The following is a 56,269-nucleotide window of genomic DNA, read 5'->3' as shown; positions in this document are numbered from 1 at the left end:
TGCTGACCACGTACGCCTCCGACGCCGACATTCTGCGGGCCGTGGACGCCGGGGCGACGGGCTACCTCCTCAAGGACACCGCACCGGAGACGCTGGTGGCCGGGATCCGCAGCGCCGCCGCCGGCGAGACCGTCCTGGGTCCGGCGATCGCCGCACGCCTGCTCGACCGCATGTCCGCGCCGGAGCAGGCCCTCACCGCGCGCGAGTTGGAGATCGTCGAACAGTTGGCGGTGGGCGGTGCCAACAAGGAGATCGCCAAGCGCCTGTTCATCTCCGAGGCAACGGTGAAGTCGCACCTGGTGCACATCTTCGGCAAGCTCGACGTCAACAGCCGCACCAAGGTGGTCGCCGTCGCGCGCGAACGCGGCCTCATCTCCTGAGCGGGACGACGTTCTCGGCGACTCGTCGTCTAAGCCGCTTCGTCGGGCAGGTCGTCGGCGTACCAGGGCCGCGGCCCGTGCCATCCGAACTTGAGCGACGCCAACCGCACGCTGATCGCGATAACCGCACACGCCAACCCCATCCAGGCCTGATAGTCGGTGTAGCGCAACAGGATCGCCACCACGGCGGCGCACGCGAGAGCCGGGATGGCGTACAGGTGCTCGCCGGGACGCAACACGCTCGGCACCTGCCCGGAGAGCATGTCGCGGATCACGCCGCCGCCGACCGCCGTCATCAGACCGAGTAGCGCGGCGCCCGGCGCCGACAGGCCCCACTGGTACGCCACCACCGTGCCGACCACCGCGAACATGCCCAGGCCCACCGCGTCGGTGATCTCCAACGGCCACCTCGTCAGGCGCGCCGGCACGCGCCAGGAGAAGATCACCATTCCGGTCACCACGGCGGCGATCAGGTAGCGCATGTCGGTGAACGCGTTCGGCGGGGTGTTGCCAATGGTGACGTCGCGCAGGATGCCGCCGCCCAGCGCCGTCGCCACGGCGAGCAGCAGAATGCCCACCACGTCGAGGTTGCGGCGCACGGCCATCAGGGCGCCGGAGGCGGCGAAAGCGATGGTGCCGATGAGTTCGCCGGAATGGTGCAGCAGCATCACGGCATCGTCGAGACGGTTCACAATTGTCCAACCGTACGCGGCCCCGGCGACGATGCGGCCACATCGACTTAGGATGCACTAATTCCCTGGTCAGGGCACGTCCGAAGTACCATCGGAAGCTGTGAGTGACTCAGCCCCCGCCCCCGAATTCCTCTACTCGGATCTGCTGCCGGCCGATCAAGACGACACCCCGTACCGTCTGATCACCACCGAAGGCGTCTCGACGTTCGAAGCCGGGGGACGCACCTTCCTCCAGGTGGAGCCGGAGGCGATTCAGAAACTCACCACCGAGGCGATGCACGACATCAGCCACTACCTGCGCCCCGCGCACCTGAAGCAGCTTCGCAAGATCATCGACGATCCGGAGGCCTCGGGCAACGACCGCTTCGTCGCGCTCGACCTGCTCAAGAACGTCAACATCTCCGCCGGCGGCGTGCTGCCGATGTGCCAGGACACCGGCACCGCGATCGTGATGGGCAAGAAGAGCGAAGGTGTGCTGACCGGCACCGACGACGCCGAGACCATCTCGCGCGGCGTCTACGACGCGTACACCAAGCTGAACCTGCGGTACTCGCAGCTCGCGCCGCTGACCACGTACGAAGAGAAGAACACCGGCACCAATCTGCCCGCGCAGATCGAGATCTACGCGACCGAGCAGGGCCCGAAGGGTCCGGAGTACAAGTTCCTGTTCATGGCCAAGGGCGGCGGCAGCGCCAACAAGTCGTTCCTGTTCCAGGAGACCAAGGCCATCCTGAGCCCCAAGAAGATGCTCGCCTTCCTGGACGAGAAGATCCGCTCGCTCGGTACCGCGGCCTGCCCGCCGTACCACCTGGCCGTGGTCATCGGCGGCACCTCCGCCGAGTTCGCTCTCAAGACCGCCAAGTACGCCTCGGCGCACTACCTGGACAACCTGCCCACCGAGGGCTCGATGTCCGCGCACGGCTTCCGCGACACCGAGCTGGAGGAGGAAGTCTTCAAGCTCACCCAGTCGTTCGGGATCGGTGCGCAGTTCGGCGGCAAGTACTTCTGCCACGACGTCCGCGTGGTGCGTCTGCCGCGGCACGGCGCGTCGTGCCCGGTGGCCATCGCGGTCTCCTGTTCGGCCGACCGCCAGGCGCTGGGCAAGATCACCGCCGACGGTGTGTTCCTCGAGCAGCTCGAGACCGACCCGGCCCAGTACATGCCCGACGCCGGGGTGGCCGAGGACATCGACGGCGGCGCCGTGGTCGAGATCGACCTCAATCTGCCGATGGACGAGATCCTCGCCGAGCTCAGCAAGCACCCGGTCAAGACGCGGCTGTCGCTGACCGGCCCGCTGGTGGTGGCCCGCGACATCGCGCACGCGAAGATCGCCGAACGCCTCGACGCCGGTGAGCCGATGCCGGACTACCTGAAGAACCACCCGGTGTACTACGCGGGTCCGGCCAAGACGCCCGAGGGCATGGCCTCCGGTTCCTTCGGCCCCACCACTGCCGGCCGTATGGACAGCTACGTCGAGCAGTTCCAGGCGGCGGGCGGCTCCATGGTGATGCTCGCCAAGGGCAACCGGTCCAAGCAGGTCACGCAGGCCTGCGACAGCCACGGCGGCTTCTACCTCGGCTCCATCGGCGGACCGGCGGCCCGGCTGGCACTGGACTGCATCAAGAGCCAGGAAGTGATCGAGTACCCCGAGCTCGGCATGGAGGCGATCTGGAAGATCGAGGTGGAGAACTTCCCCGCGTTCATCGTCGTCGACGACAAGGGCAACGACTTCTTCACCGACCCGTCGGGCGCCGTGAACGTCCCGATCTCCGGCATCCGCGTTCGCTCCAAGGAGCGCTAGAACCGTCCGGAAAATGTGATCTCCGTCACTTGACATCGGGTGCTAAACTCTAAAAGCATTTGATCTAGGCCTCCCGGGAACCGCCTATTCAATGCCCGAGTTTAGACCCTCTGACCTGCGCTTTCGGGTCGTTGACGGGAGTCCGGACCCCTCCTTACCGTCGGGTCCATGAGCATCTCGGACACCTTCGGATCAGAGTTCCTCGACGCGAACTTCTTCGCTGCGGACCCCTTCGACGCGGAGATCTTCCGTACCGGATTCCTGCGTCCGGCGGGATTCGGGCCACACGTATCCGGGCCACAGGCATTCGGGCCGCAGGCAGGCGACGACGTCGAGCTGACGGCGGCCGCTCGCTTGCTGTCCGACGAACTCGGACTGGCGCTCGACGATGCCCCCGCGGCTCCCCCGGAGCGACGGGCGGCGCCGTCGGCGATCGTGCTCCGCCCCAGCGAAAGCACCGAGATCGCGGCACAGCTGCTGCGCCCCACACCGCAGATCGTGGTGGCCGCGGGTGCGCCCGGTTCCGGACGCTCGGCGATCGTCGGCGACGTGGCGGCCGCCCTGCGCGGGGCGGCCAATCCTCTCCACCTGCGGCGCACCTGCGACGATCCCGCGATCGACCCGAGCACCGACCTCGTCAGCGCGGTGGGCGACCTGATCGACGAGGGCCTGGCGGCCTCCGACGTGCTGGTGCTCGACGACTTCGACAAGGCGGCCGAGCCCGGACCCCACCAGGTCTCGTCGCCGCTGCTCACCCAGGTGATGTTCGCGCACCGTCATTCCCGGATCCAGTTCCTGCTGATCGTCGACGAGGCCGCCCTGCATCGCCTGAACGAGCTGAACCCCGAGTTCGCCGCGGTCGCTCGGGTGGTCACGCTCGGCGCGCTGCCGCGGACCGCGGTGCGCGCCATCGTCGAGGAGGTCGCCGCCGAGCGGGCCGAGCTCCCGGTGGATCCCGACGTGGTGTCGGCAGCACTGGGTCCGGCCGACCCCGGCACGCGCCGCCGGCACCCCGGCTTGGCGATCGATCGCATCGACGCCGCGATCGGCCGCGCCCGCGCCGGCCAGGCCGAGACGCTGCGCGCACCTCACCTCGCGCTGCCCGCCGCCGGCCTCACCTCGGCGGCGGATCTGTGGCTGGCCTTGAGCACGCAGGTACGCGGCCAACCGCGCGCCGTGGCCACCGTCGCCGCACACCTGGCCCCGGCGTTAGCCCACCTGAAGCCGCGTCCGGAGCGCCCGCACGGGGTGTTCCTGTTCACCGGCCCGTCCGGGGTCGGCAAGACCGAACTCGCCAAGCAGGTGGCGCGCACGGTCTACGGCGGCGAGGAGGCGCTGATCCGCCTGGACATGTCCGAGTACGGCAACCTCGACGACGCGCGCATGAAGCTGATCGGCGCGCACCGAACGTGGAGGAACAGCACCGCGGAGGGACTGCTGACCACCCGGGTGATCCACCGACCGCGCAGCGTGATTCTGCTCGACGAGTTCGAGAAGGCCCACCCCGACCTGTGGCCGCTGTTTCTGCAGGTCTTCGACGAGGGACGGCTCAGCGACGGGTGGGGCCAGACCGCCGCATTCGCCGACACCGTCCTCATCATGACCACCAACCTCGCCGCACCCGAGGAGAAGTTCCCGCCCGAGTTCCGCAACCGGCTCACCGCGACCGTCGACTTCACCGCCCTGGCGCTGGCGCACCTGCGCGAGATCGCCGAACTGGAGCTGTCCCGCACCGCGACCCGGCTGGCCGACCACGGCTGGCACATCACCTACGCCGATGACGTCGCCGCCCACCTCGCCGCGGTATCGGTGGACCCGGAATTCGGTGCCCGCCGACTGCAACGCGTCATGGACGTCGAGCTGTTTCGCCTGCTGAACACGGCGGACGTCCGGCGGGTCCGGGTGGTGGTCGACGGCGATCATCTCGCCGTGGTGCCGAACCCGCTCCGCTGACGCCGCCACCGGCCCCGTTGCCCCTCGCCCCGGCCCCACCGACGGGGGCCGGGGCCGGGGGGCGCCGGTCACCGCTGGTGGAAGCGGTCCAGGAAGGCGACCATGCCGGGCGACTGCCCGCGGTGACCACGGGGACGCACCGAAGCGTTCTCGCAGATCCGGGCGGTCTGGCCGGCCGGACGACGACGCCGCGGTCGCTGGTCGGGAGTGTTGACCGGCCCGAGTTCGGCCTCGAGCTGCTCGCGCTGCACTCCCGCGCTGCGCGCGGCCTGCACGATCCAATGCGTGCACTGCCCGCACGCGCAGCGGTGACCCCGCGCGCCTCGGTGCAAACGGCCCTCGAGCTGGGCGAGCGCGAATGCGATCCGGTTGTTGCTTGCCATCTGACGTCCTCCTGATTTCGGATACACCTCTCCCTGCGAGAGGTGTCTTCATCAGGGGTGTTCAGAAGGTCAACGCACGGTCGGCTCCATAAGGTCGGACAACAACGGACCGGCGACGTTACCTCATCTCACCCCTGAGCACCAGGCCCGCCCGACGGCAGCCGCACTATGAAATTTTCAAATAACACATCGCGTCGGGAACCGCTCCCGGCACTGGTTTCACGCGCCTCACGCGGCGCTGGCTGACAAGGTCAAGGTTCGTCGCGCATTCGACCGGATCGGTTCACGACGACGCTTCGGATGGTCGGGATCGGCCGGCGGAATGAACCACGGCTGCCGATCCCGACCGATGAACACTTCCCACCCACCGTGATGAACCACGGTGTGGTGCCGACGGCAGAGCAGGACACCGTTGTCCAGACTCGTCACTCCACCGTGCTCCCAATGCTCCACGTGGTGCCCGTCGCACCACGACGGCGGAACACCGCAACCGGGAAACGCGCAACCACGGTCCCGTAGGACCAGGGCCTTACGGATACTCGGCGGGAACAGCCGCTTCTCTCGACCGACGTTCAACGGCACACCGTGCTCGTCCAGCAGCGCCAACGCCACCGACGCTTCGCACATGATCAACTCCGCCGTCCGCGCCGAGATCGGTCCACCGAACCCGAGCCACGGTACGGCGGTGTCGTCCTCGGCCACGGCGACCGGGATTGAGATCGCCTGTCCCGCAACGGAATCGAGCACCTGCCCGTTCATCACCACCGCCGCCGGCACAGACAACGTCACGTGCGGCAGTACTCCGCCGGACTCGGGACGCTCGGAATGAGACAGATACGTGCGAATCACCTGAGCCATCGCATCCGCTCGCCGCCGCTTGGCCGACCGCCGATCCTGCGAACCGTCGGGCTCCGGTACCGGCCGAGTGAGTGGATCCAACGCCCCACTGAGTTCCTCGGCGGCCACGATGTCGAAGTCGATCGTCACCGCCACCCGGCCGTCGTCGGTCCGGTTCAGGGTCATCTCGTTGAGATCGTCACGCTCGGCGACCGGAACCTCCCCGTCCACCGGAGCCTCCGGCGCCAGCTTGATCGCCCACGCCCGAGCCTTCTCCCTCACCCGCGCCGGCGAAGTCTGCACCAGCAACGAATGCACAATCTTCCGGCGATCCTCGTCGGACAACTCCACCCGACCCGCCACATGCCCGAGACCGCTCACCACCGCATCACCGTGCTCCGCCGACACCGCACCATCGCGCAACCCACGGGTCACCGACACCAGGTTCTCGTCGGCGATCGCCTGCCCGAGCCTGCCGGCACGATAGGCCACCGCCGGAGCCGCCCCGAGCTCGGCAAGAATCGCCGCACCCGACCGCACGTGCTTCCGGGCGGGCAGGCCCACGCGTTCGATCGCCGCGCACGTCGCGGCCACGGAGTAGTCGGCCACATTGCGCAACCGCAGAACCGCCGCGGTCACGGCCAGGACTTCCCGGTCGTCATCCACCGCCCGCGCCCGGGCCAAGAACTGTCCGAGATTCGCCGGCGCATCGATGTCGGCACCGACTGGGATAGTGAGGTCATCGCTGATCGAATCGGCGAAGGCCGTGAGGGCTGCCGCGTCCATGACGCTCACTCCTCAGGTTGCGAGAAGCCAGTAGCGGTTGGAACCGGTCGAGCCAGCGACGATCAGCCACTTGGCCACTCATGTTCCGCGAGTCCTGCTCCGCGAGTTCGGGACTGTCGACCCCCACCCGCTTAGCTCTATGTTATACCTCACATCGACCTTGAACAAGAGTGCGAGGAAACTTGTTGAGAGCCGGACCGACAACCCCCTCCACCTGCAGAATCAAGACGATCCGGCGATGCGGGCCGATCGCTGCTCCGCCCCGAGTTCGCAGAAATCGGTAGTGTTAGGTGAACCTAATTTCTCCGACGAAGGGGCGACCATGACCGACTACCGCATCGAGCACGACACCATGGGCGAGGTCAAGGTGCCCGTCGACGCTCTCTGGCGCGCGCAGACGCAGCGGGCCGTGGAGAACTTCCCGATTTCGTTCCGCCCCCTCGAACGCACCCAGGTCCGCGCCATGGGTCTCCTCAAGGCCGCCTGCGCCCGGGTCAACGCCGACCTCGGCCTCCTCGACGAAACCAAGGCCGCCGCCATCGTCGACGCCGCGCTGGCGATCGCGCGCGGCGAGCACGACGACCAGTTCCCGATCGATGTGTTCCAGACCGGATCGGGCACCAGTTCCAACATGAACGCCAACGAGGTCATCGCGTCGCTCGCCGCGGCCGCCGGTGTCGACGTGCACCCCAATGACGACGTGAACATGTCGCAGAGCTCCAACGACACCTTCCCCACCGCGACCCATGTGGCCGCGACCGAGGCCGTGGTGAACCAGCTGATCCCGGCGCTGGAGCACCTGCGCGAAGCCCTCGCCGAGAAGTCGGTGCAGTGGCGCGAGGTGGTCAAGAGCGGCCGCACCCACCTGATGGATGCCGTGCCGGTGACCCTGGGGCAGGAGTTCGGCGGTTACGCCCGCCAGATCCATGCCGGCGTCGAGCGGGTCAGCGCGACCCTCCCCCGCGTCGGCGAACTCCCGATCGGCGGCACCGCCGTCGGCACCGGCCTCAACGCCCCGGCCGGTTTCGGCACCAAGGTGGTCGCTGAGCTGCGTCGACTCACCGAGGTGAACGAACTGGCGCTTGCCACCGACAGCTTCGAGGCACAGGCCGCGCGCGACGGCCTCGTCGAACTGTCCGGCCAGCTCAAGACCGTCGCCGTCTCGCTCACCAAGATCGCCAACGACATCCGATGGATGGGTTCGGGGCCGCTCACCGGCCTCGGCGAGATCCACCTGCCCGATCTGCAGCCCGGCAGCTCGATCATGCCCGGCAAGGTCAATCCCGTGCTGCCCGAAGCCGTCACGCAGGTCGCCGCGCAGGTGATCGGCAACGACGCCGCGGTGACTTGGGGCGGCGGCAACGGCGCCTTCGAGCTGAACGTCTACATCCCGATGATGGCGCGCAACGTGCTCGAGTCGATCAGCCTGTTGGCCAACGTCTCCCGACTGTTCGCCGACCGCTGTATCCGGGGCCTGGAAGCGAATGAGGAACGCCTGCGCACGCTGGCCGAGTCGAGCCCGTCGATCGTCACCCCGCTCAACAGCGCCATCGGCTACGAGGAGGCGGCGGCCGTCGCCAAGCAGGCCTTGGCCGACGGCGCGACCATCCGCCAGACCGTGATCGACCGCGGGCTGCTCGGCGAGGACCTGAGCGAGGCCGAACTCGATCGCAGACTCGATGTGCTGGCCATGACCAACCTCGACCGCGAGCGGTAGACCGAATTCCACAGCTCTCGTGGCCGGGTGCTGGCGCGCGCATCCCCGCCCTGCTGAGCTGGGGACGTGCGGAGGGAGCCTACGCACCATGACAGCTATGACCACACAGATTCTGGGTCTGCCGCGGGGACGCGCTCTGACCCGCTCGGATCTGGCACGACTGCCCGACGACGGTCACCGGTATGAGCTCATCGACGGGACCCTGGTGGTGAGCCCGGCACCTGAGCTTGCACACCAGCGAGCCGTGACCCGACTCTCGGCACTGCTCGGCAGACGGGTGCCCGAGCATCTCGAAGTTCTGGTGGCACCGTTCGACGTCGTCCTCACCGAAGACACGGTGCTCCAACCCGACGTCCTCGTCGCTCCCATCGATCAGTTCACCGACCACAGTCTTCCCGGCGCGCCTCTGCTGGCGGTAGAGGTACTCTCGCCGTCGACTCGCGGTATCGATCTGCTGCTGAAGAAGGATCGGCTCGCTCGGGTCGGCTGTCCGCACTACTGGATCGTCGACCCGGACAAACCGTCGATCACTGCTTGGTCCCTGGTCGGGGAAGGCTACGTGGCAGTCGCCCAGGCCGTCGGCGACGACGAATTCACTGTGGCTGCGCCGTTCCCCGTCCGTCTCACGCCGAGCGGGCTCACCGCGTAAACCCTGATCACCTCCGTGGTTCGGCGGTGATCAGTCCTTCGACGGCATCAGGTAGGCCGACAGCGCGATGAGGATCACCGAGAGTGCCAGCGACAGGTCGTAGCCCCACTCCATCTGCAGGGACATCCCCTCCGGGAGGTCGCCCGCGTCGAGCCAGATCCCGCGGCCGAGCCAGGTGAACAGCAGCAGGGCCAGCGCGGCGAAACCTCCGAGCGACGCCGCCGACGCCGCGGCGTGCGCCGTGGGCCGCAGCCACACGATGATCGCGATCGCCGTCAACAGCACCGCGAAGCCCACCGCCCACAGCGGACTGCCGTCGATGGAGTAGAACCGGTCGGTCTCCCACTGCCCGCTCAACGTCGTGGTGGCCAGGGTCTTGTCGTCCTCCGCCACGCGAACCCACGGCGCCGTGAAGGCCAGGATCCCGATCACGGCCAGGATCACCGTGGCACCCAGCCGCGGCACCAGCCCGCGGTCGAGGGAACCGGCGGCGGCTGCCTGCGGGGTCGTGTTCGGCGGGGTCATGTGGGTACGTCCTCCCTGCGGGCCAGCCGCACTCGGGGCCGATCGTCGGGTCCGACCGCTCCGGGCGGAATTCTATCCCTCGGCCGTCAACGGACCACTTCGCGGTGGGAGCCGTCGACGCGGCGGGTCCAGCCCCGCGCGTCCAGGTACTCCAGCAACGGGATCGCCACCCGTCGCGAGGTCCCCAGCGCCTGCCGCGCCTGGGACGTGGTGAACGGCTGCGGCAGGCGGGCGAGCTCGCGCATCGCCAAGGCTGGCGACTTCGGCGCTACCACCAATCCGTCGGCCAGACGCACCAGCCGGCCGGCGCGCTCACCGGCCGCCAATTCCCGGGCGCCTAGACGCAGGTCCGCCAGATCGTCGGCTTCCGGCGCGGCGAAGGGCGTGGCGGCGAGCCGTCGCTCCAGTTCCGCGATTCCCGCTTCCGCCGGCCCCAGGTCGTGCCGCAGTTCCGGCAGGAACAGCCACCCGCCGTCGGACTGCACACCGGCGCCGGAGACCACGGCAGACAGCAGGCCCGCATCCGGCAGAGCGATCGCGTCGCGGGCGGCACCGAACGACAGCCCCGGAGCCAACGGGTCGCGCTCGTGCGCGGCGAGCACCGCGCCGCGCAGGCGCACCTGCCAGTCGTGCAACTGCTGCATCGCCACCCACCAGTGGCCCACTGCGCTCACCCCGGGCGGCGGCGCGTCCACCGGCAGCCCGGCTGCGGCCAACTGCTCGACGAGCACCGCACCGCGCCGGGTCACCTCGTCCAGCACCCGACCGTCCGCGTCCCGTGCGGCCAGCGCGTCGCCTCGGCGCGCGGCATCGCCACGACGGTGCGGCGGCGGCGGATCGACGTCGAGCACGGTGGCGCCGCCGACGATACGACCGGCGCCCGGGTCCCGGAGCACCAGCGCGTCGTCGTGCTGCAGCGGTACTTCCCAGGCCAGCGTCAGGCGGAGATGGTCGGCGTCGAGCGGCCGCGCGCGGGCCGGAATCGCCGCGGTGCCCACATGCACGGTGAGCCACTCGGGCACGTCGGCCGCGGCGCTGTGCACGTCGATCACCGAGGTCTGCGGCCACGCACCGGGGGTCAGCAGCGTGTCCCCGCGGTGCACCTCGTCGGCCCCGAGGCCGCGCAGATTCACCGCGACCCGACTGACCGGTAGAGCGCGTTGCTCGTCGCGGCCGTGGCTCTGCAGTCCGCGCACCACGGTGCTCCGGCGGCCGTGTCGCCCGGCCACCTCCAGCGGCTGATCCAGCCTCAGCGAGCCCGCCGCCAGGGTCCCGGTGACCACGGTCCCGGCACCGGCGATGGTGAAGGAGCGGTCCACCCAGAGCCGCACTCGGCCGTCGGTGACCGGTGCGGGCAGGTCGCCGAGCACCTCGTCCAGTGCGGCGCGCAAACGGTCCAGCCCGTCGCCGGTCACCGCGGACACGGTCACGGCGGGGGCCTGCGCCAGACCGGTGTCGGCGAGTTCGGTGCGCGCCTGCTCGATCACGTCCGCGACGCGGTCGGGCGTGGCCCGGTCGGTGCGGGTCACCACGATGAGCCCCGCCGAGATGCCCAACGCGGACAACGCATCCCGGTGATCGGATGATTGCGCCATCCACCCTTCGTCGGCGGCGACGACGAACAGCACCACCGGTGCCGGGCCGAGCCCGGCGAGCATGTTGCCGAGGAAGCGTTCGTGGCCCGGTACGTCGACGAAGCCGACCTGCCGTCCCGAGGGCAGCGTGGTCCACACGAAACCGAGGTCGATGGTGAGTCCGCGTTCCCGCTCGGCGGCCCAGCGGTCCGGTTCCATCCCGGTCAACGCCTTGGCCAGCGTGGACTTGCCGTGGTCTACGTGCCCGGCGGTGGCGACGACGAACATGCTCAGATCTCGCCCAGCGCAGCGCGAACGGCGTCGGTCAGCACCTCGTCGGCGCTCTCCGGTACACACCGGAGGTCCAGCAGGGCCGCCCCCTCGTGCAGTCGGGGCACCACCGACGGCGTCCCCAGCCGCAGCGGTCGCGCGACCGCTTCCGGCAGCCGAACGGCGAAGCCGTGCAACGGAACCCCGGGCGCTCCCCCACCGCCGACCCGACCGTCGTGCTCGATCACCTCGCCGCCCACCGCCGCGGCCAGCGCCTCGGCCCGCTCACGCAGCCGTGCGGGATCGGCGTGCAGATACTCCACCACCGGTGCGGCGGGCCCGGACAGGGTGGCCTCCAAGGCGGCCAACGCCAGCTTGTCCATGCGCACCGCGCGGGCCAGCGGATGCCGTCCGAGCCGGGACACCAGGTCGGCGCGCCCCAGCAGCAGACCGGCTTGCGGCCCACCCAGGAGCTTGTCGCCGCTCGCGGTCACCAGGTCGGCGCCAGCGGCGAGCGTGGTGGCCGCGTCGGGCTCGTCGGGCAGCAGCGGGTCCGGGCTCAGCAGGCCGCTGCCCAGGTCCACCACCAGCGGAACACCGCGTTCGGCGGCCACCGCCGACAGATCGCGGACGTCGACCCCGGAGGTGAAGCCCTCGACCCGGAAGTTGCTGGGGTGCACCTTCAGCAGGCATCCGGTGTCCGGGCCGATAGCGTCGGCGTAATCGGCCAGGTGGGTGCGGTTGGTGGTGCCCACCTCACGCAGACGCGCGCCGGTGGATGCGATCAGGTCGGGCAGCCGAAAACCCGCACCGATCTCGATCAGTTCCCCGCGCGAGATGATCACCTCGCGCCCCGCGGCCAGCGCCGTGGTCGCCAACACCAGTGCGGCCGCGCCGTTGTTCACCGCCAGCGCGTCCTCGGCGGCCGGGCACGCGGCCAGCAACGCCGCCCGCGCACCGACGCCGCGCTTGCTCCGCACACCGGCGGCGAGGTCCATCTCCACGTCGACGTAACCGGCCGCCTGCTGCAGCGCCGCTACCGCCGCGTCACTCAGGGGCGCACGGCCGAGGTTGGTGTGCACCACCACGCCGGTCGCGTTGAGCACGGGTGTCTGCGCCGAGGCCGGTCGCGCCGCCAACTCGGCGGTCACCTCCTCGGCCACCCGATCCGGTGCCAGTGCACCCGATCGGGCCCGGACCTGCACTGCCCGGATCACGCCGACGATCACGTGTTCGGCCAGGCGCATTCGCGCCTCGGCGACCACCTCAAGCGCGAGAAGAACGTCGGTACGCGGAATCGCGCGACGCGAATCTGGTTGTGACGCAACGTGATCCACTCGTCGTTCCTCCCGGAGAAAGTTGGCGGAGACGGACGGGAATCGAACCCGCCAGACCGAGATACTCGACCTCACCGGTTTTGAAGACCGGGGGACCCACCAGGAATCCATACGCCTCCGCACACCAAGATAGCGCCTATCATCGGCACCGTGACACTTCCCAAGCGCCTGACCGATTACGCACACGGTGGCGGTTGCGCCTGCAAAATTCCCGCGGGTGAGCTGGAGGACGCCGTGCGCGGCCTGATCGGCCCCACCTCCGACGACGTGCTGGTGGGTCTGGACCACGGCGACGATGCCGCCGCGGTGCGCATCGCCGACGGACTCGCGGTTCTCTCCACCGCCGACTTCTTCACCCCGGTGGTCGACGACGCCTACGCCTGGGGCGCCATCGCCGCGGCCAACGCGCTCTCGGACATCTACGCCATGGGCGGCCGCCCGGTGGTGGCGATCAACCTGGTGGGCTGGCCGCGCGGCGTGCTGCCCATGGAGCTGATGACCGAGGTCCTGCGCGGCGGGATGGACATCGGCGCGCAGGCGAACTGCCCGGTGCTCGGCGGCCACACGATCGACGACCCCGAACCCAAGTACGGCATGGCGGTGACCGGCATCGCCGATCCGGATCGACTGCTGCGCAACGACGCCGCCGTCGCCGGACTCCCGCTGACGCTGACTAAGCCGATCGGCGTGGGTCTGCTCAACAACCGGCACAAGGCCACCGGTGAACGCTTCGAGAACGCGATCGCCTCGATGACCGCGCTCAACCGCGACGCCGCACAGGGCGCGCTGGACGCGGGTGCGCGAGCAGCCACCGACGTCACCGGTTTCGGACTGCTCGGCCACCTCTACAAGATGTGCCGGGCGTCGGGCGTCGGCGCGGTGCTCGACGCCGCCGCGGTCCCGGCGCTCGACGGCGCCCGGGAAGCCCTGCGCGACGGTTTCGTCTCCGGCGGCACCCGTCGCAACCTCGACTGGGTGCGCCCGCACCTGCAGTCCGGACCGGGGATCGACGAGGACGAGCTCCTGCTGCTCGCCGACGCGCAGACCTCCGGCGGACTGCTCGTGGTGGGCGAAGTGCCCGGCTACCCGGTGATCGGCCACACGACGGCCGAACCGGGTATCCGCGTCGGCTGATCAGGCCCCGGTGATCGAGTCGCCGGTGATGCCGGCGGCACGACGCTGCGCGAGCCGCCGCTTCTGCGGCTCGATGGTGTAGCGCGGATCGGCGGCCGAGTTCAGGCCCGCCTGGAACACCCCGAACCGGGTGCAGGCCGACGCCGCCATCAGTGCGACGCCGGACAGCGCGGCCAGCACGCGGCGCGCGCGTCCGGGCCGAGCACCCGCCGCCAGCGCGCCCACGCCGCCCGCGATCGCGAGACCCTCGGACCACTGCATCAACGTGCCGGGAGTGCCGGTGTGCAGCGGTTCGGCGGCCACCGGATCCATGCGACGATGCATGGTGCGCGTGGCGATCACTTCACCGACCACGCCCAGCACCGCCAGGTTGCGGGCCGGTGTGGCCTGCTCGGCGCCGGTGGTGACCAGCGCCAGACCGCCTGCCGCCAGGCTCGCCGAGCTGACGAAGACGAACGGCAGATCCCGGTGCGCGGCGTTCCATGTCGGCATCGCGGTATCGCTGAGCAGCACCGCGGTGTACGCGGCCAGGGGTGCGCCGAGAAGTCCGGCACCCAGCCCGGCGGGCGCCTCGACGGCGCGCAGCACGCGGCGCAGCGGTCCGAGCGGCAGGCGGTCGCCCAGCATGCGGTCCACCTCGTTGACCGCGGCCAGCCCGATGGTGCCGCTGTAGCTCACCAGGATCCACGAGCCGACGCTCATCGGGGAGGTCACCTTGAAGGTGCGCAGCATGTGCAGGAAGCGCTCGGGACGACCGAGATCGGCCAGCAGCGCCACCGCTCCCAGCCCCGCCGAGCCCAGACCTGCCAGCCGCGCGTTGCGCCGCAACGTCTTTCGGCCGCTGAGCTGGGCGCCGGCCGCCAGCAAGCCGGACCCGCCTGCCACGCCGCCGAGGAACAGGTACGCGCCGACCGGCCATTCCCACGGCGGCGCCTTGACCACCGGGTGCCCGTAGTAGCCGCGCGCATCCAGCTGTTCCACCTCGGCCTGGGGAACCATCAGGTCGTCCCCGCCACGGCGCCTGCCGGCCCCCTTGCGTCCCTTGCCTTTCCGCGGCGGACGCTGCGGCCGGAACTGGTCGTATTCGGAACTGGTCACCGTCGACGATCCTTCCACGCGCCCACGAAGGACACCGCTACCGCGGCCGCCATCGTGGCCACCGCCAGACCCGCGCGCTTGTACATCTCCGGCAGATCCGCCGTCGGGACCCGCGGGTCCGGCGGCAGCCCGTACACCTCGGGTTCGTCGAGCAGCAGGAACACCGAACCGGTGCCGCCGACGCCGTCGTTCGGGTTCGCGCCGTACAGCCGCGCTTCGGTCAGCCCTTCCGCGTGCAGCTGCGCCACGCGCTCATGGGCCTTGGCCACCATGTCGTCCCGTTCGCCGAACGAGATCGACGTGGTGGGGCAGGTCTGCGCGCAGGCGGGCGTCTGGTCGTCGCGGAGTCGGTCGTAGCAGAGGGTGCACTTCTGGGCGATGCCCTTGTTCGGGACCTCCGGCTGCTCACCCTTGCGGTCACCGACACCCGTCGTCGGCGCCACGGTGCCGTCGCTGCGTCGTTCCACCACCCCGAACGGGCAGCCCGCGACGCAGGTGCCGCAGCCGTTGCAGACGTCGGCCTGCACCACGACGGTGCCGAACTCGGTGCGCATCATCGCGCCGGTCGGGCACACGTCCAGGCAGCCGGCGTGGGTGCAGTGCTTGCACACGTCCGAGGACATCAGCCAGCGGAACTCCGGGGTGTCCGGCGGCGTGGTGTCGATCGGTTCGGCGGCCGGTTCGGCCCCGCGGATCGACGGCATGCCCAGCCCGACCAGCGCGGCACCGGAGGCGCGAGCCTGCTCGATCCGCTCCTGGTCCTGCTCGATGAAGGCCACGTGCCGCCACGTGCTGGCGCCGAGGGACACCGAGTTGTCGTACGACATCCCGGTGAACTCCAGATCGCCGTCGCGCGGATTGTGGTTCCACTCCTTGCACGCCACCTCGCACGCCTTGCAGCCGATGCAGATGGACGTGTCGGTGAAGAATCCGCGACGCGGCTCGTGGATCGGCCAGTGCGCGTCGGCACTCGGATCGGCGGGTCCGCTGAGCTGCCCCATCACTGTCCCTCTCGCGGCGTGAGCCGCACGTTGTCGGTGTCGGTGGTGAGCTGCGCCCGCTGCTGGTACGCGCTCACCAGGTCGGCGGTGCCCGAACCGGTGGGTCGACGGCCCGCGATCACCGCGCACGAACCGACCTTGGACTCCTGGATCAGCGCGTTCGGATCCATCGTCACACCGATCAGATCGTTGACGGCGTCGCCGGTGACGATCGCGTCCGAGCCGACACCCCAGTGATACGGCAGGCCCACCTGGTGCACGGTGCGGTCGTTGATCTGCAGCGGCTTGAGCCGGTCGGTGACCAACACGCGGGCCTCGATCGCGGCGCGCGGGGAGATGATCGTCGCCCAGCCCTCGTGTTCAAGCCCGCATTCGGCGGCCAGCTCGGGCGACACCTCGCAGAACATCTCCGGCTGCAGCTCCGCCAGGTACGGCGACCAGCGACTCATGCCGCCCGCCGTGTGGTGCTCGGTGAGCCGGTAGGTGGTGAACACGTACGGGTACACGTCCACGCCCGGCTCGCCGGCGCTCGGCGCATCGAGATTGTCGTTGCGCGGCAACATCAGTCGCGCCGGCGACTGCTGCTGCGGGTAGAGCGCATTCGCCACCGGCGATTCCTGCGCCTCGTAGTGCGTGGGCAGCGGACCGTCGACCAGTCCGTGCGGCGCGAACAGCCAGCCCTTGCCGTCGTCCTGCATGATGAACGCGTCGTTGCCGCCGATCGCATCGGCGCCGCGCGCACCCGGCTCGGGCACCGTGCCCGGGGCCCGGTCCACCGGGAAGTCCGGGACGTCCTCGCCGGTCCAGCGCTGGGCGTCAGCGTCCCACCACACGTACTTCTTCCGCTCGCTCCACGGGCGCCCCTCGGGATCGGCCGAGGCGCGGTTGTAGAGGATGCGACGGTCGGCCGGCCACACCCAGCCCCACTGTGACTGGGTGGTTCCGCCACCGCCCTGCGGCTCGCGCCGGGCCGACTTGTTGACCCCGCCGGCGTAGATGCCCGCGTAGATCCAGCAGCCGGAGATGGTGGATCCGTCGGCCTTCAACTCGGTGTACGTGTCGACGATCTTGCCCTCGTCGTCGCCGGAGACGTGCCTGCCGTTGATCTCGGCGAGCACCGCGGTGCCGTCCACGTCGCCGTGTTCGTCCACCGGGTAGTCCCACGTCAGGTCGAGCAGCGGACGATCGCGCGGATCGTCGGAGTCGGCCAGGCGTTCCCGAATCCGTTGTCCCAGTTGGTAATAGAAGTCCAACTCGCTCTGCGCATCGCCCGGCGGACGGACCGCCTGATGGCGCCACTGCACCATCCGCTGGGTCTGGGTGAACGAGCCCGCCTTCTCCACGTGCGTGGCCGCAGGCAGGTAGAAGACCTCGGTGGCGATCTCTTCGGTCTTGAGTTCGCCGGAGGAGATCTCCGGGCCCTCCTTCCACCAGGTGGCGCTCTCGATCATGTTGAGATCGCGCACCACCAGCCATTTCAGCTTCGACATCGCCATGCGCTGCTGACCGGAGTTGGCCGAGCCGACCGCCGGGTTCTGGCCGACGACGAAGTAGCCGTCGACGTTGCCCTCCAGCATGTGCACCGTGGTCTGGTAGGTCCCGAGCGGACCGTTCAGATGCGGCAGATAGTCGTAGGCCCAGTCGTTCTCGGCGGTGGCGGCGTCGCCCCACCACGCCTTGAGCAGGCTCACCATGTACGCGTCGGCGTACTCCCAGTAGCCCTTTCCGGACGCCGGCTTCACCTCGGCGAGGTAATCGTCGAGCGTCGGGTGCTTGTCGGCCGACGGCATCGGCAGGTAGCCGGGCAGCAGGTTGAACAGCGTCGGGATGTCGGTGGAGCCCTGAATGCTGGCGTGTCCGCGCAGCGCCATGATGCCGCTGCCGGGACGTCCGACGTTGCCGAGCAGCAACTGCAGGATCGTCGCCGTGCGAATCACCTGCGCGCCCATGGAGTGCTGGGTCCAGCCGGTGGCGTAGGCGAAGCAACCGGTCCGCTCGCGGCCGGAGTTCTCGGTCAGCGAGTTCGCCAGGTACGCGAAGTCCTCCGCGCTCACGCCGCACATCTGCGACACCATCTCGGGGGTGTAGCGCGCGTAGTGCCGCTTGAGGACCTGGAAGACCGACCGCGGATGCGTCAGCGTCTCGTCGCGCTCCCCGGTCATCGCCCAGGTGGACAGGTCGTAGGTGCCGGTCGACTCGTCGAACCCGGAGAACAGACCGTCCAGGTCTTCGGTGTCCGCGAACTCCTCGCTGACCAGTTCCGCGGCGTTGGTGTACGCGGCCACGAATTCTCCGAAGTGCTTGCCCTCGGTGAGGACATGGTTGATGAGCCCGCCGAGCAGAACGATGTCCGAACCGGCGCGCATGGAGATGTGCTTATCGACCACCGCCGAGGTCCGCGTGAACCGTGGATCGACGTGGATGACACGCGCGCCGCGCGCCTTGGCCTCACTCACCCATTGGAAACCGACCGGGTGCGCTTCGGCCATGTTGCCGCCCATGAGCACAATGCAGTCCGCATTGGCCATGTCCTGGAGGAACTGCGTAGCTCCGCCGCGGCCGAACGAGGTTCCCAGACCGGGAACCGTGGCGGAGTGTCAAATGCGCGCCTGGTTCTCCACCTGGATGGCGCCGGCGGCGGTGAAGAGCTTCTTGATCAGGTAGTTCTCTTCGTTATCGAGGGTGGCACCGCCGAGCGAGGCGACGCCGAGCGTGCGGCGCAGCGGCCGGCCGTGCCCGTCGGTGTCCTGCCAGTGGTCGCGGCGCGCCTGCAGGAAGCGGTCGGCGATCATGTCGATCGCGGTGTCGCGGTCGAGGTCCTGCCAGTCGGTCGCGTACGGCGCCCGATAGCGAACCTTGGTCTGCCGCAACGGATTGTTGACGAGTTGCTCGCTGGAGGCGCCCTTCGGACAGAGCCGCCCGCGGGAGATCGGCGAGTCCGGATCGCCCTCGATGCCGATCACGCGCTCGTCCTTGACGAACACCTTCTGGCCGCAGCCCACCGCGCAGAACGGGCACACGCTCTGGACCGCACGATCGGCGGTCACGGTGCGGGCGACGAGGTTCTTGGTCTTCGCCGACTCCACCGCGGGTCCGCGGCCGAGTCGGTCACCGGTCCGCAGCTGCCGCAGCACCGGCCAGTTCAATGGATTGATCCCAGGCCTATCCATGGCTTCAGCCTAGCCCGCCGGAACGCGGAGTGTCCCCATCCGCGCCGACACCGAAACGCAAGGTGCGACTGCACAGGAAGCCGCCACTGCGAGGCTGTCCACAGGCCCGCTGATCGAGCCGTTGGCCGACGGGCCGCCCGGCACGACGGTGGACCCATGACCACCACCTCCGTGACGATTCCCGAAGCTCTCGTCCACCTCGACCACGCCGTCCATCGCTCCGAACTGAAGAAGGCCGGGTGGACGATGGTCCAGGTGCGGGCCGCCGCCCGTGCCGGGCACCTCGCCGAGTTCGGGCACGACTACTTCGGTCCGCCCGCCATCGCCCGCGCCGACGAGCACCGTCAGCTCCTCGAAGCCGCCCGCACACAGCTGCGGATCCTCGACCTCGATCCGGCGGACGACGCCGTCGTGGTCGACGGCGTTCCCGTCACCTCGGTGGCACGCACGTTCATCGACCTGTGCCGAGCTCTACCGCGCGACGACACCGGCATTGTGCTCGGCGACCGGTTGCTGCGCGACGGCGCGATCGCCCGCGCCGACCTGGACACCGAGCTCAGGCTCCTGACCGCGCGGGACCAGCGCGCGGTCAGTGCGCTGCTCGATCGGGTCGACCCGCGGGCCCGCACCGACGACGAGTCGCGCAGCCGCCTGGCGCTGCAGCGACTCGGCTTCCCCACGCCCGAAGTGGGCGTGGACATCGTCGACCGCGACGGCGCGGTGGTCGCGAGGCCGTCGTTCGTCTGGCCCGACTATCTGGTGGCCGGATTCTGCACGGCCGACGACGATGACGACCGCTACCTTGGCGATGTCGAACACGAACGGCGGTACGCCGAACTCGCCGACATCGACGCCCGACTCACCGCGCTCGGCTACCGAGTCTTCTGGTGGCGCGGCGACCAGATCGCCGCCCAGCATTGCGCCGCCTGCGGCCTGCGCCCCGCTCTCCTGACGCCCCGACACGTGAGCGGCGAGTACCGCGACCTGGTGGCCTATCGACAGCGAGGGCCCGCGTTCTCCGGGTACGGTCGGCCGTATGACGATCGCTGACTTTCCCACCGACTGGTCCAACGCTCTCGTTCTCGTCGCGCACCCGGACGACCCCGAATACGGCATGGCGGCGGCCGTCGCCAAGTGGACCGAAGAGGGCAAGAAGGTGACCTACGCGCTGGCCACCAGCGGCGAGGTCGGCATCGAGGGCATGCCCGCCGCCGAGGCCGGCCCGCTGCGCGAGGACGAGCAGCGTCGTTCCGCGGCGATCGTCGGCGTCGACGACGTCGAGTTCTGGGGCTTCGGTGACAGCGAAGTGTTCAACACCCCCGAGCTGCGCGCCAAGATCGCCGAGGTGATCGCCCGCGTCGACCCGGACCTGATCCTGACCCTGTACGGCGGCCCCGCGTTCGCACCGGACCGACCCAACCAGCGCGACCACATCGAGTTCGCCGCCGCCGTGGTGCAGGTCTTCGACGAGCTCGCCGATCCCCCGGCCTGGCTGTTCTCCAACGGCCCGGAGATCACCCACGCCGTCGACGTCGACGGTTACATCGAGAAGGCCGTCGCCTCGCTCGCCGAGCACAAGGTCTACCTAGAGGTGCTGGACCCGGAGACCCCGGTGATCGACCAGGCCCGCGCACAGGTGGAGTGGAGCACCGCGCCCAAGGAGGGTTTCCCCGCCGAGCACACGTCAGGCTTCATTCTGCTGCGCCCGCACTAGCCCACGGAAGCTCACCGCGGCCGCGGGCGCAGCAGGGGGAGGCTTCATCCTGCTGCGCCCGCAGTAGCCGCGATCTCACCGCTACCGCAGAGTTCACCGGCACAGGAGAGGCCACCTTGGTCACTATGACCAAGGTGGCATTCTCTGTGGCAGCGACCGGTTTGCCGAGTACCGTCGCGCTATGACGATCACCCACTTTCCCGCCCGCAGGTAGATCGGTTATGGCCGAGATCGGAGTGCGCCGGACGCGCGAGGGCTTCGCGCGGCTCATCACCTTCGCCGACGCCGTCGTCGCGATCGCCCTGACCCTGCTGGTCCTACCGCTGACGGATCTGGCGAACGAAGGCGCCGAGGACGCCGGCTTCACGGCGTTCGTCGCCGAGAACTACCCCGTCATGCTGAGCTTCGCGATCAGCTTCGCGGTGATCTGGGTGCTCTGGCGCAACCACCACCGCATCATGGAGCACTTCGTCGCCTACGACGACGTCCTGGCGAAGCTGCACCTGGTCTGGCTCGCGACGATCATCGTGCTGCCGTTCGCGACGGCGCTGCTCGACAACACGGGCATGGACTGGGCGAACGTCTTCTACATCGCGGTGCTCGGGGTATCGATCACCAGCCTGCATGTCATAGCCCGGTGGGGCATCCTGCATCCCGCACTGCTCGACGACGACGCCGACACCCGGGCCTGGGCCGCGCAGCCCCCGATGTTCGGCACCCTGATCACCGTCGCCGTCGCCCTGATCGTGGCGATCGTCGTCCCCAAGGCCGACGCCTGGCCGTTGCTTCTCCTGCTGCTCTCGTCGCCGATCGACGCGCTGATCAATCGCTTCCGACGCTGATCGCACCGGGCCGGAGATGCACACGGGGCCGTGCGCAGTGATCTGCACACGGCCCCGGGCGGGGAGATCAGTGACTACTTGGACGAGCCGGTCACCGACTGAAGCAATTCCGGGATCACGCTGGTGAACTGACCGAGGATCTGGCTCAGCGCGTCATCGCCGAGCGGCTGACCCTGGGGGTCGACGAGAGACGGTGCGTCCTTCACATCGGCCGGGCTCTTGGTGTTCACACCGATGCTGATCTTCGGGTTCTTGGCCGGGTCGAGCCACTTCAAGATCTCGACCATCTGCTCGCGGCCGATGGCGACGCAACCCCACGTGGGCTCGTTGCCGACGTGCAGGAAGATCGCCGACGCGTTACCCGGGGTGTTGGTGGGGTTGTGCTTGACCTCCACCGCGTAGTCGTACGCCGGACCCATGTCGTACAGGTTCTCGCTGCCCTCGCCCGGCGTGCTGGGCTGGCGCACCATCTGGTTGTAGGTCGGCGACTTCATGTTGCCGTCCCACCAGTCCTGGTTGTCGACCTTCGTGTACGAGAGCTTGGTGCCCGGATTGTCCTGGCGACCGAAGGCCTGACCGATCGCGAAGGTGCCCTCCGGCGTGCGGTGGACGTTGTCCTGCGACTTGCCGATGCCCTCGCTGCCGACCCACGCCGCGGTCGGGCCGATGACCGGCTTCCACTGGCCGTTCGCGTCCTTCTCGAACGCGGTCAGCGTGCCCTGGGTGGCGGCGGTCGACGGCATCGACACCACGATCATCTGGCCGGTGTCGCCCACCGGGTTGCCCGGAAGCGGGGTGCCCGGGGTGTCGCCGCCCGGCAGGAAGCCGCGCAGGAGGTTCTCGATCATCGTCTGGACGTCAGGCGTCGACGGCGCCGGGGTGGCCGGCTCGGCAGACGCGGTTCCAGGAACTGCGGCGATCGCGACGATTGCCGCCAACACCACTAGTCCCAATTGCCACATTCGACTCATCAGTAACTTCAGCACCACACCAGTGTGACAGCGGATCGCGGCGAGTGCCACCCTCAGAGACCATCGTCACCCGACCGCAACCGGGCTGTTGCCGACTACCCTGGGCGTCATGGCGACAACTCCTCCCCGCTGGATCACCGACACCGACCCCGGTCACAGCGAGTGGTACATCGAACGCTTCCGCGCGATGGCGGCCGACGGCGACGACCTCGACGGCGAAGCCCGCTTCCTCGATGCGATGGTCCCGCGCGGCGCACGCATCCTCGACGCGGGCTGCGGCCCGGGCCGCGTCGGCTCCGCCCTGCACGCCGCCGGCCACCGGGTGGTCGGCGTCGACGTGGACCCGACCCTGATCGCCGCCGCCGAGACCGATCACCCCGGGCCGAAGTGGCTGGTCGGCGACCTCGCCGAACTCGACCTCCCCGCCCGCGGCATCGACGAGAAATTCGACGCCATCGTCTGCGCCGGCAACGTGCTGGTCTTCGTCGCCCCGGACACCGAGGCGCAGGTCCTGCGACGTTTGGCCGCGCACCTGAACGACGACGCGCCGCTCGTCGTCGGCTTTCACACGAACCGGCATCTGACGCTGGCCGACTTCGACGACGCCGTCGCCGAAGCCGGCCTGCGCGTGGACCTGCGGCTGGCGTCCTGGGACATCCGCCCCTGGACGCCCGAGTCGGACTGGGCCGTCTCGATCCTGCGCCGCGCCTGAGCTCTCCGCCTGGAGCGCTCAGCCCTGACCGGGCGCGAACTCCTCGAGCATGTCGGTGACCAGCGCGGCGATCGGTGACCGTTCGCTGCGGGTCAGCGTGATGTGCGCGAAGAGCGGGTGTCCCTTCAGCTTCTCGATCACCGCGGCGACGCCGTCGTGGCGGCCGACGCGCAGATTGTCACGCTGGGCGACGTCGTGCGTGAGCACCACCCGCGAGCCGGCGCCCAAGCGGGACAGCACGGTCAGCAGCACGTTGCGCTCCAACGACTGCGCCTCGTCGACGATGACGAACGAGTCGTGCAGCGAGCGGCCGCGGATGTGGGTCAGCGGCAGCACCTCGAGCATGCCGCGGGAGAGCACCTCGTCGATCACCTCCGGGGACACCAGCCCCTCCAGGGTGTCGAAGACGGCCTGCGCCCACGGCCCCATCTTCTCGTCGGCGCCGCCGGGCAGGTAGCCGAGCTGCTGGCCGCCGACGGCGTACAGCGGCCGGAAGACCACCACCTTGCGCTGGGTGCGTCGTTCCAGCACGGCTTCCAGGCCCGCGCACAGCGCCAACGCCGACTTGCCGGTGCCGGCTTTGCCGCCCAGCGAGACGATGCCGACCGACGGATCGAGCAGCAGATCCAGCGCCACCCGCTGCTCCGCCGACCGGCCGTGCAGACCGAACACCTCCCGATCCCCGCGCACCAGCTGCACCTGCTTGGTCTCGGTGACCCGGCCCAGCGCACTGCCGGTGGCGCCGACCAGTTTCACGCCGGTGTGGCAGGGCAGCTGGCGGCCGTCGTCGAGGTCGACGACGCCCTCGGCGAAGAGGTCGTCGATGTCGGCGTCGGACACCATCAGCTCGTCCATCCCGGTCCACCCGGACACCACCACGTCCTGCGCGTGGTATTCGTCGGCGGCCAGGCCGACCGCGCCGGCCTTGACCCGCAGCGGCGTGTCCTTGGTGACCAGCGTGACGTCGGCGCCCTCGGCGCGCAGGTTGAGGGCGCAGGCCAGGATCCGCGAGTCGTTGGAGGCGTCGCGGAAGCCGGAGGGCAGCACCGCCGGATCGATGTGGTTGAGCTCCACCTGCAGCGTCCCGCCGTCCTCGCCCACCGGCAGCGGCTGATCCAGCCGCCCGTGTTCTATGCGGAGGTCGTCGAGCAGTCGCAGGGCGGTCCGCGCGAACCAGCCCAGCTCGCTGTGATGGCGTTTGCCCTCGAGTTCGCTGATCACCACCAGCGGCAGGACCACGTGGTGCTCGTCGAAGCGGGTCACCGCCCACGGATCGGAGAGCAGAACAGAGGTGTCGAGAACGTACGTGCGTGCAGTCACGGCTGACTCCGTTGTCCCGCGCGGCTCCCGCGCGAGCGAGATCTTCGGCCGGTCGGTTCGCCGTCGTACTCGGGTTACCCGAGGCGGACGAGGACCGGGGCCGGCCCTCTCGTGACAGTGCAGTCGTTCACGAATCGAACCTCCCGAACGAACCGCTTCCCCACGGCCCGTCACTGCTGAACCTACGCCCGCCGCCCGGACTCGACGGGGACGCACGGGTCGCGTGTCGGTGAACGCTGCGTAACGGTGAGAAGCCGCTCACCCGCGCGGATGAGGCGGATGAGGTCGCGCCGCAGGGACGACGAAACCCACGCCACCGCCGCCCGGGCGGGCGACGTCGGCGTGGGTTCGGGTCGAGAGAATCAGGCCTTCGCGGCGAGCGCGAGGATCCGCGCGCGGGCGGCCTCGGCGTCGGCGCTCAGTTCCTGCGCGCTGTCGAGCTTGAGCTCGGCGGCCAGCTTCGCGGCGATCGCAGCGTCGGTCTGCTCGGTCTCGAAGTCGGCGAACAGCGTGCGCTGCGCGTCGAAGTCGGCGACGTCGGAGCCGATGTGCTCGATCTCGGCGAGAGCCTTGTCGACCGCGAGGATCGTGGCCTCCTGGTCGGCGACCATGCCGGCGATGAGGAACGCCTGGAAGGTCGCGGCCTGCACGGCGTCGTCGGTCTTGATCTTCTCCAGGATGGTGTTCAGCTGCGGGTCGGTGCTGCGCTCGACGAGGCGGGCGATGAACTGCGTGCACTGGTTCTCGTGCACGGCCAGCAGTGCCAGCGCGTTCATCGGGCCCAGCTGAGCGACGGCTTCCGGGTTCTGCTTCCAGCCGGCGACGACGTGGATACGACGACGGTTCTCCGCGTCCACCGGATCCATCGCGCGGGTCACGACGAGGTAGTCGCGCAGCGCGATGGCGTGCCGGTTGTCTTCCGCGGTCCAGACGCCGATCAGCTGACGCCAGTCGGAGAACGGCGGGAAGTGGATCGCCAGCACGCGGTGGAAGGACGGGAGGTTGTCCTTGGTCAGCAGCAGCGCCAGCAGCGGTGCCGCCGTCTCCGCGTCCAGAGTCTCCTGGCCGGGCTCGAAGTCGTCACCGCCGAGGAATCGGAAGTTCCGACCCTTGCTCCAGGGCACCCACTCGTGCGGATCCCACGCTGCCGCTCCGGCCTGGTGCTCCTCGGCGATGACCGGGAGAGCCTTTTCCAGAGCGGTGATCAGTTCGTCTTCTTCCAAAACAGCCACGGCTACACCCTAGTCGACGATCAGTGTCCGCTCATCATTCCCCAGTCCTCGAGACCCTCGTAGAGCGGGACGTCGAGGGCCAGCTTGGACACGCGGCCGCGCAGCGCGGCGATGTCAGCGTCCTTGCCTGCCGCCAGTGCGGTGGCGATGATGTCGGCGACCTCGGTGAACTCGGCGTCGCCGAAGCCGCGGGTGGCCAGAGCCGGGGTGCCGATACGCAGGCCCGAGGTGACCATCGGCGGGCGCGGGTCGAAGGGCACGGCGTTGCGGTTCACGGTGATGCCGACCTCGTGCAGGAGGTCTTCGCCCTGCTGGCCGTCGAGCGCCGAGTCGCGCAGGTCCACCAGCACCAGGTGCACGTCGGTGCCGCCGGTCAGGACCGTGATGCCGGCGTCGGCCACGTCGGAGCCGGTCAGACGCTCCGCCAGGATCTGGGCGCCGGAGACGGTGCGACGCTGACGCTCGGCGAACTCCTCGCTCGCGGCGATCTTCAGCGCGGCGGCCTTGGCGGCGATGACGTGCATCAGCGGCCCGCCCTGCTGGCCGGGGAAGACCGACGAGTTCAGCTTCTTGGCGTACTCCTGCTTGGCCAGGATCAGACCCGAGCGCGGACCGCCGAGGGTCTTGTGGACCGTGGTGGAGACGACGTCGGCGAAGGGCACCGGGTTGGGGTGCAGTCCGGCGGCGACGAGACCGGCGAAGTGCGCCATGTCGACCCAGAGCTTGGCGCCCACTTCGTCGGCGATCTCCCGGAACGCGGCGAAGTCGAGGGTGCGGGGGTAGGCCGACCAGCCGGCGACGATCACCTTCGGCTGGGTGTCGAGGGCGATCTTGCGCACCTCGTCCATGTCGACCCGGAAGTCTTCCTTGCTGACCCCGTAGAAGTGGTTCTCGTACAGCTTGCCGGAGAAGTTCAGGCGCATGCCGTGGGTGAGGTGACCGCCGTGCGCGAGGTCGAGGCCCAGCATGCGGTCGCCCGGATCCATCAGCGCCATGAGGACGGCGGCGTTGGCCTGCGCGCCCGAGTGCGGCTGGACGTTGGCGAACTCGGCGCCGAACAGTTCCTTCGCGCGGTCGCGGGCGATGTCCTCGACGACGTCGACGTACTCGCAGCCGCCGTAGTAGCGACGCCCCGGGTAGCCCTCGGCGTACTTGTTGGTCAGCACGCTGCCCTGGGCCTGCAGCACCGCGCGCGGCACGAAGTTCTCCGACGCGATCATCTCCAGGGTGTCGCGCTGCCGCGACAGCTCCCCGTTCATCGCCGCAGCGAGATCGGGATCCAGCTCGGCCAGGGACTGCGAAAACTGAGTCATGGCGACCAGTTTAGGCCCCGAGCTCGGCGCGCAGGAGCGCCGGGGTCAACGGCTCGTCGAGGAGTCGGCGGAAGCGGTCCAGTCGGGTCTGACCGGGTGCGACGTCGTCGAGCCAGCCGTCGAGCAGTCGGTAACCCTCCACATAGGTGGAGATGTACGCGCGCCACAGCGGCGACGTGAGGAAGCGCAGCATCTGGCGCGCGCGATCGGCAGGGACCAGCAGCCATTTCTGGAGGAACCGGGCCACGTCGTCGGGGTCGACGTGGCGGTCGTGCAGGGCCAACGCCGCATCCTGGCGCACCGTGAGCAGATCGGCGGTGGCCGCCGACAGGGCGCGCGAGCGTTCGGCGTCGAAGCGCAGCCCGAAGTCGGCGTAGATCTCCGCCGCCCACGACTGCCAGTCCGGGCCCTGCGCCGCGACGAGCGCGTGGTCGGCCAGCCCCTCGGCCATGAGGCACTGCGGGGTGTTGACCAGGAAGATCGACTGCTCGCGCTGAGCGCCGTCGGCCACCAGCAGCTGCTCCTTGCGGCAGTGTTCGGTGTGGTGCCCGGGGTAGGCCTCGTGCGCCACCAGCGACGGCAGCCCGGACAGGTACTGCGGCAGATCAGTGTTGATCGCGACGGTGGAGCGGTAGTCGCCGAGGTAGTAGTTGAAGCCCGACCACGGCTTGTCCGAGACGATCTCGAACTCGATGGTCTCGGCGGCAGGCAGCCCGAAGGTGCCGCGCACGCGCTCGCGCAGCGCGCCGCTGAGTTCGTCGACCAGCGGCTGGACCAGGGCCGGCGGGATCTCCTCGCTGCGCCGATGGGCGGCGTAGGCCTCACTCAACTGTGCGCCGGTGGCCCCGGGCACGCCGAGCGCGTCGGCGATCCGCGTGTGCGCCTGCGCATAGGCGCCCTCGTCGGCGGGGGCGATGTCGACGTCGAAGTAGGCCTTCACCTCGTCGACGAAGCCGATGTCCTCCCCCGCGAACTTGCGCGCCGAGCACTCCAGCGCCCGCAGGTGCGCGCCGACGAACTCGGCGCGGTCAGCCGGCAGTCCGGCGGGCAGCGCGGCCGCCAGGTCGCGGGCCCGGCGGGCGAGTTCGGCCGGGTCGGGCGCGGGAGCGTTGTCCACCTCGACGCGCAGCGCCGGGTCCCCGGTGTAGGCGTCGACGAATCCCGGTTCGATGCGGTCGAAACTCAAGCCCAGGCGCAGGTACTCGGTCACCAGGTCTTCGGCAGTGTCGACGCTCATGACGTCCCAGGCTACCGACCGCGCAGCTGCCCTGTAAGGTGCCAGCCATGGCGCGCCTTTCCAGCGATCGCGACCCCGGTCTCTACCTCGAGTTGGACCGTCGCCAGTGGCGCGAACTCCGGCGGTCGATGCCGATGGTGCTCGACGAGCACGACCTCGAGGAGCTCGTCGGTCTCGGCGAGCAGATCGACCTCAAGGAAGTCGCCGAGGTCTACCTCCCCCTGTCTCGTCTGATTCACCTGCAGGTGGAAGCCCGCCAGCGCCTGTTCGCCGCGACGTCGACCTTCCTCGGCGAGCGCCAGCGCAACCGTCAGGTCCCGTTCGTCATCGGCGTCGCCGGGTCGGTGGCGGTCGGGAAATCGACCACCGCGCGCGTGCTGGCCAAGCTGCTCTCCCGCTGGGAGTCGCACCCGAAGGTCGACCTGGTCACCACCGACGGCTTCCTCTACCCCACCGCCGAGTTGCAGCGCCGCGGCCTGATGCACCGCAAGGGCTTCCCGGAGTCGTACGACCGCCGGGCCCTGCTGCGGTTCGTCACCGAGGTGAAGTCGGGCATCGAGTCGGTGCGCGCGCCCGTCTATTCGCACGTGTCCTACGACATCGTGCCGGGCGCCTTCCACACGGTGAACCAGCCGGACATCCTGATCCTGGAGGGCCTCAACGTCCTACAGACCGGTCCGACGCTGACCGTGTCGGACCTGTTCGACTTCTCCATCTACGTGGACGCGAATCTCTCGCACATCGAGGACTGGTACATCTCGCGCTTCCTGCAGATGCGCACTACGTCGTTCACCGACCCGGCGTCACACTTCCACTTCTACGCGTCACTGACCGACGAGCAGGCCACCATCGCGGCCCGGGATATCTGGACGTCGATCAACCGGCCCAACCTGATCGAGAACATCCTGCCGACCCGCCCGCGGGCCACGCTCGTGCTCCGCAAGGACCGCGATCACTCCATCAACCGGGTCCGGCTGCGCAAGCTCTGACTATTCGACTTCCGACAGATTCACCGGGTACGACGGGAGGTCCGCCACCGGCGAGATCGGACGTCCCTCGATGGTCGGTGCACGCAGCAGCGCTTCGACGACGGTGCCGTCGACGGCGCTGACGTACACCGAGTCGTGGTACACCGGCTGCGCGATGGCGATGGATTCGTCGTCGTTCCACACCGCCACCGGGAAGTGTCGGCCGTTCTCCTCGGTGAAGTCGGCGAGTTCGCGGGCCGGAATCCGCAGCTGCAGCAGTCCGCCCTGTTCGATGAACGCGGCGGCATCACCGGTGGCCGGGCGGCCGCGGTCGGCGAGCTGGGCGGAGTCGGCGTAGCCCGACCAGACCAGAACGTTCAGTTCCTCGTCCGAGGCGAAGAGCGTCTGCAGCGAGGTGACGGTCTCGGCGTCGACCATGCCCATCGGCTGCGCGGGACGACGACGGACCGGCGTGCCGGCGGACGCTTCGCGGAAGGTGGTCAGCGCGGACAGGACCGACGGATCGGACTCGGCCCAGCGAATGGTGCCCTCCGGATCCTGCAGCCGGATCAGCGAGAAGACCCGCACCACCGCGGTGTCGGGAAGCGCGTACGCAGCCACTCGCGACAAGTCCCGGTCGATCCCAAACAGACCCACGACGATCTCCTCCAGTCTTCACAGGCTCGCGCCCTCTTCGTCACTTCCAGCCTACGTGGCTGCGTCGAGCCAAGCCTGTGCCGTCGTGGGGGTGGTGATCACGTCGCCGGTCGGCAGCAGTCCGCCCCGCCGGATGGTCGGGCCGCCGTAGTTGATGCCGATGACCCACCGCGGCGCTCCGTCGCGCTCTGCGATCCGGCGAGCTAGATTGCACAGGTCCATCGTCTCCGGGCCGGCCACCTGGATGTCGCCGCCTGGCGTCGTCACCGCGTCGGCGAGGACCTGTGCGGCGTCGGCCGCCGCGCACGGCTGCGACATCATGTGCGGCACCGCGGCTACCGGCCCCAGCCGCATCTGCGACATCAGTCGCTGCGCCAGCTCGAACCACTGCGCCGACCAGACCATGGTGATCCGATCTCCGGCCAGCTCGCGATACACGCTCTCCTGCACGGCCTTGCCCTGGTAGTAGCCGAACTTCGCATTCACCGACGGGTGCGCGGCGTTGATGATCGACAGGCACACGATCCGCTCGATACCCGCGCGGTCGGCGGCCGCGACCACGTTGCGGGCGGCGACGCCGAAGAAGTCGCGGGCACGACCGGCGCTCTGCGTCGTCACGCTGAGCGAGTCCACCACCACGTCGGCACCGGCGAAGGCCGCGTCCAGGCCGGTACCTGTGTAGGCGTCCACACCGGTGGTGCGATGCGCGGGCACCACGTCCACGCCGCGGCCGATCAACGCCGGGACGAGCTCGCGTCCCATGTCTCCGCTGGCCCCCAATACCACCGCGCGCATCGCTGCTCCCTTCCTCGAGTCCCCCGGCCGCTACGGGTCAGAGCTTGCCGAATGCCACGCCGCGCCAGCCCCAGCCGCACCCGAGTGCGGCTTCCTGGAGGGGATCCTTGAGCTCGGAGGTGTCGAACTTGTAGTCGTACACCACGCCGAGTCGCAGATCCTCCTCGCGGAAGGCCACCGCCTTGCCGAAGCTCACTTCTTTCTTCTGCCCGCGGAAGGCTTCGGTCGCCATCGACAGCCGCGGCACACCGGCCTGCCACTCGACGGACCACTCCTGGTCGACGGCGCGGACTTCGCCGGCTTCGTCGTCGAACTTCATCAGGATGCGGAACACCTTCTCCAAGCCGGCTTTGGCGAAGATCTGATACCACTGCGCATCGACGATCTTCCATTCGGCCACGAGATCGACTCCGGCGGAGGCGCCGTCGCGCACCGCCCACGGCGCGCCGGGGCGATTCAGGTTCAGGAGTTGCTGCCGCAGCACGTCACGCGACGCTCGCTCCACACCCTTGGGCGCGGACTTGTTTCCGGTGAGAAAATCGAACATCCCCATGGCTGGCCTCCGGACGACGTTTCCCTGTGAGATTACCCGGCAGATCAGGCGACCGCGATGGTCTCCACGATCGCACCGGTCACCGCGATCAGATCGGCCGGCGCCAGTTCGATCTCCAGGCCGCGTTTGCCCGCGCTGGCGAGAATGCTCTCGTACTGCATTGCGGAGGCGTCCACCACGGTCGGCAGCGGCGTCTTCTGTCCCACCGGGGACACGCCGCCGAGGATGTAACCGGTGGTGCGGGTGACCTGCGCGGCCTGCGCCATCACCACCTTCGGGACGCCGAACGCCTTCGCCGCCGCTTTGAGGGAGAGTTGCTGCGGGACCGGCAGCACCGCCACGCCCAACCGACGGTCCCCCAGGTCGACGACGAGTGTCTTGAAGATCTGCCCGGGCTGCACGCCGAGCCGCTCACTCATCACCGCGACCGCTTCGGCGCCGTAGTCGCTGTGCCTGCGGTCGTGGGTGTACTTGTGCACCTCGTGCGCGATGCCTGCGGCCTCCAGGGCCGCGATCGCCGGAGTCGCAGCCATCTACTTGCCGTACCGCCGACCGCGCGCGGCGAAGTCGCGAAGGGCACGGAGGAAGTCCACGCGGCGGAACTCCGGCCAGTAGGCGTCGGTGAACCACATCTCCGAGTACGCGCTCTGCCACAGCAGGAAACCGGACAGTCGCTGCTCCCCCGACGTCCGGATCACCAGGTCGGGATCGGGCTGACCGCTGGTGTAGAGGTTGGCGTCGATCCCGGCGACCGTGACGGCGTCGATCAGTTCCTCGGCCGTGGCACCGGCCGCCAGCTTCGCGCGCAGGAGCGCTTGGACGGCGTCGACGATCTCCTCGCGTCCGCCGTAACCCACCGCGACGTTCACCGTCATCTCCGTGCGGTCCTCGGTGCGCGCGGCCGCATTCCGCAGGCGCTGCGCCACCGCGTCCGGCAGCACGTCGAGGTTGCCGACGATGCGCACGCGCCAGTCGCCCGGCGCGTCGGCTATCTCGTCGACCACGTCCGGAACGATCTCCATCAGGGCGTCGAGTTCGTCGGAAGCGCGCGCCATGTTCTCGGTCGAGAGCAGGTATACGGTGACGGTGCCGATCCCCAGGTCCGAGCACCAGCCCACCATGTCGGCGATCCGCTTGGCGCCGACGCGGTGGCCGTGGGCGACGTCTTCGAAGCCCGCTTCCCGCGCCCACCGGCGATTCCCGTCGGCGATGATCGCGACGTGCCGCGGGATGCTCTCCGGGTCCATGAGCTGGACCAGGCGGGATTCGTAGACCTGATAGAGGCCGCCGCGCACACGATCGGGGATCAGTTTCACAGCGCAGATCTTACTCACTCGCAACCCTACTGGCGCGAAACCTACGGTACCGTAGGTTGCATGACCAGCACGCTCACACCGCCCACCGAGGCGGAGAAGCCGCGCCTGCGGGGCGTCATCCACAAGTACTCGGCGTTCATCGCCGCGTCGGTGGGCATCGTGCTGATCGCCGGTACCGCACTGCAGCGGACGGCGATCGACGTGGCCGCCGTGGTGGTGTACGTCGTCGGCATCACCGGCTTGTTCACCACGAGCACCGTGTACCACCGCATTCCCTGGCGCAATCCGGCGCATCAGGTGGCGATGAAGCGTGCGGACCACTCGATGATCTTCGTGTTCATCGCCGCCAGCTACACGCCGTTCTGCGTCATGGGTCTGGACTCCCCGACGCGTTGGTGGGTGTTGGGCACCGTGTGGGTCGGCGCGCTGGGCGGCGTCGCACTCAAGGTGATCTGGCCCGGCTCGCCGCGGTGGCTGGGCGTCGTCGCGTACATCCTCCTCGGCTGGGCGATCGTCGTGGTGGCCCCGGCCCTGCTGCACAACGCCGGCGTCGCCGTCTTCGTGCTGCTCGCCGTGGGCGGCGTCTTCTACAGCGTCGGCGGCGTGCTGTACGCCCTGAAGTGGCCCGAGCCCTGGCCCGGCGTCTTCGGCCATCACGAGGTCTTCCACGCGTGCACCGCGGTCGCCGCGACCCTGCACTACATCGCGGTGTGGCTGCTGGTGATCAGCGGCTGAACGCCGGGCACTAGACTCTGCGCGTGCCCACCACCGCGCGGCCGATCCCGCCGCACGCCGCCCCCGGAGCACTGCCGCGCCTGCGCGCGGCCGTAGTCGGCGGCACCGGTGCGGGCACCGGCATTCTCGCGCACACCCTGGGCCACGGCGCGCTGCCCGGCGGTGGCGGCCTGCTCGTCGTTCTGGCGGCGGGCGTCGGTTTGGGTGTGCTGGCCGGAGGTCGCGGCACCGGCACGACGTCCACGGCGCCCGGTCGACTGCTCACCCTGCTCGCCGGTGGCCAAGTGCTGGTGCACCTGCTGCTCCTGGCACTCGCCGGCCACCACCAGGAACTGATCACCGGGCCGATGGCCGCGGTGCACACGGTCGGCACGCTCGTCGCGTTCGGGCTGATCGTCAGCGCCGAATCGCTGGTGCGCGCGCTGAGCGGTCGCGCCCGTCGGGTGGCCGCTCTGTGCACCTCGCGCCCGACCATCGACCGCATCACCACCATCGTCGTGGTGACGCCGCCGCGCCGGCCGCAGCGACTGCGGCAGCTGGGGACCGTCGGCACGCGCGGACCGCCCGCCCTCGTCTGAGTTCTGATTCCACTCCACCCGACCCGGGTCGGCGGCATCGTGCCGCGCCGGGCCGGTGGCTTCTGCTTCGACGAAAGGCGATCTCGCCATGTCTTTACCCACTGCCCCGCCAACTTCACCTTCCCCCTCATCGGCGTCCGGAGCGCCCGCCCGTCCGCCGGGCACCACCGCTCGGCTGCTGCGGCGGCTGCACTTCTACGCCGGTGTTCTCGTAGCGCCGTTCCTGCTCATCGCCGCCGTCAGCGGCGGCCTCTACGCGCTGGCCCCGTCCGCGGAGCAGCTGATCTACCGCACCCAGTTGCACACCGATTCGGTCGGGCCCGCCCAGTCGATCGCCGCGCAGACCGCCGCCGCGGTGGCCCACCGGCCGGATCTGACGGTGTCCGCGATCCGTCCCGCCTCCGAGCCCGGCCGCACCACCCGGGTGCTGTTCGACGACCCGACGCTCCCCGAGTCGACGCGGCTGGCCGTCTTCGTGGACCCGGCGACGCTGCGGATCACCGGTGCGCTGCCGAGCTACGGGAGCAGCGGTTCGCTGCCGGTCCGCACCTGGATCGACGGGCTGCACCGGGACCTGCACCTCGGCGAGCCGGGGCGCCTCTACAGCGAGTTCGCCGCGTCATGGCTGTGGGTGATCGCGCTCGCCGGCACCGGGCTGTGGCTCGTCGCCTACCGGAAACGGCGTCGTTCGCACGGCACTGCGCGACTCCTCACCGTCGATCGGACGCAGCGGGGACGGGCTCGCACGATGAGTAGGCACGCCGTGCTCGGTGTATGGATCGTCGTCGCGCTGGTGTTCCTGTCGGCGACGGGGCTCACCTGGTCGCGATTCGCCGGCGAGAACGTGACCGAGCTGAGGGCGGCACTGCACTGGACGCAGCCGGTCGCGAACACCAGTCTGACCGGCACGAGCCCCTCCGGCGGAAGCGGGCACGGCGGACACGGCGACCACGGCGGCATGTCCCCCACCGGGGCCGACGGCACCGCATTCGCCGCCGAGAACGCCGGCTACGCCGACACCGCGCTGGCACTGGCGCGCTCCGCGGGGGTGGGCCGCGCCGACGCGGTGGAGATCTCGATTCCCGCCGAGCCCGACGTCGCGTTCACCGTCACCGAGGTGCGGGCGCCCTGGCAGTTCTCACCGAACACCGCGGTGGTCGACCCGGCGCACGACCGGGTGGTCGCGGTGAACTGGTTCGCCGATTGGCCGCGGGCGGCGCAGTTGGCGAACCTCGGCATCGCGCTCCACATGGGGATTCTGTTCGGACTGCTCAATCAGGTGGCGTTGTTCGCCGTCGCCGCCGTTCTCGTCGCCATCATCGTGTTCGGCTTCCGGATGTGGTGGCAGCGGCGGCCGCGCGGCAGCGCTCGCCCCGGGCGGGCGCCGTCCGCCGGGGCGCTCCGCGCGCTGCCCTGGCCCGCGATCGCGGCGATCTCGGTAGTGGCGGTGGCCGTCGGCTGGTTCATCCCGCTGCTCGGGTGGCCGCTGCTCGCGTTCCTGGTGGTCGACATCGCCGCCGGTCTGTGGCGGCGACGTCGACGAGCCTGACGACCCGGGGGGTCAGCGTCCGGCGCGTGCGAGAGCGTCGAGCACCTCGGCGCTGACCTCCCACCCCATGCACTTGTCGGTGACCGACTTGCCGTACACCAGCGGTTCGGCGGTCACCGACTGTGCGCCCGGCTCCAGGAAGCTCTCGAGCATCACGCCGCTGATCGTCGGCTCCACCTTGGCGCGGCGTGCGGCCGCGACCATCTCGGCGACCTCGACCGCCACCTCGGCCTGCCGCTCGTGGTCCTTGCCGGAGTTCGCGTGCGAGCAGTCGATCATCACCTTGGGGCTCAGGCCGGACGCGGCGAGGCTCTCGACCGCGGACGCCACCGACTGCTCGTCGAAATTCGGTCCGGGGGTGCCGCCGCGCAGGATCACGTGGCAGTCCTCGTTGCCCGCGGTCTGCACCACTGCGCCGCGGCCGAAGTCGTCGACGCCGAAGAAGACGTGCCGACTGGCCGCAGCCTTGGCACCGTCGATCGCCACCTGCACGTTGCCGTCGGTGCCGTTCTTGAAACCGATCGGCATCGACAGGCCCGATGCGAGCTGACGGTGCACCTGCGACTCGGTGGTCCGCGCGCCGATGGCGCCCCACGCGACGGCGTCGGCGATGTACTGCGGGCTGGTGGGCTCGAGGAATTCGCAGCCCACCGGCAGGCCCAAGTCGATCACGTCGAGCAGCAGCTTGCGCGCGATTCGCAGGCCCTTCTCCACGTCGAACGACTCGTCCATGTCCGGGTCGTTGATCAGACCCTTCCAGCCGACGGTGGTGCGCGGCTTCTCGAAGTAGACACGCATGACGATCTTCAGGGTGTCGGAGTACGCGGCGACCAGCGGCGCGAGGCGGCGGGCGTAGTCGAGGGCCGCCACCGGGTCGTGCACCGAGCACGGGCCCACCACGACGATGAGTCGGTCGTCGCGGCCGGCCAGAATGGCGGCGATCTCGTCCCGGTCGCGGGCGACGATCTCGGCGCGACGAGCGGTCAGCGGCAGTTCGTTGCGCAGGCTGTCCGGCGACGGAATCGGCGAGAAGGCGGTGACCCGACGGTCGGACGTCGATGTGGAATCGGCCACGGGGTTGGTTGCGATGGTCATAAAACTGCCTTTCGGGTTTCGGCTGTAATGATCGGTTCCGGTTCCCGAGTGGCGTTCTGCGTCCCGGAAACGACGAAAGCAGCGACCATCAGGTCACTGCTCGGCTCCGGGATCTGTGCTGTGAGTACGCGTCAGCGCTTCATCGCAGGCTCGCCCGGAGCCTCGATAAAGCGCCAATAGGCGACGCGCACAGAGTTGATCACGGGCTCGACGCTAGCACAGGTCTCGGTGAACGCGCTTTTCTCAGTCGAAGGAGAGGTCGTTCGCCGAGGTCACCGGCAGTCCGCAGACGGTGCCGCGACAGAGGTAGGCGGCGTCGGCGCCGTCGACCGGTCCACGGTCCTGCAGCAGCGGCAGGCTGTCGCGGGCGCCGGCCACCACCACGGTGCCGCCCGGCACCACACGGCGCACTTGCGCGGCCAGCTCCCCGTCGCTGCTGTCCGACTGGGCGACGGCCACCTGCCACGGACCCGCGAGTCGGGCCAGCGCGACGGCCAGCCAATGTCCGGCCGACCGCGGCATCTTCTCCAGAATCAGACCCGCGCGCGCCAAGGACTGATCGCACAGCGTCGCGTATCGGGCGGCCTCGCCCTCGTCCGGCGCCAGCAGCGACGCGGTGAGCAGGGCTTCGGCGAGCAGGGACGCGCCGGCCGGGGTGGCGCCGTCGACCGGGTCGCGGGGGCGGGTGATCAGCGCTCCGGGCGGTGCATCGAAGTACGCGCCCGGCGCGTCCGGATCAGCGAACCGGTCGATCGCCGCGTCGAGCAGGGTCAGGGCGTTCTCGCGCCAACGGAGATCGCCGGTGACCTGGTGCAGGGTCAGCAGGGCCGTCACGAATGCGGCGTGATCGTCGAGCGCCGCCTGCGGTGCACCGACCCGCCCGCCCAACGACACCCGGCGCAGGTCGCCGTCGACGCGGTGCAATGCCCAGAGCGTGTCCGCGATCTGCGCGGCCCGCTCGATCCAGGCCGGGCGGTCCAGGGTGGCGCCGGCTTCGGCCAGCGCGGTGATCGCGAGCGCGTTCCAGGCCAGCACCACTTTGTCGTCGCGCGTCGGCTGCGGGCGTTGGGCCCGGGCGGCGAGCAGTCGTGCACGCACCGAGGCGAACCGGTTCAGGTCGTCGGGATCGCGGAGCAGTTGCAGCGTCGAGGCGCCGTCTTCGAAGGTGCCTTCCGCGGTGACGGTGAACGTGGCTGCGGACCAGGCGCCGTCGTCCTCCCCCAGGACGTCGCGGAGCTGCGCGGGGGTCCAGACGTAGGTGAGGCCCTCGACGCCCTCGGTGTCGGCGTCCAACGACGACGCATAGCCGTGACCGGTCCACAGCGCGTCGTCGAGGAAGCCGACCGTCTCGTCGACCACGCGCAGCGCCAGCGGATCGCCGGTGCGTCGAGCGAGGTGCGCGTACGCGCGCAGCAGCAACGCGTTGTCGTAGAGCATCTTCTCGAAGTGCGGCACCACCCATCCGGCGTCGACCGTGTATCGGGCGAAGCCGCCGGCGAGTTGGTCGTAGAGGCCACCGCGCGCCATCGCCGAGCAGGCCCGTTCGGCCGCGGCCAGAGCGTTCTGGTCGCCGCCGAGTTCGTAGGCGCGCAACAGTCCTTCGAGCGTGGCCGACGGCGGGAACTTGGGCGCGCCGCCGAACCCGCCGGCCGCGTGGTCCTCGTCGGCGAGAACGGACGCCACCGCGGCGGCCAGGAGCTGTCCGTCGATCCCGGGTCCGGGTGGGATGGCACCGGAGTTGGTGCGCAGGTGCTCGGTCACGCTCTGCGCGGCCTGGTGGACCTCGTCGCGCCGGTCCTGCCAGGTGCTGGTGATGGCGTGTAGAACCTGGCCGAAGCCGGGCATGCCGCCGCGCGGCTCGGGCGGGTAGTAGGTACCGCAGTAGAAGGGTTCACCGTCGGGAGTGAGGAAGCAGGTCATGGGCCAGCCGCCCTGGCCGGTCATCGCCACCGTCGCCGCCATGTAGATGGCGTCGATGTCGGGCCGCTCCTCGCGGTCGACCTTCACGCAGACGAAGCCCTCGTTCATCTGCGCTGCCAGCGCTGGATCCTCGAACGTCTCGTGCGCCATCACGTGGCACCAGTGGCAGGCGGCGTAGCCGACCGACAGCAGGATCGGCACGTCCCGTCGTCGCGCTTGCGCGAAGGCCTCGTCGGACCATTCCCGCCAGTGCACCGGGTTCTCCGCGTGCTGGCGGAGGTATGGGCTCGACGAGCTCGCGAGGAGGTTGCTCACGGTCGGGCTCCTTACCTGTGTCGGGCTGCGCCCCGCAGGGCCGGCGGTGACGTCAGTCGATCGCGTTGCCGCTGCCGTCCGGTCCGTTCCGCGGCGGTGCGGTGCCGTCGTTCGACGGCACATCCGGGCTGGTGACGGCCACGCCGTCGACCGTGTCAGTGCCCTCGTCGAAGGCCTGGTCGGCCTCCGGATGCTGTTCGTCGAAGGTCGGCGGCAGCTTCCGGAGCTGCTTGTTCATCGACCGGATCAGCAAGAAGGTGGCCACCAGCAGCACGATGATCACGAGCAGACCGATCGGCGACGCTTTACCGAACTCCGGCCCCTTGGTGTCTTGCGGGGCCGCCAACAGGACGGCGCTATCTGCCAAATACAGCAGGCTGTTCACTCTTCCTCGATTCCGGCGAAGAGGTCATTCTCCGGGATCGCCGTCTGGACGCGCGTCTGCGCCAGCTCGAACTCCTCTGTCGGCCATAGTCTTTGCTGCCATTCCAACGGGACCGCGAAGAAGAACCCGTTGGGATCGATCTGGGTGGCGTGCGCACGGAGTGCGTCGTCGCGCTGCTGGAAGTATTCGCTCGCTTCCACCTGGGTAGTGACGCGCGCCATCATGTCGCCCTGCTCACGCTTCCACTTCGCGAGCCACTCCCGGAACGGGTTCTCCATTCCGGCCTTCTCCAGCTCCTCGGAGAACCGGTAGATCCGGTCCCGGATGAAACCGTGCGTGTAATAGAGCTTCAGCGGCGTCCAGGGTTCGCCCGCATCCGGGTATGCCTCCGGGTCACCGGCCGCGTCGAAGGCGGCGATGGAGACCTCGTGGCACTTGATGTGGTCCGGGTGCGGGTAGCCGCCGTTCTCGTCGTACGTGATGATCACGTGCGGCTTGAACTCTCGCACCGCCTTGACCAGCGGTTCGGTCGCCTCGTCGTGCGGGACGAGCGCAAAGCAGCCCTCGGGCAGCGGTGGCAACGGATCGCCTTCGGGCAACCCCGAATCGACGAATCCCAGCCACATGTGTTCCACGCCCAGCGCCGCGGCGGCCTCAGCCATCTCCTTGCGGCGCACCTCGGGCAGGTTCTCCATGATGCCGGGCCGGTCCATGGCGGGATTGAGGATGTCACCGCGCTCGCCGCCGGTCAGCGTCACGACGAGAACCTCGTGACCTTCTGCTGCGTACTTGGCCAACGTCGCGGCGGCCTTGCTCGACTCATCGTCGGGGTGCGCATGCACCGCCATCAGTCGCAGGGGCCCCGTGCTATCGGTCACGCTTCCTCACCTTCGCTCGGTACTCCCCTACATGGTAGGTATTGACGGGTGAGTAGTTCAGATGGGGTCTCCGACCAGCCGAAACCGCAGAGCGGTCCGCGCGCGACGTATCCGGTCGAGCAATCGGCCAGTAGCAAGCGCCGCTGGTTCCTCATCCTGTCAGTGGGCGTCGTGCTCGCCGGGTTGGTCATCGCCTACATCGGTTTCCAGAAGTTCGGCGACCCCGAGGTGTCGGGATCGGCCACCGGCCACGAGGTTCTCAGCTCGGATCAGATCGCGGTGCAGTACACCGTCAACCGGCAGAACCCCGACGATCCTGTCGCCTGTGTGGTTCGCGCCCGCGCCCGCGACGGCGCCGAAGTGGGACGCCGCGAGGTGTTGATCCCCGCCGGCAACGACGTGCAGGTCGGTGCCCGCACCATCGTCTACACCTCGCGCCCCGCCGTGATCGGCGAAGTCTTCGGCTGCACCGCGTCGGTGCCCGACTACCTGCAACCGGATATGTGAGGCCCAGCCGATGACTGAGGAAGCACCCGCCCACTCTGGGCGGCCGGGCACCCCGACCCCGGCGTTAAAAGCGAACTTCGCAACGATCTCCTCCCCGTACTACCCGGTGCTGATGGCCGTCTTCGTCGGCATCATGCTGATCAGCAACATCGCCGCGACCAAGGGCGTCGGCCTGTTCGGCGGCTCACTCGTCACCGACGGCGCCTTCTTCCTCTTCCCGCTGAGCTACGTGATCGGCGACGTCATCAGCGAGGTCTACGGATTCAAGGCCATGCGCCGGACCATCTGGACCGGTTTCGCCATCCTGCTGCTGGCCTCACTGTCGTTCACCGTGACCATCGCTCTGCCACCGCTCGACGGCTACGAGAACCAGGCCGCCCTCGAGGCGGTGGCCGGCGCGGTGCCGCAGCTGGTCGCGGCCAGCCTGGCCGGCTATCTGATCGGCGAGTTCACCAACTCGTGGGTCCTCGTCCGGATGAAGGAGCACACCGGTGAGCGTCACCTCTGGGCGCGCCTGATCGGCTCGACCGTCGCGGGCGAATTCTTCGACACGATGGTGTTCTGCGCGATCGCAGCACCGGTCATCGGGGTCACCACCTGGGGACAGTTCGCCTCGTTCGTCCTGATCGGTTTCGTGTGGAAGACCTTGATCGAGATCGTGGTCATGCCCGGCACCTACGCCGCCGTGCGCTACCTCAAACGCGCCGAACCGTCGTACGCGCAATCGGAGACCACCGCCTGATCGACCGCCGATTCTCCACGGCGGACCGGCGTCAGCCGTGTGCGGCAAGCCACACTGACTGGTATCCTGGGAGCACACGGCCCCGTCAGGGGTCGTGTTGCTGCATATAGAGAACCATTCGTGCAGCGGCAACGAACACGCAGTCCACTCGCGGACGGCACTAAGGAGATCCACTATGACTGACACCGGCGTGACCTGGCTTACCCCCGAGTCTGCCCAGCGGCTCAAAGAGGAACTCGACTCACTGATCGGCAATCGCGATGCCATCGCCGCCGAGATCAACGAGCGCCGCGAAGAGGGCGACCTCAAGGAGAACGGCGGCTACCACGCTGCGCGCGAGGAGCAGGGCCAGCAGGAGGCGCGTATCCGCCAGCTGCAGGACCTCCTGAACAGCGCGAAGATCGGACAGGCTCCGACCCAGTCCGGCGTCGCACTCCCCGGCTCGGTGGTGACCGTGTACTTCGGCACCGACGAGAAGGACACCGAAACCTTCCTCATCGCCACCCGCGAAGAGAGCATCGCGACCGACGTCGAGGTCTACTCCCCCAGCTCCCCGCTGGGTTCGGCCATCATCGACGCGAAGGTCGGCGAATCTCGCTCGTACCTCGTGCCCAGTGGCGCCGAGATCACCGTGACCTTGGTCAGCGCAGAGCCCTACCAGCACTGAGTTTCTCGGTTCACACACCGACGGAAACCGGGTCGCAGACAACTGCAGCCCGGTTTTCTGTTTCCGCAGCTGTGTTCAGCGGGCCTGCGTCAGAGTCCGGGTTCGTCCGACGGTCGGCCTAGTCGTGCTCGCCACCGCCGGCCGCGGCCTTCTCCGCCGCGATCAACTCGGCGACCTCCGCCTCCACCCGAGACAACGCCATCGCCGACGCCTGCTCCCGCGACCGCGCGGGCAGCACCTTGTCGACGTCCGGCAGCAACCACATCGGCGGGACGTCGAGCGCGCGGGCCAGCCGATAGACGGTCGACAGCTGCGGATCCGAGATGTGGGGCGCCCGGTTGCTGGTGCCGCGTTCCAGGTTCGACACGGCGTTGCGATGCATCCCGCAGCGATGCGCCAGTTCCTCCTGCGACAGCCCTCGCTCCTTGCGGACCAGGAACAGACGGTGCGCGAACGAGTAGGCGTAGGTGTCCCACTCGAGGGATCCGCGTTCTCTGGACGGCACACAACCAATCTGTTCTATTCACAACGAATTGTCTGCCCACCATGATGTGCAACCAAAACCGTTGTGCCAGAACCGATTTCCGCCCGCACCGCCCACCACTGATCAACCGCCGACCAACGGGCGACGGCCGACCGGCCCCAATATAAAATTCTCAAACAACACACCGCGCCGGAACGGAAGTTCCGGCACCCATCACCCGCCGCGACACGCATGCCGCCACGGGCGAAACCCAACGAGGCCTGCCACTCAGCGACTCATGGAACCCGCCCCCGGAGGCCGTCGCCAACCTCTAGAACTATGGTGCCATCGAGGTATGACAAGAACAAATGTTTGAATAACTCCGTGCCCACGATCCCCTCATCACGGCGGCATCTTGTCGATCGTCGCCTTCGTGAAGGCGATGGCTCGATCGCACACTTCCGAGACAGGCGGGTGTGGAGGCCGGTGGTGAATAACCAAAGTGGTGATGCCGGCCTGCCCGGACTGCACATAGGTCATGCACTCACCCAGGTCGGGAGAGTCCGTCACGCCGACAACTCGCCCATCAACGGTCAAGTCCTCCATCCAATGATCCATCGAGTACTTCTCCTTGTATGCGGCTAACCCGCTGGAGTTCGCGACTGTCTGTGACACCGCCCAACGCTGCCCATCGGCGGTCGCTCGGTAGTCCCACGTACATCCGCGTAATGTCTGCCCATTCGTGCCCGCCGCATCGCGCACCGAACCAGAATCAACACCAACGCTTCCCAACTCCGAGGGCACCAGAGCAGTGCATGGCTCGTACTGACTCCCGTTGTTTGCCTCGTTCCATCGATCTGTGAAGGTCGAGGAGAACGGAAGGGCAACCGATGGACTTGAAGGAGCCGTAATAATCGGTGGCCTGCGGAACGCGGAGATGTCGCCCTGCTCCTCTCCTGAACCGCAGGAACTCACGACCAGCGCCACGAGGCCGAATACTCCAGCGCGACCTACCTTGCGCACGTTAACGCACCATTCGCCCGCTGGCTTGGTCAGCAGATTCGTACTGCGCCGCAGCAATTCGGCAACGCTCAGCGGTCGCCGCGAGACCTACCGTCAAACTGCCCATGTCCGCCTGCCACGCGGAGAGAATCCTGTGCAGTTCCTCAAACAGCGCAATCCCCTCAGCGCAGCCGTTGCCGAAGTAGTTTCTGCGAACGGTGCCTGAAGCCGCCTCTAAAAGGCGATCCAAGTCGTGCGCAGCCTCGTCGGCCATGCGCGCGCGATTTAACCAGACTGCCGCATCCGCAACCACATCTGTCATGCGTCCACTTCCCGTCATCGTGGGTGTGTTGGAGGCCGGCCCCCCACTTCCGGCCTCCAACACGTTCCCCCCAAGCGCCGATTTCGCCATCCCCCCGGCTACCGAAATTGACGCGTATTAATTAGACGCAGCGGAGGTCCGTTCGGTTCCACATTCTCCGGAACTTTTTTCGAGCGGGCGCCAAGTAGAGTCCCGACCATGGCATATGCACTCGAATCCTTCGACGAAGACTTCTTCGCCACCGCCCCGATGCGCTACGAGATCGACGTGAACATCCCGGTGGCCCCGGACGTCGCCTGGGCGGAGTTCACCCGCCAGAACACCCTGGACTGGTGCCGGGCCCTGCGCGGTGTCACCTACACCTCGCCCGAGCCGTACCAGCCCGGCACCACGCGGTCCGTGGTCCTGGCGCCGGGCTTCATCAAGATGGACGAGGTCTTCTTCATCTGGGACGAGGACTCGGCGACGCAGACCTACCGGCACGCCTTCCACGGCGTCCGCGTCAATATCCCGGGGCTGCGCAAGTTCGGCGAGTACACCGAAGTCTCGCCCGCCGCCCACGGCTCGCGCCTGATCTGGCGCTTCGCCATGGAACTGGCCGGCGCCGGGCTCCCCGGATTCCTCTCCAAGCCGATCTCCGACGGCGCGTTCTCCACCGTCCAAACCGACACGATCAAGCACTTCGCGAGCTTCCCGTCAGCGTAAAGTCCGCCACGCGGCCCAGTGGTGCACCGCGACGCCGCGAAACCAGCGGTCGGTGGCCAGCGCATCGTCGAGCAGCTCGATCTCCCTCAGCAATACCGCGGCACCGTCGTCGGCGAACGTCGCCGACGACGGTATGCCCGGCCCGACCGGCATCGTCTCGACGCCGATCCGATAGGGCCGTCGCGCTGCGTGTGCCGCCTCGATCGCCGGCCGGGCGAATCGCAGAATCGCGTCGGCGCGATCGCGATAGGCGAGCACGGTGATCGACGACGCCGAACTCATCGCCCGACGCGCCTCGACGGGCAGGTCGTCGAACAGCCAGGGCACCACGTCGATCTCGACGGCGGTGCCGGGCAAGGCGTGAGCGCAGGCCTCGACCAGGTCCGCGTAGGCCGCGGCCAACCGTCGGGGATCGTCGGGCCATTCCGGCAACGCCCACGGCTCGACGTCCAGATGCAGTGTGCGGCAACCCGTTCGACGTAGGGCCTCGCGCGACCATGCGATCGCGCGATCGGGTTCCCACACCCACCGCGGGTCGCCGCCGAGGCACGCCGTCGAGACGGCCGCACCCCGCAGCGCGGAACACTGTTGCGCAGCTGCGCCGTCCGCGCCGTTGACGAAGACCTCAGCCAATCTCCGTGCCCGGGCGAACCGCACTACTGCACCGGGTTCGTCGGGCACCTCCCACAGCCAGCAGGCCAGGCGATCGCGGACCATGACGGCCCCGAGTCAGCCCGACAGCCGATCGCGTCAGAGCGCGGTCAGCCCAGCGCCTGCTCGACGTCGGCCACCAGATCCTCGACGTCCTCGATGCCGACCGAGAGTCGCACCAGATCGTCGGGCACCTCCAGCAGCGAACCTGCCGTCGACGCGTGCGTCATGGCGCCCGGGTGCTCGATCAGCGATTCGATGCCACCGAGCGACTCGGCCAGCGTGAAGATCTTGGTCCGCGCGCAGAAGTCGAGCGCGGCCTCGCGACCACCGGCAAGACGCACCGAGATCATGCCGCCGAAGCGCTTCATCTGACGCGCGGCCGCATCGTGGCCGGGATGGTCGGTGAGGCCCGGATACAGCACCGAGGCCACCTTCGGGTGCGCCGCAAGGAGTTCCACCAGCGCCTCGGCGTTGTCGCAGTGCCGCTCCATACGAACGGACAGAGTCTTGATCCCGCGCATGGTGAGGTACGCGTCGAACGGTCCGGGCACCGCGCCGGCACCGTTCTGCAGGAAAGCGATGTCGGCGTCGAACTGCTCGTCGTCGGTCACCATCGCGCCACCGACCACGTCGGAGTGCCCGCCGAGGTACTTGGTGGTCGAGTGCACGACGACATCCGCGCCGAGCTCCAACGGCCGCTGCAGGTAGGGCGTGGCAAAGGTGTTGTCCACCACCAGCTTCGCCCCGCCGGCGTGTGCGGCATCGGCCACGGCGGCGATGTCGCCGACGTTCAGCAGCGGGTTGGTCGGCGTCTCCAGCCACACCAGTTTGGTCTTCGTCGTCATGGCCGCGGCGACGGCGTCGACGTCCGCCACCGGGGCCACCGAGTACTCGATCCCCCACTGCGAGAACACTTTGTCGATGAGTCGGAAGGTGCCGCCGTAGGCGTCGTTCGGAATCACCAGGTGATCACCGGGGCGCAGAGCAGCGCGCAGGATGGCGTCGGTCGCGGCCATGCCTGACGCGAAACCCCGTCCGTAGGTACCGTTTTCGATCGCGGCGAGGTTCGCTTCCAGCACCCGACGAGTCGGGTTCCCGGTGCGCGCGTACTCGAAGCCGTCGCGCATGCCGCCGACGCCGTCCTGGGCGAAGGTGGAACTCGCGTAGATCGGCACGTTCACCGCCCCGGTGCGGGCTTCGGGATCCCAGCCCGCGTGAATTGCCTTGGTGGAGAAGCCCTGATCGGTCACAGTGCGCCCTCTCGAGTCGGAAGCGGATGGGTGCTGGCGTACGCCAGGAGGTCGTGTCGGGTGATGACACCGGCGGGCTTGCCGTCGTCGACCACCATCAGCGCGTCGGTCTGGCCCAAGGCCTCCATGGCCGACGACACCGGCTCGCCGGCACCGATCAGCGGGAAGGGTTCGCCCATGTGCTTCGACACCGGGTCGGCCAGCGTGGCACGCCCCTCGAAGACCGCCGACAGCAGGTCCCGCTCGTTCACCGCGCCGGCGATTTCACCGGCCATGATCGGCGGTTCCGCGCCGACCACCGGCATCTGCGAGACGCCGAACTCGCGCAGGATCTCGATGGCGTCGCGAAGCGTCTCCTGCGGGTGCGTGTGCACCAGGTCGGGCAGCGCGCCGTTCTTGCCGCGCAGCACCTCGCCCACCGTCGACTCCGGCTGCTCGCCTTCGAGCGGCGTCCGCAGGAAGCCGTAGCTGCTCATCCAGTCGTCGTTGAAGATCTTCGACAGGTAGCCGCGCCCGCCGTCGGGCAGCAGCACCACGACCACAGCGTCCGGCCCTTCGCGCTCGGCCACCCGGAGCGCCGCGACCACGGCCATGCCGCACGATCCGCCGACCAACAGGCCCTCTTCGCGCGCCAACCGTCGCGTCATCTCGAACGAGTCGGCGTCGGACACGGCGATGATCTCGTCGGGCACCGTCGGGTCGTAGGCGCCCGGCCAGAAGTCCTCGCCGACACCCTCCACCAGGTACGGACGACCCGAGCCGCCGGAGTACACCGAGCCCTCGGGATCCACGCCGACCACCTTGACGCGTCCCTCGGAGACTTCCTTCAGGTAGCGGCCGGTGCCGGTGATGGTGCCGCCGGTGCCGACGCCGGCCACGAAATGGGTGATCGTGCCGTCGGTGTCGGCCCAGATCTCCGGCCCCGTGGTCTCGTAGTGGCTACGCGGACCTTCCGGGTTCTCGTACTGGTTGGGCTTCCACGCGCCGTCGATCTCGCGCACAAGGCGATCGGACACGTTGTAGTAGCTGTCCGGATGCTCGGGCGGCACGGCCGTCGGGCACACCACCACCTGCGCGCCGTAGGCACGCAGCACGTTCCGCTTGTCCTCGGCCACCTTGTCCGGGCACACGAAGACGCACTTGTAGCCACGCTGCTGCGCCACCAGTGCCAGTCCCACGCCGGTGTTGCCCGACGTCGGCTCGACGATGGTGCCACCGGGCTTCAGTTCCCCCGAGGCCTCGGCGGCGTCGATCATTCGGGTGGCGATCCGGTCCTTCGAACTGCCCCCGGGGTTGAGGTATTCGAGCTTCGCCGCGACAAGACCCGAACCCGGTTTGGTGACCGAATTGAGCTTGACGAGCGGGGTGTTTCCGACCAGGTCGACGACGTGATTGGCGATGCGCATACCTCCCATAGTTGCACTCATCGGGAAGCACTGTGACTCCGGTCGGTTCATTGCGGGGTTGTGAGTTACCCTGACGACATGCCTGAAGCCGTTATTGTTTCCACCGCCCGCTCCCCGATCGGCCGTGCCGGTAAGGGGTCCCTGAAGGATCTTCGTCCCGACGAGCTCGCCCGCCAGATGATCGCCACCGCGATCGCCAAGGTGCCCGAGCTCGACGTCGCCGACATCGAAGACATCCACCTCGGCATCGGCCAGCCGGGCGGTGCGGGCGGTTACAACATCGCGCGCGTCGTCGCCGTCGAGCTGGGCCTGGACCACGTCCCGGGCGTCACCGTGAACCGTTACTGCTCGTCGTCGCTGCAGACCACCCGTATGGCCATGCACGCCATCAAGGCCGGTGAAGGCGACGTCTTCATCTCCGGCGGCGTCGAGAGCGTCTCCAGCTTCGCCACCGCCGGTGCTGCCGACGGTCTCCCCAACTCCAAGAACCCGATCTTTGACGAGGCTGCTGCCCGCACCGTCGCCACCGCTGAAGGCGGCACGGGCGCATGGCACGATCCCCGCGAGGACGGCCTGCTGCCCGACGTCTACATCGCGATGGGCCAGACCGCCGAGAACGTCGTGACCTACACCGGCATCTCCCGCGAGGACCAGGACCGCTGGGGCGTCCTGAGCCAGAACCGCGCCGAGAAGGCCATCGCCGACGGTTTCTTCGCCCGTGAGATCGACGCCGTGACCCTGCCCGACGGCACCATCGTCAACACCGACGACGGCCCGCGCGCCGGCACCACCTACGAGAAGATCAGCCAGCTGCAGCCGGTCTTCCGTCCGGACGGCACCATCACCGCCGGCAACGCCTGCCCGCTGAACGACGGCGCCGCCGCTCTGATGATCATGAGCGACACCAAGGCCAAGGAGCTCGGTCTGACCCCGCTGGCGCGCATCGTCGCCACCGCGGCCACCGGCCTCTCGCCGGAGATCATGGGCCTGGGCCCGATCGAGGCGGTCCGCAAGGTGCTGCGCGTCGCGAACATGACCATCAGCGACATGGACCTGTACGAGATCAACGAAGCCTTCGCCGTCCAGGTGCTCGGCTCGGCCGACGTCCTCGGCATGGATCACGACCGCCTGAACGTCTCGGGCGGCGCGATCGCGCTGGGCCACCCGTTCGGCATGACCGGTGCCCGCATCACCACCACCCTGCTGAACAACCTCACCACGCACGACAAGACCTTCGGTCTGGAGACCATGTGCGTCGGCGGCGGTCAGGGCATGGCGATGATCATCGAGCGCCTCAGCTGATTCACGAACGACGACGGGCGGTCCGGAGCTTCTCCGGGCCGCCCGTTTCGCATCGCACGTCCCCCAGTTGGTTGAACTTGCATGCAAGCGTCACGCGCGGCCGTAGACCCGGGAAGAATGTCGGACGAACCATCTGCCCCTGGTGAAAGAGCCTGCATGCGCTACAACCCGCCCCCGAACTGGCCGCCCCCGCCCCGGGTGGCGGCCTTCCGCCGATTGGCGCCCGGACCCGAGCTGGGGCCCGGCGCCGCCCGGCTGGCAGTTCTGGGTGCCCGAGGACTCGACCGGCGCCCGGATTCTGGCCGCCGTGAAACACCCGGCCTGGGCGACGCTCGCCACCCTGGTCTCCGTCGCGGCCGTCGTCCTCGCACTCGTCGGTGTCAAAGCCTTCAGCCGAGCCGCGGACGGCGATTCCGCAGCACTCAAGGTCGCCGCCCTGACCTTCGGCACCCCCACCGACGTCGACGCGAAAGCGTATGGCAGCGGAATTCCGATCGAAGACGCCACCATGATCACCAATTCCGCGACGCCGATCGACATCACATTGAAGAACAGCACCGACTCGCCGATGCGGATCGTCCGTATCGAGACGTCGATCCTCGACGCGAAGACGATCTCCTGCAACCCACAGGGCAGCGGCGCCATGGTGTCGGCGTTCTACTCGGTGAAGATCCCCTTCGAGCCGTTCGCCAACAATCTTCCGTCGAAAACCGTGACCAGCGACATCGACTTCACCGTCAAACCGTCGTCCGTGGATCGCATGGTCATCACCGTCGGTCCTGATCCGATCGGAAACGGCAACCCCGTCGTCGTGTCGCTGTCCATGAAGCTGATTCCGGAATCCGGCGACCCGGTGGTCATCGCGCCCCTCGCACTGAGCCAGCCCGACGGTGTGGACCAGGAACTCCGCAGCATGACGCGGTACGCCTCGATGCAGTCGGCGTGCATCGACAAGACCGTCGGGTGCTCGACGGTTTCCTCGTTGCAACCCAGATTCACTCACCGGACGTGACCCGCCTCAGCGACGCCTTCCGCGCCGCCTGACGACCCACAGATGCACACTGCCGTCTGGTGCAGTCGGTATACGACTGCAGCAGACGGCAATGGTGTCTACGACGACGCCGGGGGCGGCGTCGAGCGGGAGATCTAGTCGCTGTTGAGGTAGCTCAGCAGACGCAGGATCTCGACGTACAGCCACACCAGGGTGACGGTCAGGCCGAGCGCGACGCCCCAAGCTGCCTTCTCCGGTGCACCGGCCTTGACCAGCTTGTCGGCTGCGTCGAAGTCCAGGAGGAACGAGAAGGCGGCCAGCGCGATGCAGACCAGCGAGAAGATGATGGCGATCGGGCCACCGCTGCGAATACCCATGTCCACGCCGAACAGGCCGAGGACCAGGTTGCCCAGCACGAGGACCAGGACGCCGACCATGCCGGCCATCAGCATGCGGGTGAAGCGCGGGGTGACGCGGATGGCGCCGACCTTGTAGACGATGAGCATGCCGACGAAGACGCCGATGGTGCCGAGCACGGCCTGGCCGATCATGGCGCCGGCGCTGGTGCCTTCGGCGACGGCCAGGTTCGCGAACACGAACGAGATGGAGCCGACGAACAGGCCCTGGAAGGCCGCGTAGGCCAGCACGATGGCCGGGTTGTCCTGCTTACGACCGAAACTGGCGATCAGCACCAGGACCAAGCCACCGATACTGCCGACGAGGAGCAGCGGCATGGCCAGCGCGACCTGCGCGTTGGTCTGCGCGGTGCCGACGAGGTCGGCGCCGCGGGTGGCGATCGCCGCGTACACCGCGACGGCCACGGCGATGAGCACCGCGAGGGTCATGCCGGTCTTCATCACCACGTCGTCGATGGTGATCTGACGGCTGCTGGTGGGCGCCTGGACGAAGTCCTGCTGGCCCGGCTGCTGGTACGGGTTCGCCTGCTGCTGCCCCGCGCTCCACGCGGCCTGCTGGGCGCCCGGAATCGCTTGGCCGAAACCGGCATAGGGGGCAGGCTGGTTATCGCGGATCACTCCGCGCATAACCGGGTTGCTGCTCTCGCGCACTGTTGTAGCTCCTTGTTGGATGGATGCTGACGCTTCTTACCGACTCAACGTGCCGCGCGCCGCTTTAGTTCCGACTTTACCGACTCTTGACGAGATTCGTTCAACACCACCGACGCACCGGCCGAATTGGAACGTGTTCTACCGATCGCGTCCCCCGCGCGCAGGGGCGTGCTTGCATGGGAATCGTGTCTGCCCTTGCTTCGAATGCCGATGAGGGTCGCGAGATCGCGCGGCCCACCCAGTCCCAGCGCGAACCCGAATGGCTCCGCGAACGCCTGCACGCCTGGATCAAGACCCGGGCCGGAGACGACGCCGCCGTCACCGAGGTGGAACTCCCCTCCGCCAACGGCATGTCCAGCGAGACCCTGCTGGTTCAGGCCGTGATCGACGGCGCTCCGGAGAGCCTGGTGGTCCGAGTGGCGCCACTCGAGTCCAGCGACCCCGTCTTCCCGTCGTACGACCTCGACGGGCAGTTCCGACTGATCGGCCACGTCGCGGAGACGACGGACCTGCCGCTGCCGAAGCTGTGGTGGTCCGAACCCGACGACGGACCGCTGGGCGCGCCGTTCTTCGTGATGAGCCGGGTCGACGGCCGGATTCCCCCGGATGTGATGCCCTACACCTTCGGTTCGTGGGTCACCGAGGCCTCCGCCGAAGAGCGCGCGGAGATGGCGCGCCGCAGCGTCGCGGTGATCGCCCAGGTGCACGCCGCACCCACCGACGGGGCCGCCGTGGATCAGCCGCTCCCGGGCGAGACCGCCCTGCAGGCGCACATCCGTCGTCTCCGCGACTTCTATACGTGGGCCAGCCGCGACGGCGAAGGCGCACCGCTAATCGAACGCGGCTTCGCGTGGGTGCAGGAGAATCTGCCGGCCGAATCCGAGCCGGTCCTCTGCTGGGGCGATGCACGGATCGGCAACATGATCTACGACGAGTTCACTCCTGCCGCCGTGCTCGACTGGGAGATGGCCGCCCTCGGGCCGCGCGAGCTCGACGTCGCGTGGATGATCTTCCTTCACCGCTTCTTCCAGGACCTCACCGAAATGGCCGGGATGGAGGGGCTCACCGACTTCCTGACCCGCGAACAGGCCGCCGCCGATTACCAGGCCGCGACCGGTCACGAGCTCCGCGACCTCGACTTCTACACGCTGTACGCGGCACTCATCCACGCCGTCGTGATGTACCGAATCCAAACGCGCGCAATACACTTCGGCCAGGCGGCCGCACCGGACGACCCCGACGACATGATCATGCATCGCAAGACCCTCGAAGCCATGCTCGACGGCACGTACTGGGAGTCGATCAAATGACGCTCTCCCCCATGGACGACTACCCCATCCATCAGATCCCCGAGGTGATCCGCCACGTCGGCACCTCGGACCGCAACTTCTACGACCGCTACTACTTCAACTGCCATCGTCGGTTGTCCAGCACTGCAGCCACATCCGACGATCCGTGGTTCATCTTCGGGCTCGGCGTGTACCCGAATCTCGGCGTGGTGGACTGCTTCGTGGTGGTGCGTCGCGGCGACGACCATCTCGTCGTGCGCGGTTCGCGCGCACTCGGCGCCGACCGCAACGACCTGCAGGTGGGGCCGTTCCGCGTCGAGGTGCTCGAGGGCCTGCAACGCCTGCGGATCTCGTTGGAGCCGGGTCACGGCGCGGTGTCGTTCGATCTGGAGTTCACCGCCGATGCGCCCGCGGTCCTCGAGCCGCGACACTTCCAGCGCCAGCTCGAGCGAGTCACGTTCGACACCCAGCGCTTCGTGCAGACCGGCGACTGGACCGGCACACTCACCGTCGACGACGACGCGTTCGTCGTCGAACCCGAGAACTGGCGCGGCAATCGCGACCGGTCATGGGGTGTGCGCCCGGTGGGCGAGGCGGAGCCGCCCGGTCGTCGTGCGGCCGAGAGCGGATCCAACAGCTTCTTCTGGATCTACTCGGTGATGCGCTTCGACGGCTTCGCGGTGGTCGTCGTGGTGCAGGAGACCCGCGAGGGCGAGCGCATCATGGGCGACGCCCGGCTGGTCTGGGACGACCCGACCCGCGACGTCGAGTGGCTGGGCCGCGTCGAGCACGACATCAGCTTCATCCCCGGCGGCCGCGAACCCGGTGCCGCCACACTGCGATTCATCAAGCCGTCGGGTGCGACGACGACGGTCGAGTGCACGCCGCAGCTGGCCAACTTCATCGGCTTCGGCACCGGCTACGGGTTGGAGCAGGACTGGCGCCACGGGATGTGGCAGGGCGAGGAGAAGGTGGAGTCGCTACGACTCAAGATCTCCGAGCTCGACGCGACGATGAAGCTCTTCTGCCCGGTGGACTACCTGGCGTCGTTCCGACTCACGTCCGACGACGGCACGGTCCACCAGGGCGAAGGCCTCTTCGAGTTCTCGGTGATCGGCCCGCACGATCAGTACGGGTTCGCCGACTACATGGACGTCGCGCCCGAGTAGTGCTCCCAGCCCTGGCGGAGGGCGTCGGTGAAGACTTCCGCCGGCTGGGCGCCGGAGATCACGAAGTGCCGGTTGAGCACGAAGTACGGCACGCCCTGGCAGTTCAATTCGTGGGCGAGCTTCTCGTCGTCGCGCACGGCCTGCGCGTAGCGGGTCTCGTCGGCGAGCACCTCGCGGACCTGCGCTTCGTCGAAGCCTTCGGCGACGGCGATCTCGACCAGCCGCTCGTGGCTGCCGAACAGCGGGCGTTCATCGCCGAAGTTGGCGTGCAGCAGCGCGAGGAGCATGTCCTCGGCGCGCCCGCTCTCGGCGGCGAAGTGCACCAGGCGGTGCATGTCGAAGGAGTCGCCGAAGTCGCGCCCGGACGTGATGTACGGAAGACCGAACTCCTTGGCCTTCTCGGCGAGCTGGAGTTCACCGTTGGCCGAATCTTCCGGCGAGAAGCCGTACTTCTCCGCCAGATGATCGACGACGTTGCCCGACGCGCCGCGTTCCTGGTTCGGATCGAGCTCGAAGGACCGGTGGATCACCTCGATCTGATCGGCCTTGTCGAAGTCGCCGAGCCCGACGAGAAACTGGTGCACTCCCAGGTAACAGAACGGACAGTTGATGTCCGACCAGATCTCGACCTTCATGCGTGCTCCCTCTGCAGTCTGCGCCACCCCTCCATGGAACCATCCCACCGAACCCGCCCTTCGACAAGCTCGGGGAACGCCGTCGACAACCTCCTCGTCGGCTGATCTCGTCGAAGCCCCCCCACTCACCGCCCGCTCCCCGAACTCGTCGCGGGGTCCTGGCAAGATGACACCCGCGCCCCCATAGCCCAATTGGCAGAGGCAGCGGACTTAAAATCCGCGCAGTGTCGGTTCGAGTCCGACTGGGGGCACGGCGTCGCCGGTTGTAGCGGCCGACTCTCCGGAGCTGAGAGTGCGTAGCACTCGGCGAGGTCACACCCCTCGAATTTCCCCGGGTGACCACAGTCAGCCGCACCCGGAACTCAGCCATGGGCGCTAGTTCTGTGTCCTGCCAGGCCCCTTAGCGGTGCCTTTCAGGACGTAAAACTTTTCGAAGGCGGCAGGGTCCGGGCTGAGCAGCGTTCAGTGTCGGCTCGAGTCCGACTGGGGGCATCACCCAGCTCAGCTGGCGATAGCGCGCCAGACGCGGCGACGCTACCGTCGAATACTGAAGTCTCCACCGATAGCTGTGTAGCCAGAAGGAACCGCCATGAAGATCATCTCGGCCATCAGTCGTGCGCTGACCGGTATCCCCTACGTCATCCTCGGTTACGGTGCGGCGACCGCGCCCGGACAGCGCGTCGACGCCGCCGGCGCCATGCTGGCCCCGGTGCGAAGCGCCGTTCCGGTCCCGGTGAACGACGAAGCCATCGTCCGCCTCAACGGCGCCGCCCAGGCGGTGGCCGGCGGCATGCTGACCGCAGGCCTCTACCCGCGCGCCTCCGCCGGTGTGCTGCTCGCGTCGCTGGTCCCGACCACCGTCGCCGGCCATGCCTACTGGAACCACGAGGATCCGCAGATGCGGGCCATGCAGCAGGTCCAGTTCCTCAAGAACGTCGCCATGGCCGGTGGCCTGATCGCCATCGCCGCCAAGAAGAAGTAGTCGCAGCAATTGCCCGAATCCCTTAGGGCTGCACGGCTTTCGCCACGCTGATGCACTGAGTGATCGATGCCCGCTCGGAGCTGTCGAGGTCGCGTCGCATCCGCTTCGCGTCCTCGACGGCCCAGTGGGCGTTGAGCACCATGCGCACGATCACCCAGTCGCGGGCGCGCTCCTCGTCGAACCCGGCCGCCTCCACCGCGGTGAAGAATCGCCGCTGGATCGACTCGCGCAGATAGCCTGCCATCTCGTCCCAGCGGTTCCACAGCAGCGGGGCGATCTCGTAGTGCGGATCCCCCGACATCGGCTGCGGATCGATCACCAGCCAGGGCTCACGCTCGGCGGCCAGGACGTTCTCGTAATGCAGGTCGCCGTGAATGATCCGGCCGTCGGTGGCGGCGTCGACGACGAAGTCGCGGCCCAGGCTCAGCGCTTGGTCGATCAGACGGCGCGGCACCGGCATGTCCCGTACATCCGCCGCCATCGCGTCGAGCCACCGCTGGAGGTAGCCGCTCAACGGGTCAAACCGCGGCGACGCAGGCTTGTGCAGCCGCCCGTAGAAGCCCGCGATGAGCTCGCACGCCTGCAGGTCCCATTCCTCTCTCAAATCCGTCGACCCCAACCGCTCCAGCAGCATCGCGCGCCGCGCCGGATCGACGCGATACAGCCGCACCGCGCCGTCGCCTCCCCAGAGCTGCAGTGCCACATGCTCGTGCGCGGTCTCGGC

Annotated in this window: 55 protein-coding genes and 2 tRNA genes (2 of these 57 only partly in view); 24 read left to right on the top strand and 33 right to left on the bottom strand. The window is 68.7% G+C overall.

Annotated elements, in window-relative coordinates; all coding sequences use genetic code 11:
• Window positions 1–380, top strand: partial view of a response regulator gene (locus tag ABD989_RS12670; RefSeq protein ID WP_246994613.1) — the 3' portion only. It extends 253 nt beyond the left edge of the window; 380 of the gene's 633 nt are visible here — the last part of the coding sequence; the start codon falls outside the window, past its left edge; the stop codon is at window positions 378–380.
• Window positions 381–409: 29 nt separating this feature from the next.
• Here the strand turns inward: ABD989_RS12670 and ABD989_RS12665 are convergent, their stop codons facing one another.
• Entirely contained in the window at window positions 410–1,072 is a 663-nt protein-coding gene (locus ABD989_RS12665) for a trimeric intracellular cation channel family protein (protein ID WP_308221351.1), read from the bottom strand.
• Window positions 1,073–1,172: 100 nt separating this feature from the next.
• Here ABD989_RS12665 and ABD989_RS12660 point away from each other — a divergent pair, with 100 nt between their 5' ends.
• Window positions 1,173–2,873 (top strand): fumarate hydratase, encoded by a 1,701-nt coding sequence (locus tag ABD989_RS12660; RefSeq protein WP_345313746.1) that lies wholly within the window; start codon window positions 1,173–1,175, stop codon window positions 2,871–2,873.
• A gap of 168 nt (window positions 2,874–3,041) precedes the next feature.
• Window positions 3,042–4,826: an AAA family ATPase gene (locus ABD989_RS12655; protein WP_345313745.1), complete on the top strand. Its 1,785-nt coding sequence runs from the start codon at window positions 3,042–3,044 to the stop codon at window positions 4,824–4,826.
• 68 nt (window positions 4,827–4,894) lie between these two features.
• Here the strand turns inward: ABD989_RS12655 and ABD989_RS12650 are convergent, their stop codons facing one another.
• Both ABD989_RS12650 and ABD989_RS12645 read right to left on the bottom strand, forming a co-directional pair.
• Window positions 4,895–5,209: a hypothetical protein gene (locus ABD989_RS12650; protein WP_345313744.1), complete on the bottom strand. Its 315-nt coding sequence runs from the start codon at window positions 5,207–5,209 to the stop codon at window positions 4,895–4,897.
• A gap of 228 nt (window positions 5,210–5,437) precedes the next feature.
• Entirely contained in the window at window positions 5,438–6,832 is a 1,395-nt protein-coding gene (locus tag ABD989_RS12645; protein ID WP_345313743.1) for an HNH endonuclease signature motif containing protein, read from the bottom strand.
• Window positions 6,833–7,154: 322 nt separating this feature from the next.
• Between ABD989_RS12645 and ABD989_RS12640 the strand changes: the two genes are divergently transcribed.
• A complete protein-coding gene (locus ABD989_RS12640; protein WP_345313742.1) occupies window positions 7,155–8,549 on the top strand; it encodes a class II fumarate hydratase in 1,395 nt (464 codons plus the stop codon).
• 88 nt (window positions 8,550–8,637) lie between these two features.
• Window positions 8,638–9,198: a Uma2 family endonuclease gene (locus ABD989_RS12635; protein WP_345313741.1), complete on the top strand. Its 561-nt coding sequence runs from the start codon at window positions 8,638–8,640 to the stop codon at window positions 9,196–9,198.
• Window positions 9,199–9,228: 30 nt separating this feature from the next.
• Here the strand turns inward: ABD989_RS12635 and ABD989_RS12630 are convergent, their stop codons facing one another.
• From ABD989_RS12630 to ABD989_RS12615, 4 genes are all read right to left on the bottom strand, one after another.
• Window positions 9,229–9,723 carry a hypothetical protein gene (locus tag ABD989_RS12630; protein WP_345313740.1) on the bottom strand — a complete coding sequence of 165 codons (495 nt, stop codon included), beginning with the start codon at window positions 9,721–9,723 and terminating at the stop codon, window positions 9,229–9,231.
• Between the two features lie 86 nt (window positions 9,724–9,809).
• The gene (gene selB / locus ABD989_RS12625; RefSeq protein ID WP_345313739.1) at window positions 9,810–11,585 is read right to left on the bottom strand and encodes a selenocysteine-specific translation elongation factor; all 1,776 of its coding nucleotides are present in this window, start codon (window positions 11,583–11,585) and stop codon (window positions 9,810–9,812) included.
• Window positions 11,586–11,587: 2 nt separating this feature from the next.
• Window positions 11,588–12,904, bottom strand: a complete 1,317-nt coding sequence (gene selA, locus ABD989_RS12620; protein WP_345313738.1) for an L-seryl-tRNA(Sec) selenium transferase — start codon at window positions 12,902–12,904, stop codon at window positions 11,588–11,590.
• Window positions 12,905–12,927: 23 nt separating this feature from the next.
• A tRNA-Sec gene (locus tag ABD989_RS12615) sits at window positions 12,928–13,023 on the bottom strand.
• A 31-nt stretch (window positions 13,024–13,054) separates the two neighbouring features.
• Between ABD989_RS12615 and selD the strand changes: the two genes are divergently transcribed.
• Window positions 13,055–14,038 carry a selenide, water dikinase SelD gene (selD, locus tag ABD989_RS12610; RefSeq protein ID WP_345313737.1) on the top strand — a complete coding sequence of 328 codons (984 nt, stop codon included), beginning with the start codon at window positions 13,055–13,057 and terminating at the stop codon, window positions 14,036–14,038.
• On the opposite strand, the gene nrfD is transcribed toward selD, so the two are convergent.
• From nrfD to fdnG, 3 genes are read right to left on the bottom strand one after another with little or no spacing between them, the layout of a single operon-like run.
• A complete protein-coding gene (gene nrfD / locus ABD989_RS12605) occupies window positions 14,039–15,136 on the bottom strand; it encodes an NrfD/PsrC family molybdoenzyme membrane anchor subunit (RefSeq protein ID WP_345313736.1) in 1,098 nt (365 codons plus the stop codon).
• The gene (locus tag ABD989_RS12600) at window positions 15,133–16,137 is read right to left on the bottom strand and encodes a 4Fe-4S dicluster domain-containing protein (protein ID WP_345313735.1); all 1,005 of its coding nucleotides are present in this window, start codon (window positions 16,135–16,137) and stop codon (window positions 15,133–15,135) included. The genes nrfD and ABD989_RS12600 overlap by 4 nt, the downstream gene beginning before the upstream one ends.
• Window positions 16,137–19,307: a formate dehydrogenase-N subunit alpha gene (fdnG, locus tag ABD989_RS12595; protein ID WP_345313734.1), complete on the bottom strand. Its 3,171-nt coding sequence runs from the start codon at window positions 19,305–19,307 to the stop codon at window positions 16,137–16,139. The genes ABD989_RS12600 and fdnG overlap by 1 nt, the downstream gene beginning before the upstream one ends.
• 156 nt (window positions 19,308–19,463) lie before the next feature.
• Here fdnG and ABD989_RS12590 point away from each other — a divergent pair, with 156 nt between their 5' ends.
• The 3 genes from ABD989_RS12590 (at window position 19,464) to ABD989_RS12580 (ending at window position 21,863) form a co-directional block, all read left to right on the top strand.
• Entirely contained in the window at window positions 19,464–20,357 is an 894-nt protein-coding gene (locus ABD989_RS12590; RefSeq protein ID WP_345313733.1) for a hypothetical protein, read from the top strand.
• A complete protein-coding gene (locus tag ABD989_RS12585) occupies window positions 20,344–21,021 on the top strand; it encodes a PIG-L deacetylase family protein (protein WP_345313732.1) in 678 nt (225 codons plus the stop codon). The genes ABD989_RS12590 and ABD989_RS12585 overlap by 14 nt, the downstream gene beginning before the upstream one ends.
• Window positions 21,022–21,242: 221 nt before the next feature.
• A complete protein-coding gene (locus ABD989_RS12580) occupies window positions 21,243–21,863 on the top strand; it encodes a TMEM175 family protein (RefSeq protein ID WP_345313731.1) in 621 nt (206 codons plus the stop codon).
• Between the two features lie 74 nt (window positions 21,864–21,937).
• Here ABD989_RS12580 and ABD989_RS12575 read toward each other — a convergent pair whose 3' ends face one another.
• Complete coding sequence (locus ABD989_RS12575; protein ID WP_345313730.1) at window positions 21,938–22,711, bottom strand: L,D-transpeptidase family protein; 774 nt, start codon at window positions 22,709–22,711, stop codon at window positions 21,938–21,940.
• Between the two features lie 232 nt (window positions 22,712–22,943).
• Here ABD989_RS12575 and ABD989_RS12570 point away from each other — a divergent pair, with 232 nt between their 5' ends.
• The gene (locus tag ABD989_RS12570) at window positions 22,944–23,546 is read left to right on the top strand and encodes a class I SAM-dependent methyltransferase (protein ID WP_345313729.1); all 603 of its coding nucleotides are present in this window, start codon (window positions 22,944–22,946) and stop codon (window positions 23,544–23,546) included.
• 18 nt (window positions 23,547–23,564) lie between these two features.
• On the opposite strand, the gene phoH2 is transcribed toward ABD989_RS12570, so the two are convergent.
• From phoH2 to ABD989_RS12550, 4 genes are all read right to left on the bottom strand, one after another.
• Window positions 23,565–24,866 (bottom strand): RNA 5'-3' helicase PhoH2, encoded by a 1,302-nt coding sequence (phoH2, locus tag ABD989_RS12565; protein WP_246994582.1) that lies wholly within the window; start codon window positions 24,864–24,866, stop codon window positions 23,565–23,567.
• 362 nt (window positions 24,867–25,228) lie between these two features.
• On the bottom strand, window positions 25,229–26,098 hold the full coding sequence (locus ABD989_RS12560; RefSeq protein ID WP_246994580.1) for an acyl-ACP desaturase: 870 nt from the start codon (window positions 26,096–26,098) through the stop codon (window positions 25,229–25,231).
• A 20-nt stretch (window positions 26,099–26,118) separates the two neighbouring features.
• Window positions 26,119–27,411, bottom strand: a complete 1,293-nt coding sequence (gene glyA / locus ABD989_RS12555) for a serine hydroxymethyltransferase (protein WP_345313728.1) — start codon at window positions 27,409–27,411, stop codon at window positions 26,119–26,121.
• Between the two features lie 10 nt (window positions 27,412–27,421).
• Entirely contained in the window at window positions 27,422–28,648 is a 1,227-nt protein-coding gene (locus ABD989_RS12550) for a DUF885 domain-containing protein (protein ID WP_345313727.1), read from the bottom strand.
• Between the two features lie 47 nt (window positions 28,649–28,695).
• On the opposite strand from ABD989_RS12550, the gene coaA reads away from it, so the two are divergent.
• On the top strand, window positions 28,696–29,637 hold the full coding sequence (coaA, locus tag ABD989_RS12545; protein WP_246994576.1) for a type I pantothenate kinase: 942 nt from the start codon (window positions 28,696–28,698) through the stop codon (window positions 29,635–29,637).
• On the opposite strand, the gene ABD989_RS12540 is transcribed toward coaA, so the two are convergent.
• From ABD989_RS12540 to ABD989_RS12520, 5 genes are all read right to left on the bottom strand, one after another.
• The gene (locus ABD989_RS12540) at window positions 29,638–30,237 is read right to left on the bottom strand and encodes a hypothetical protein (protein WP_345313726.1); all 600 of its coding nucleotides are present in this window, start codon (window positions 30,235–30,237) and stop codon (window positions 29,638–29,640) included.
• A gap of 87 nt (window positions 30,238–30,324) precedes the next feature.
• Entirely contained in the window at window positions 30,325–31,068 is a 744-nt protein-coding gene (locus ABD989_RS12535; RefSeq protein ID WP_345313725.1) for an SDR family oxidoreductase, read from the bottom strand.
• A gap of 37 nt (window positions 31,069–31,105) precedes the next feature.
• Entirely contained in the window at window positions 31,106–31,621 is a 516-nt protein-coding gene (locus ABD989_RS12530) for a hypothetical protein (protein WP_345313724.1), read from the bottom strand.
• 44 nt (window positions 31,622–31,665) lie between these two features.
• On the bottom strand, window positions 31,666–32,154 hold the full coding sequence (gene ybaK / locus ABD989_RS12525) for a Cys-tRNA(Pro) deacylase (protein ID WP_246994570.1): 489 nt from the start codon (window positions 32,152–32,154) through the stop codon (window positions 31,666–31,668).
• Complete coding sequence (locus ABD989_RS12520) at window positions 32,155–32,937, bottom strand: isoprenyl transferase (RefSeq protein WP_246994568.1); 783 nt, start codon at window positions 32,935–32,937, stop codon at window positions 32,155–32,157.
• Between the two features lie 60 nt (window positions 32,938–32,997).
• Here ABD989_RS12520 and trhA point away from each other — a divergent pair, with 60 nt between their 5' ends.
• From trhA to ABD989_RS12505, 3 genes are all read left to right on the top strand, one after another.
• A complete protein-coding gene (trhA, locus tag ABD989_RS12515) occupies window positions 32,998–33,672 on the top strand; it encodes a PAQR family membrane homeostasis protein TrhA (RefSeq protein ID WP_345313723.1) in 675 nt (224 codons plus the stop codon).
• A 23-nt stretch (window positions 33,673–33,695) separates the two neighbouring features.
• Window positions 33,696–34,250, top strand: coding sequence for a hypothetical protein (locus ABD989_RS12510; RefSeq protein WP_345313722.1), 555 nt, complete (start codon window positions 33,696–33,698; stop codon window positions 34,248–34,250).
• A gap of 88 nt (window positions 34,251–34,338) precedes the next feature.
• Window positions 34,339–35,799 carry a PepSY-associated TM helix domain-containing protein gene (locus ABD989_RS12505; protein WP_345313721.1) on the top strand — a complete coding sequence of 487 codons (1,461 nt, stop codon included), beginning with the start codon at window positions 34,339–34,341 and terminating at the stop codon, window positions 35,797–35,799.
• A 12-nt stretch (window positions 35,800–35,811) separates the two neighbouring features.
• On the opposite strand, the gene ABD989_RS12500 is transcribed toward ABD989_RS12505, so the two are convergent.
• The 4 genes from ABD989_RS12500 to mca form a co-directional block, all read right to left on the bottom strand.
• Complete coding sequence (locus tag ABD989_RS12500; protein ID WP_345313720.1) at window positions 35,812–36,894, bottom strand: 3-deoxy-7-phosphoheptulonate synthase; 1,083 nt, start codon at window positions 36,892–36,894, stop codon at window positions 35,812–35,814.
• Between the two features lie 243 nt (window positions 36,895–37,137).
• The gene (locus tag ABD989_RS12495) at window positions 37,138–39,129 is read right to left on the bottom strand and encodes a thioredoxin domain-containing protein (RefSeq protein ID WP_345313719.1); all 1,992 of its coding nucleotides are present in this window, start codon (window positions 39,127–39,129) and stop codon (window positions 37,138–37,140) included.
• A 52-nt stretch (window positions 39,130–39,181) separates the two neighbouring features.
• A complete protein-coding gene (locus tag ABD989_RS12490; RefSeq protein ID WP_246994557.1) occupies window positions 39,182–39,514 on the bottom strand; it encodes a hypothetical protein in 333 nt (110 codons plus the stop codon).
• On the bottom strand, window positions 39,511–40,362 hold the full coding sequence (mca, locus tag ABD989_RS12485) for a mycothiol conjugate amidase Mca (RefSeq protein ID WP_246996966.1): 852 nt from the start codon (window positions 40,360–40,362) through the stop codon (window positions 39,511–39,513). The genes ABD989_RS12490 and mca overlap by 4 nt, the downstream gene beginning before the upstream one ends.
• Before the next feature lie 78 nt (window positions 40,363–40,440).
• Between mca and ABD989_RS12480 the strand changes: the two genes are divergently transcribed.
• From ABD989_RS12480 to greA, 3 genes are all read left to right on the top strand, one after another.
• On the top strand, window positions 40,441–40,899 hold the full coding sequence (locus ABD989_RS12480; RefSeq protein ID WP_246994555.1) for a DUF4307 domain-containing protein: 459 nt from the start codon (window positions 40,441–40,443) through the stop codon (window positions 40,897–40,899).
• 10 nt (window positions 40,900–40,909) lie between these two features.
• A complete protein-coding gene (locus tag ABD989_RS12475) occupies window positions 40,910–41,641 on the top strand; it encodes a queuosine precursor transporter (protein WP_246994553.1) in 732 nt (243 codons plus the stop codon).
• A gap of 175 nt (window positions 41,642–41,816) precedes the next feature.
• The gene (gene greA / locus ABD989_RS12470) at window positions 41,817–42,308 is read left to right on the top strand and encodes a transcription elongation factor GreA (RefSeq protein WP_246994551.1); all 492 of its coding nucleotides are present in this window, start codon (window positions 41,817–41,819) and stop codon (window positions 42,306–42,308) included.
• A gap of 118 nt (window positions 42,309–42,426) precedes the next feature.
• On the opposite strand, the gene ABD989_RS12465 is transcribed toward greA, so the two are convergent.
• The 3 genes from ABD989_RS12465 to ABD989_RS12455 form a co-directional block, all read right to left on the bottom strand.
• Window positions 42,427–42,813 carry a helix-turn-helix domain-containing protein gene (locus ABD989_RS12465; protein ID WP_246994549.1) on the bottom strand — a complete coding sequence of 129 codons (387 nt, stop codon included), beginning with the start codon at window positions 42,811–42,813 and terminating at the stop codon, window positions 42,427–42,429.
• Window positions 42,814–43,173: 360 nt separating this feature from the next.
• Window positions 43,174–43,746: a DUF3558 family protein gene (locus ABD989_RS12460; RefSeq protein ID WP_345313788.1), complete on the bottom strand. Its 573-nt coding sequence runs from the start codon at window positions 43,744–43,746 to the stop codon at window positions 43,174–43,176.
• Window positions 43,747–43,795: 49 nt separating this feature from the next.
• On the bottom strand, window positions 43,796–44,095 hold the full coding sequence (locus ABD989_RS12455; protein ID WP_345313718.1) for a hypothetical protein: 300 nt from the start codon (window positions 44,093–44,095) through the stop codon (window positions 43,796–43,798).
• Between the two features lie 198 nt (window positions 44,096–44,293).
• Between ABD989_RS12455 and ABD989_RS12450 the strand changes: the two genes are divergently transcribed.
• Window positions 44,294–44,800 (top strand): SRPBCC family protein, encoded by a 507-nt coding sequence (locus ABD989_RS12450; RefSeq protein ID WP_246994546.1) that lies wholly within the window; start codon window positions 44,294–44,296, stop codon window positions 44,798–44,800.
• On the opposite strand, the gene ABD989_RS12445 is transcribed toward ABD989_RS12450, so the two are convergent.
• From ABD989_RS12445 to ABD989_RS12435, 3 genes are read right to left on the bottom strand one after another with little or no spacing between them, the layout of a single operon-like run.
• Window positions 44,792–45,517, bottom strand: a complete 726-nt coding sequence (locus ABD989_RS12445; protein ID WP_246994544.1) for a hypothetical protein — start codon at window positions 45,515–45,517, stop codon at window positions 44,792–44,794. The two genes, ABD989_RS12450 and ABD989_RS12445, sit on opposite strands and share 9 nt — an antisense overlap.
• A 44-nt stretch (window positions 45,518–45,561) precedes the next feature.
• On the bottom strand, window positions 45,562–46,704 hold the full coding sequence (locus ABD989_RS12440) for a cystathionine gamma-synthase (RefSeq protein WP_246994542.1): 1,143 nt from the start codon (window positions 46,702–46,704) through the stop codon (window positions 45,562–45,564).
• Complete coding sequence (locus ABD989_RS12435) at window positions 46,701–48,110, bottom strand: cystathionine beta-synthase (protein WP_246996961.1); 1,410 nt, start codon at window positions 48,108–48,110, stop codon at window positions 46,701–46,703. Before ABD989_RS12435 ends, ABD989_RS12440 begins: the two co-directional genes overlap by 4 nt.
• A 78-nt stretch (window positions 48,111–48,188) precedes the next feature.
• On the opposite strand from ABD989_RS12435, the gene ABD989_RS12430 reads away from it, so the two are divergent.
• Window positions 48,189–49,412 (top strand): acetyl-CoA C-acetyltransferase, encoded by a 1,224-nt coding sequence (locus ABD989_RS12430; protein ID WP_345313717.1) that lies wholly within the window; start codon window positions 48,189–48,191, stop codon window positions 49,410–49,412.
• 268 nt (window positions 49,413–49,680) lie between these two features.
• On the top strand, window positions 49,681–50,424 hold the full coding sequence (locus ABD989_RS12425) for a hypothetical protein (RefSeq protein ID WP_345313716.1): 744 nt from the start codon (window positions 49,681–49,683) through the stop codon (window positions 50,422–50,424).
• A 134-nt stretch (window positions 50,425–50,558) separates the two neighbouring features.
• Here the strand turns inward: ABD989_RS12425 and ABD989_RS12420 are convergent, their stop codons facing one another.
• Entirely contained in the window at window positions 50,559–51,470 is a 912-nt protein-coding gene (locus ABD989_RS12420; protein WP_345313715.1) for a Bax inhibitor-1/YccA family protein, read from the bottom strand.
• Window positions 51,471–51,655: 185 nt separating this feature from the next.
• Between ABD989_RS12420 and ABD989_RS12415 the strand changes: the two genes are divergently transcribed.
• Together ABD989_RS12415 and ABD989_RS12410 are read left to right on the top strand one after the other, a co-directional pair.
• Entirely contained in the window at window positions 51,656–52,780 is a 1,125-nt protein-coding gene (locus tag ABD989_RS12415; RefSeq protein WP_425556532.1) for a phosphotransferase family protein, read from the top strand.
• Window positions 52,777–53,928, top strand: coding sequence for an Rv3169 family protein (locus ABD989_RS12410; RefSeq protein WP_345313713.1), 1,152 nt, complete (start codon window positions 52,777–52,779; stop codon window positions 53,926–53,928). The genes ABD989_RS12415 and ABD989_RS12410 overlap by 4 nt, the downstream gene beginning before the upstream one ends.
• Here ABD989_RS12410 and ABD989_RS12405 read toward each other — a convergent pair.
• On the bottom strand, window positions 53,904–54,563 hold the full coding sequence (locus tag ABD989_RS12405) for a DsbA family oxidoreductase (RefSeq protein WP_345313712.1): 660 nt from the start codon (window positions 54,561–54,563) through the stop codon (window positions 53,904–53,906). The genes ABD989_RS12410 and ABD989_RS12405 overlap by 25 nt on opposite strands.
• Before the next feature lie 177 nt (window positions 54,564–54,740).
• Here ABD989_RS12405 and ABD989_RS12400 point away from each other — a divergent pair.
• Both ABD989_RS12400 and ABD989_RS12395 read left to right on the top strand, forming a co-directional pair.
• A tRNA-Leu gene (locus ABD989_RS12400) sits at window positions 54,741–54,814 on the top strand.
• A gap of 338 nt (window positions 54,815–55,152) precedes the next feature.
• Window positions 55,153–55,545: a DoxX family protein gene (locus ABD989_RS12395; RefSeq protein WP_246994527.1), complete on the top strand. Its 393-nt coding sequence runs from the start codon at window positions 55,153–55,155 to the stop codon at window positions 55,543–55,545.
• Between the two features lie 22 nt (window positions 55,546–55,567).
• Here the strand turns inward: ABD989_RS12395 and ABD989_RS12390 are convergent, their stop codons facing one another.
• A protein-coding gene (locus ABD989_RS12390; RefSeq protein WP_345313787.1) for an aminoglycoside phosphotransferase family protein crosses the window boundary here: on the bottom strand, window positions 55,568–56,269 show its 3' portion. 264 nt of this gene lie beyond the right edge of the window; only the last 702 of its 966 coding nucleotides appear in the window; the start codon falls outside the window, past its right edge; its stop codon occupies window positions 55,568–55,570.

The sequence above is a fragment of the Gordonia alkaliphila genome, assembly GCF_039542465.1.
Lineage (GTDB): Bacteria > Actinomycetota > Actinomycetes > Mycobacteriales > Mycobacteriaceae > Gordonia > Gordonia alkaliphila.
This window is presented reverse-complemented; position numbering and strand designations above follow the sequence as displayed.

What these genes read in the sequence shown, in the direction of transcription:
- ABD989_RS12500 (WP_345313720.1), bottom strand. Translation starts at nt 36,894, where the DNA reads ATGACCATCGCAACCAACCCCGTGGCCGATTCCACATCGACGTCCGAC.
- ABD989_RS12475 (WP_246994553.1), top strand. Translation starts at nt 40,910, where the DNA reads ATGACTGAGGAAGCACCCGCCCACTCTGGGCGGCCGGGCACCCCGACC.
- ABD989_RS12600 (WP_345313735.1), bottom strand. Translation starts at nt 16,137, where the DNA reads ATGGGGCAGCTCAGCGGACCCGCCGATCCGAGTGCCGACGCGCACTGG.
- ABD989_RS12455 (WP_345313718.1), bottom strand. Translation starts at nt 44,095, where the DNA reads ATGACAGATGTGGTTGCGGATGCGGCAGTCTGGTTAAATCGCGCGCGC.
- ABD989_RS12650 (WP_345313744.1), bottom strand. Translation starts at nt 5,209, where the DNA reads ATGGCAAGCAACAACCGGATCGCATTCGCGCTCGCCCAGCTCGAGGGC.
- ABD989_RS12645 (WP_345313743.1), bottom strand. Translation starts at nt 6,832, where the DNA reads ATGGACGCGGCAGCCCTCACGGCCTTCGCCGATTCGATCAGCGATGAC.
- coaA (WP_246994576.1), top strand. Translation starts at nt 28,696, where the DNA reads ATGGCGCGCCTTTCCAGCGATCGCGACCCCGGTCTCTACCTCGAGTTG.
- greA (WP_246994551.1), top strand. Translation starts at nt 41,817, where the DNA reads ATGACTGACACCGGCGTGACCTGGCTTACCCCCGAGTCTGCCCAGCGG.
- mca (WP_246996966.1), bottom strand. Translation starts at nt 40,362, where the DNA reads ATGGCGGTGCATGCGCACCCCGACGATGAGTCGAGCAAGGCCGCCGCG.
- selB (WP_345313739.1), bottom strand. Translation starts at nt 11,585, where the DNA reads ATGTTCGTCGTCGCCACCGCCGGGCACGTAGACCACGGCAAGTCCACG.
- ABD989_RS12535 (WP_345313725.1), bottom strand. Translation starts at nt 31,068, where the DNA reads ATGCGCGCGGTGGTATTGGGGGCCAGCGGAGACATGGGACGCGAGCTC.
- ABD989_RS12450 (WP_246994546.1), top strand. Translation starts at nt 44,294, where the DNA reads ATGGCATATGCACTCGAATCCTTCGACGAAGACTTCTTCGCCACCGCC.
- ABD989_RS12435 (WP_246996961.1), bottom strand. Translation starts at nt 48,110, where the DNA reads ATGCGCATCGCCAATCACGTCGTCGACCTGGTCGGAAACACCCCGCTC.
- ABD989_RS12630 (WP_345313740.1), bottom strand. Translation starts at nt 9,723, where the DNA reads ATGACCCCGCCGAACACGACCCCGCAGGCAGCCGCCGCCGGTTCCCTC.
- ABD989_RS12640 (WP_345313742.1), top strand. Translation starts at nt 7,155, where the DNA reads ATGACCGACTACCGCATCGAGCACGACACCATGGGCGAGGTCAAGGTG.
- ABD989_RS12655 (WP_345313745.1), top strand. Translation starts at nt 3,042, where the DNA reads ATGAGCATCTCGGACACCTTCGGATCAGAGTTCCTCGACGCGAACTTC.
- ABD989_RS12430 (WP_345313717.1), top strand. Translation starts at nt 48,189, where the DNA reads ATGCCTGAAGCCGTTATTGTTTCCACCGCCCGCTCCCCGATCGGCCGT.
- ABD989_RS12570 (WP_345313729.1), top strand. Translation starts at nt 22,944, where the DNA reads ATGGCGACAACTCCTCCCCGCTGGATCACCGACACCGACCCCGGTCAC.
- ABD989_RS12575 (WP_345313730.1), bottom strand. Translation starts at nt 22,711, where the DNA reads ATGATCGAGAACCTCCTGCGCGGCTTCCTGCCGGGCGGCGACACCCCG.
- glyA (WP_345313728.1), bottom strand. Translation starts at nt 27,411, where the DNA reads ATGACTCAGTTTTCGCAGTCCCTGGCCGAGCTGGATCCCGATCTCGCT.
- ABD989_RS12410 (WP_345313713.1), top strand. Translation starts at nt 52,777, where the DNA reads ATGACGCTCTCCCCCATGGACGACTACCCCATCCATCAGATCCCCGAG.
- trhA (WP_345313723.1), top strand. Translation starts at nt 32,998, where the DNA reads ATGACCAGCACGCTCACACCGCCCACCGAGGCGGAGAAGCCGCGCCTG.
- ABD989_RS12550 (WP_345313727.1), bottom strand. Translation starts at nt 28,648, where the DNA reads ATGAGCGTCGACACTGCCGAAGACCTGGTGACCGAGTACCTGCGCCTG.
- ABD989_RS12530 (WP_345313724.1), bottom strand. Translation starts at nt 31,621, where the DNA reads ATGGGGATGTTCGATTTTCTCACCGGAAACAAGTCCGCGCCCAAGGGT.
- ABD989_RS12395 (WP_246994527.1), top strand. Translation starts at nt 55,153, where the DNA reads ATGAAGATCATCTCGGCCATCAGTCGTGCGCTGACCGGTATCCCCTAC.
- ABD989_RS12635 (WP_345313741.1), top strand. Translation starts at nt 8,638, where the DNA reads ATGACAGCTATGACCACACAGATTCTGGGTCTGCCGCGGGGACGCGCT.
- ABD989_RS12585 (WP_345313732.1), top strand. Translation starts at nt 20,344, where the DNA reads ATGACGATCGCTGACTTTCCCACCGACTGGTCCAACGCTCTCGTTCTC.
- ABD989_RS12580 (WP_345313731.1), top strand. Translation starts at nt 21,243, where the DNA reads ATGGCCGAGATCGGAGTGCGCCGGACGCGCGAGGGCTTCGCGCGGCTC.
- ybaK (WP_246994570.1), bottom strand. Translation starts at nt 32,154, where the DNA reads ATGGCTGCGACTCCGGCGATCGCGGCCCTGGAGGCCGCAGGCATCGCG.
- ABD989_RS12445 (WP_246994544.1), bottom strand. Translation starts at nt 45,517, where the DNA reads ATGGTCCGCGATCGCCTGGCCTGCTGGCTGTGGGAGGTGCCCGACGAA.
- ABD989_RS12590 (WP_345313733.1), top strand. Translation starts at nt 19,464, where the DNA reads ATGACCACCACCTCCGTGACGATTCCCGAAGCTCTCGTCCACCTCGAC.
- ABD989_RS12505 (WP_345313721.1), top strand. Translation starts at nt 34,339, where the DNA reads ATGTCTTTACCCACTGCCCCGCCAACTTCACCTTCCCCCTCATCGGCG.
- ABD989_RS12405 (WP_345313712.1), bottom strand. Translation starts at nt 54,563, where the DNA reads ATGAAGGTCGAGATCTGGTCGGACATCAACTGTCCGTTCTGTTACCTG.